Source organism: Stenotrophomonas sp. T8, assembly GCF_051853085.1.
In the GTDB taxonomy this organism is placed as follows: domain Bacteria; phylum Pseudomonadota; class Gammaproteobacteria; order Xanthomonadales; family Xanthomonadaceae; genus Stenotrophomonas; species Stenotrophomonas sepilia.
Map to the genome: position 1 here is coordinate 3,962,228 of NZ_CP195329.1, position 55,793 is coordinate 4,018,020.

The 55,793-nt window shown below is 67.9% G+C and carries 54 protein-coding genes and 1 pseudogene (2 of these 55 running past the window's edge); 15 read left to right on the forward strand and 40 right to left on the reverse strand.

The window, feature by feature from the left end:
• The 15 genes from ACSDHM_RS18355 to ACSDHM_RS18425 form a co-directional block, all read right to left on the reverse strand.
• Positions 1 to 928 carry the 5' portion of an HAL/PAL/TAL family ammonia-lyase gene (locus tag ACSDHM_RS18355; protein WP_088497002.1) on the reverse strand. Its footprint begins 623 nt before the window's first position, so 928 of the gene's 1,551 nt are visible here — the first part of the coding sequence; it begins with the start codon at positions 926 to 928; its stop codon lies off the left edge, out of view.
• Positions 918 to 1,859, reverse strand: a complete 942-nt coding sequence (locus ACSDHM_RS18360) for an LpxL/LpxP family acyltransferase (RefSeq protein WP_088497001.1) — start codon at positions 1,857 to 1,859, stop codon at positions 918 to 920. The genes ACSDHM_RS18355 and ACSDHM_RS18360 overlap by 11 nt, the downstream gene beginning before the upstream one ends.
• A gap of 1 nt (position 1,860) precedes the next feature.
• Positions 1,861 to 2,631 carry a glycosyltransferase family 2 protein gene (locus tag ACSDHM_RS18365; protein ID WP_065196793.1) on the reverse strand — a complete coding sequence of 257 codons (771 nt, stop codon included), beginning with the start codon at positions 2,629 to 2,631 and terminating at the stop codon, positions 1,861 to 1,863.
• A complete protein-coding gene (locus tag ACSDHM_RS18370) occupies positions 2,621 to 4,306 on the reverse strand; it encodes an AMP-binding protein (protein ID WP_334271643.1) in 1,686 nt (561 codons plus the stop codon). Before ACSDHM_RS18370 ends, ACSDHM_RS18365 begins: the two co-directional genes overlap by 11 nt.
• Positions 4,299 to 4,850 (reverse strand): membrane protein, encoded by a 552-nt coding sequence (locus ACSDHM_RS18375; protein WP_049416044.1) that lies wholly within the window; start codon positions 4,848 to 4,850, stop codon positions 4,299 to 4,301. The genes ACSDHM_RS18370 and ACSDHM_RS18375 overlap by 8 nt, the downstream gene beginning before the upstream one ends.
• A gap of 22 nt (positions 4,851 to 4,872) precedes the next feature.
• Positions 4,873 to 5,130, reverse strand: coding sequence for an acyl carrier protein (locus tag ACSDHM_RS18380; RefSeq protein WP_005411609.1), 258 nt, complete (start codon positions 5,128 to 5,130; stop codon positions 4,873 to 4,875).
• Between the two features lie 17 nt (positions 5,131 to 5,147).
• A complete protein-coding gene (locus ACSDHM_RS18385; RefSeq protein WP_005411610.1) occupies positions 5,148 to 5,405 on the reverse strand; it encodes a phosphopantetheine-binding protein in 258 nt (85 codons plus the stop codon).
• The gene (locus tag ACSDHM_RS18390) at positions 5,392 to 6,189 is read right to left on the reverse strand and encodes a lysophospholipid acyltransferase family protein (RefSeq protein WP_072167809.1); all 798 of its coding nucleotides are present in this window, start codon (positions 6,187 to 6,189) and stop codon (positions 5,392 to 5,394) included. Before ACSDHM_RS18390 ends, ACSDHM_RS18385 begins: the two co-directional genes overlap by 14 nt.
• On the reverse strand, positions 6,182 to 6,925 hold the full coding sequence (locus ACSDHM_RS18395; RefSeq protein WP_227837050.1) for a beta-ketoacyl synthase chain length factor: 744 nt from the start codon (positions 6,923 to 6,925) through the stop codon (positions 6,182 to 6,184). The genes ACSDHM_RS18390 and ACSDHM_RS18395 overlap by 8 nt, the downstream gene beginning before the upstream one ends.
• A 216-nt stretch (positions 6,926 to 7,141) precedes the next feature.
• Positions 7,142 to 8,155: a cytochrome d ubiquinol oxidase subunit II gene (cydB, locus tag ACSDHM_RS18400; protein WP_111201092.1), complete on the reverse strand. Its 1,014-nt coding sequence runs from the start codon at positions 8,153 to 8,155 to the stop codon at positions 7,142 to 7,144.
• A gap of 1 nt (position 8,156) precedes the next feature.
• Positions 8,157 to 9,554 (reverse strand): cytochrome ubiquinol oxidase subunit I, encoded by a 1,398-nt coding sequence (locus ACSDHM_RS18405; RefSeq protein WP_111201091.1) that lies wholly within the window; start codon positions 9,552 to 9,554, stop codon positions 8,157 to 8,159.
• Positions 9,555 to 9,767: 213 nt separating this feature from the next.
• Complete coding sequence (locus ACSDHM_RS18410) at positions 9,768 to 9,983, reverse strand: hypothetical protein (RefSeq protein WP_053498343.1); 216 nt, start codon at positions 9,981 to 9,983, stop codon at positions 9,768 to 9,770.
• Complete coding sequence (locus tag ACSDHM_RS18415; RefSeq protein ID WP_188241463.1) at positions 9,980 to 10,633, reverse strand: RNA polymerase sigma factor; 654 nt, start codon at positions 10,631 to 10,633, stop codon at positions 9,980 to 9,982. The genes ACSDHM_RS18410 and ACSDHM_RS18415 overlap by 4 nt, the downstream gene beginning before the upstream one ends.
• Positions 10,634 to 10,669: 36 nt before the next feature.
• Positions 10,670 to 10,999 carry a hypothetical protein gene (locus tag ACSDHM_RS18420; protein ID WP_439426476.1) on the reverse strand — a complete coding sequence of 110 codons (330 nt, stop codon included), beginning with the start codon at positions 10,997 to 10,999 and terminating at the stop codon, positions 10,670 to 10,672.
• Positions 11,000 to 11,069: 70 nt separating this feature from the next.
• The gene (locus ACSDHM_RS18425) at positions 11,070 to 11,522 is read right to left on the reverse strand and encodes a hypothetical protein (protein WP_439426477.1); all 453 of its coding nucleotides are present in this window, start codon (positions 11,520 to 11,522) and stop codon (positions 11,070 to 11,072) included.
• A gap of 161 nt (positions 11,523 to 11,683) precedes the next feature.
• On the opposite strand from ACSDHM_RS18425, the gene ACSDHM_RS18430 reads away from it, so the two are divergent.
• From ACSDHM_RS18430 to hemF, 5 genes are all read left to right on the forward strand, one after another.
• A complete protein-coding gene (locus tag ACSDHM_RS18430) occupies positions 11,684 to 14,053 on the forward strand; it encodes a prolyl oligopeptidase family serine peptidase (RefSeq protein ID WP_439426478.1) in 2,370 nt (789 codons plus the stop codon).
• Complete coding sequence (locus tag ACSDHM_RS18435) at positions 14,050 to 14,469, forward strand: NUDIX hydrolase (protein WP_088496995.1); 420 nt, start codon at positions 14,050 to 14,052, stop codon at positions 14,467 to 14,469. Before ACSDHM_RS18430 ends, ACSDHM_RS18435 begins: the two co-directional genes overlap by 4 nt.
• Positions 14,470 to 14,499: 30 nt before the next feature.
• Entirely contained in the window at positions 14,500 to 15,060 is a 561-nt protein-coding gene (locus tag ACSDHM_RS18440; protein ID WP_227837048.1) for a hypothetical protein, read from the forward strand.
• A 70-nt stretch (positions 15,061 to 15,130) separates the two neighbouring features.
• Complete coding sequence (locus ACSDHM_RS18445) at positions 15,131 to 16,744, forward strand: hypothetical protein (protein WP_088496994.1); 1,614 nt, start codon at positions 15,131 to 15,133, stop codon at positions 16,742 to 16,744.
• 54 nt (positions 16,745 to 16,798) lie between these two features.
• Positions 16,799 to 17,695, forward strand: a complete 897-nt coding sequence (gene hemF, locus ACSDHM_RS18450) for an oxygen-dependent coproporphyrinogen oxidase (protein WP_072167801.1) — start codon at positions 16,799 to 16,801, stop codon at positions 17,693 to 17,695.
• A 31-nt stretch (positions 17,696 to 17,726) separates the two neighbouring features.
• On the opposite strand, the pseudogene ACSDHM_RS18455 reads toward hemF, so the two are convergent.
• Positions 17,727 to 18,089: pseudogene (locus tag ACSDHM_RS18455) on the reverse strand (DUF421 domain-containing protein); the annotation flags it as partial.
• A 367-nt stretch (positions 18,090 to 18,456) separates the two neighbouring features.
• The gene (gene polA, locus ACSDHM_RS18460) at positions 18,457 to 21,231 is read right to left on the reverse strand and encodes a DNA polymerase I (RefSeq protein WP_188241465.1); all 2,775 of its coding nucleotides are present in this window, start codon (positions 21,229 to 21,231) and stop codon (positions 18,457 to 18,459) included.
• A 98-nt stretch (positions 21,232 to 21,329) separates the two neighbouring features.
• Here polA and ACSDHM_RS18465 point away from each other — a divergent pair, with 98 nt between their 5' ends.
• Positions 21,330 to 21,614 (forward strand): DUF2782 domain-containing protein, encoded by a 285-nt coding sequence (locus tag ACSDHM_RS18465; protein ID WP_049443782.1) that lies wholly within the window; start codon positions 21,330 to 21,332, stop codon positions 21,612 to 21,614.
• A gap of 147 nt (positions 21,615 to 21,761) precedes the next feature.
• Here the strand turns inward: ACSDHM_RS18465 and ACSDHM_RS18470 are convergent, their stop codons facing one another.
• From ACSDHM_RS18470 to rpmB, 9 genes are all read right to left on the reverse strand, one after another.
• Positions 21,762 to 22,208, reverse strand: coding sequence for a universal stress protein (locus ACSDHM_RS18470; RefSeq protein ID WP_005420335.1), 447 nt, complete (start codon positions 22,206 to 22,208; stop codon positions 21,762 to 21,764).
• A gap of 204 nt (positions 22,209 to 22,412) precedes the next feature.
• Complete coding sequence (locus ACSDHM_RS18475) at positions 22,413 to 22,967, reverse strand: hypothetical protein (protein ID WP_088496992.1); 555 nt, start codon at positions 22,965 to 22,967, stop codon at positions 22,413 to 22,415.
• A gap of 105 nt (positions 22,968 to 23,072) precedes the next feature.
• On the reverse strand, positions 23,073 to 23,399 hold the full coding sequence (locus ACSDHM_RS18480) for a low molecular weight protein tyrosine phosphatase family protein (protein ID WP_072167797.1): 327 nt from the start codon (positions 23,397 to 23,399) through the stop codon (positions 23,073 to 23,075).
• 65 nt (positions 23,400 to 23,464) lie between these two features.
• Positions 23,465 to 25,657 (reverse strand): DNA helicase II, encoded by a 2,193-nt coding sequence (uvrD, locus tag ACSDHM_RS18485; RefSeq protein WP_088497393.1) that lies wholly within the window; start codon positions 25,655 to 25,657, stop codon positions 23,465 to 23,467.
• Positions 25,658 to 25,666: 9 nt separating this feature from the next.
• Positions 25,667 to 27,088 carry an FAD/NAD(P)-binding protein gene (locus tag ACSDHM_RS18490; protein ID WP_111008163.1) on the reverse strand — a complete coding sequence of 474 codons (1,422 nt, stop codon included), beginning with the start codon at positions 27,086 to 27,088 and terminating at the stop codon, positions 25,667 to 25,669.
• 45 nt (positions 27,089 to 27,133) lie between these two features.
• The gene (gene cls / locus ACSDHM_RS18495; protein ID WP_439426987.1) at positions 27,134 to 28,552 is read right to left on the reverse strand and encodes a cardiolipin synthase; all 1,419 of its coding nucleotides are present in this window, start codon (positions 28,550 to 28,552) and stop codon (positions 27,134 to 27,136) included.
• A 125-nt stretch (positions 28,553 to 28,677) separates the two neighbouring features.
• Entirely contained in the window at positions 28,678 to 28,926 is a 249-nt protein-coding gene (locus ACSDHM_RS18500) for a hypothetical protein (protein ID WP_005420350.1), read from the reverse strand.
• Positions 28,927 to 29,426: 500 nt separating this feature from the next.
• A complete protein-coding gene (gene rpmG, locus ACSDHM_RS18505; RefSeq protein ID WP_169411268.1) occupies positions 29,427 to 29,594 on the reverse strand; it encodes a 50S ribosomal protein L33 in 168 nt (55 codons plus the stop codon).
• Between the two features lie 10 nt (positions 29,595 to 29,604).
• Positions 29,605 to 29,841: a 50S ribosomal protein L28 gene (gene rpmB / locus ACSDHM_RS18510; RefSeq protein WP_005411638.1), complete on the reverse strand. Its 237-nt coding sequence runs from the start codon at positions 29,839 to 29,841 to the stop codon at positions 29,605 to 29,607.
• 281 nt (positions 29,842 to 30,122) lie between these two features.
• Here rpmB and ACSDHM_RS18515 point away from each other — a divergent pair, with 281 nt between their 5' ends.
• On the forward strand, positions 30,123 to 31,337 hold the full coding sequence (locus ACSDHM_RS18515; RefSeq protein ID WP_072167794.1) for a glycosyltransferase: 1,215 nt from the start codon (positions 30,123 to 30,125) through the stop codon (positions 31,335 to 31,337).
• 13 nt (positions 31,338 to 31,350) lie between these two features.
• Here the strand turns inward: ACSDHM_RS18515 and dnaQ are convergent, their stop codons facing one another.
• Together dnaQ and ACSDHM_RS18525 are read right to left on the reverse strand one after the other, a co-directional pair.
• The gene (gene dnaQ / locus ACSDHM_RS18520) at positions 31,351 to 31,860 is read right to left on the reverse strand and encodes a DNA polymerase III subunit epsilon (RefSeq protein ID WP_005420353.1); all 510 of its coding nucleotides are present in this window, start codon (positions 31,858 to 31,860) and stop codon (positions 31,351 to 31,353) included.
• A 165-nt stretch (positions 31,861 to 32,025) separates the two neighbouring features.
• A complete protein-coding gene (locus tag ACSDHM_RS18525; RefSeq protein WP_111008164.1) occupies positions 32,026 to 32,919 on the reverse strand; it encodes a LysR family transcriptional regulator in 894 nt (297 codons plus the stop codon).
• A gap of 108 nt (positions 32,920 to 33,027) precedes the next feature.
• On the opposite strand from ACSDHM_RS18525, the gene ACSDHM_RS18530 reads away from it, so the two are divergent.
• From ACSDHM_RS18530 to ACSDHM_RS18550, 5 genes are all read left to right on the forward strand, one after another.
• Positions 33,028 to 33,417, forward strand: a complete 390-nt coding sequence (locus ACSDHM_RS18530) for a RidA family protein (protein ID WP_072167792.1) — start codon at positions 33,028 to 33,030, stop codon at positions 33,415 to 33,417.
• 167 nt (positions 33,418 to 33,584) lie between these two features.
• Entirely contained in the window at positions 33,585 to 33,923 is a 339-nt protein-coding gene (locus tag ACSDHM_RS18535) for a hypothetical protein (RefSeq protein ID WP_072167791.1), read from the forward strand.
• A gap of 56 nt (positions 33,924 to 33,979) precedes the next feature.
• The gene (locus ACSDHM_RS18540) at positions 33,980 to 35,233 is read left to right on the forward strand and encodes a TolC family protein (RefSeq protein ID WP_439426479.1); all 1,254 of its coding nucleotides are present in this window, start codon (positions 33,980 to 33,982) and stop codon (positions 35,231 to 35,233) included.
• Entirely contained in the window at positions 35,230 to 36,435 is a 1,206-nt protein-coding gene (locus ACSDHM_RS18545; protein WP_353761676.1) for an efflux RND transporter periplasmic adaptor subunit, read from the forward strand. Before ACSDHM_RS18540 ends, ACSDHM_RS18545 begins: the two co-directional genes overlap by 4 nt.
• 10 nt (positions 36,436 to 36,445) lie before the next feature.
• Positions 36,446 to 39,655: an efflux RND transporter permease subunit gene (locus ACSDHM_RS18550; RefSeq protein ID WP_439426480.1), complete on the forward strand. Its 3,210-nt coding sequence runs from the start codon at positions 36,446 to 36,448 to the stop codon at positions 39,653 to 39,655.
• A 95-nt stretch (positions 39,656 to 39,750) separates the two neighbouring features.
• Here ACSDHM_RS18550 and ACSDHM_RS18555 read toward each other — a convergent pair whose 3' ends face one another.
• From ACSDHM_RS18555 to ACSDHM_RS18590, 8 genes are all read right to left on the reverse strand, one after another.
• A complete protein-coding gene (locus ACSDHM_RS18555; RefSeq protein WP_439426481.1) occupies positions 39,751 to 41,523 on the reverse strand; it encodes a DUF885 domain-containing protein in 1,773 nt (590 codons plus the stop codon).
• 252 nt (positions 41,524 to 41,775) lie between these two features.
• The gene (locus ACSDHM_RS18560; RefSeq protein WP_049415940.1) at positions 41,776 to 42,123 is read right to left on the reverse strand and encodes a lipid-A-disaccharide synthase N-terminal domain-containing protein; all 348 of its coding nucleotides are present in this window, start codon (positions 42,121 to 42,123) and stop codon (positions 41,776 to 41,778) included.
• Positions 42,123 to 42,845 carry a glycosyltransferase family 2 protein gene (locus ACSDHM_RS18565; protein WP_072167786.1) on the reverse strand — a complete coding sequence of 241 codons (723 nt, stop codon included), beginning with the start codon at positions 42,843 to 42,845 and terminating at the stop codon, positions 42,123 to 42,125. Before ACSDHM_RS18565 ends, ACSDHM_RS18560 begins: the two co-directional genes overlap by 1 nt.
• 89 nt (positions 42,846 to 42,934) lie before the next feature.
• Entirely contained in the window at positions 42,935 to 43,900 is a 966-nt protein-coding gene (locus ACSDHM_RS18570) for an NAD-dependent epimerase/dehydratase family protein (protein ID WP_088496653.1), read from the reverse strand.
• An 85-nt stretch (positions 43,901 to 43,985) separates the two neighbouring features.
• Positions 43,986 to 44,909 (reverse strand): ParB/RepB/Spo0J family partition protein, encoded by a 924-nt coding sequence (locus ACSDHM_RS18575; RefSeq protein ID WP_049415931.1) that lies wholly within the window; start codon positions 44,907 to 44,909, stop codon positions 43,986 to 43,988.
• Complete coding sequence (locus ACSDHM_RS18580; protein ID WP_088496652.1) at positions 44,909 to 45,706, reverse strand: ParA family protein; 798 nt, start codon at positions 45,704 to 45,706, stop codon at positions 44,909 to 44,911. Before ACSDHM_RS18580 ends, ACSDHM_RS18575 begins: the two co-directional genes overlap by 1 nt.
• A 113-nt stretch (positions 45,707 to 45,819) precedes the next feature.
• Positions 45,820 to 46,458 (reverse strand): 16S rRNA (guanine(527)-N(7))-methyltransferase RsmG, encoded by a 639-nt coding sequence (gene rsmG, locus ACSDHM_RS18585; RefSeq protein WP_188241475.1) that lies wholly within the window; start codon positions 46,456 to 46,458, stop codon positions 45,820 to 45,822.
• Positions 46,459 to 46,497: 39 nt separating this feature from the next.
• Positions 46,498 to 47,097 carry a 4'-phosphopantetheinyl transferase family protein gene (locus ACSDHM_RS18590; RefSeq protein ID WP_439426482.1) on the reverse strand — a complete coding sequence of 200 codons (600 nt, stop codon included), beginning with the start codon at positions 47,095 to 47,097 and terminating at the stop codon, positions 46,498 to 46,500.
• Positions 47,098 to 47,181: 84 nt separating this feature from the next.
• Between ACSDHM_RS18590 and ACSDHM_RS18595 the strand changes: the two genes are divergently transcribed.
• Positions 47,182 to 47,433 (forward strand): GlsB/YeaQ/YmgE family stress response membrane protein, encoded by a 252-nt coding sequence (locus tag ACSDHM_RS18595; RefSeq protein WP_005411656.1) that lies wholly within the window; start codon positions 47,182 to 47,184, stop codon positions 47,431 to 47,433.
• 72 nt (positions 47,434 to 47,505) lie between these two features.
• Here the strand turns inward: ACSDHM_RS18595 and xth are convergent, their stop codons facing one another.
• From xth to ACSDHM_RS18615, 4 genes are all read right to left on the reverse strand, one after another.
• Complete coding sequence (xth, locus tag ACSDHM_RS18600) at positions 47,506 to 48,273, reverse strand: exodeoxyribonuclease III (RefSeq protein WP_439426483.1); 768 nt, start codon at positions 48,271 to 48,273, stop codon at positions 47,506 to 47,508.
• A gap of 175 nt (positions 48,274 to 48,448) precedes the next feature.
• Positions 48,449 to 49,858 (reverse strand): coniferyl aldehyde dehydrogenase, encoded by a 1,410-nt coding sequence (locus tag ACSDHM_RS18605; protein ID WP_188241477.1) that lies wholly within the window; start codon positions 49,856 to 49,858, stop codon positions 48,449 to 48,451.
• A gap of 213 nt (positions 49,859 to 50,071) precedes the next feature.
• Positions 50,072 to 51,733: an MFS transporter gene (locus tag ACSDHM_RS18610; RefSeq protein ID WP_005420402.1), complete on the reverse strand. Its 1,662-nt coding sequence runs from the start codon at positions 51,731 to 51,733 to the stop codon at positions 50,072 to 50,074.
• Between the two features lie 127 nt (positions 51,734 to 51,860).
• On the reverse strand, positions 51,861 to 53,288 hold the full coding sequence (locus tag ACSDHM_RS18615) for a DcaP family trimeric outer membrane transporter (protein ID WP_057494015.1): 1,428 nt from the start codon (positions 53,286 to 53,288) through the stop codon (positions 51,861 to 51,863).
• 245 nt (positions 53,289 to 53,533) lie between these two features.
• Here ACSDHM_RS18615 and acs point away from each other — a divergent pair, with 245 nt between their 5' ends.
• Positions 53,534 to 55,477 (forward strand): acetate--CoA ligase, encoded by a 1,944-nt coding sequence (gene acs, locus ACSDHM_RS18620; RefSeq protein ID WP_228336662.1) that lies wholly within the window; start codon positions 53,534 to 53,536, stop codon positions 55,475 to 55,477.
• Positions 55,478 to 55,557: 80 nt separating this feature from the next.
• On the forward strand, positions 55,558 to 55,793 hold the beginning of the coding sequence (locus ACSDHM_RS18625; RefSeq protein WP_005420420.1) for a response regulator transcription factor. Its footprint extends 430 nt past the window's final position; only the first 236 of its 666 coding nucleotides appear in the window; it begins with the start codon at positions 55,558 to 55,560; its stop codon lies off the right edge, out of view.

Here is a 55,793-nt window from a genome sequence, read left to right on the forward strand (position 1 = left end):
CGGTTTCGATCAGCTGGCGCAGGAACGGCAGGCTGTCCTCCAGCACGCCGATCACGTGCGGCGCGCAGCGCAGCGAATAGCGGTCCTGCAGGCGCTGTTCATTGCGTGGCGGACGCTCGCTGTGCAGGTCGCTGCGCAGGCGCGCGGCGATGCGGCCCTGGCCCGGGTGCGGCTTGGCCGCGAACAGGGTTTCGTCGAAGTGGTGCGCGTTGCCGTCGCTGGCCAGCACGTTGAACGCGGTCAGGCGCGTGGCCATCCGTGCCAGGTAGTCGGCGCGCTGCCAGGCCAGGCAGGCCAGGCCGGTCATCACCGCGGTGCCGTTCATGATCGCCAGGCCTTCCTTCGGCCGCAGCTTCAGCGGGGTCATGCCGATCTTCGCCAGCACCTCGGCAGCAGGCTGCACGCGGCCATCGTGCAGCACCTCGCGCTCGCCGCACAGCACCGCCGCCACGTAGGACAGCGGGGTCAGGTCACCACTGGCCCCCACCGAGCCTTCGGCCGGGATCATCGGCAGCACGTCGTGCTGCAGCAGCGTGGCCAGGCCTTCCAGCAGCGGCACGCTGACACCGGACATGCCACGCACCAGCGACGCCAGGCGCGCGGCCAGCACCGCACGGGTCTCGACCGGGTCCAGGTAACGGCCCAGGCCGCAGCCATGGTAGGTGTACAGGTGGTGCGGCAGTTCAGCCACCAGTGCCGGCGGGATGTTCACCGTGCACGAATCGCCATAGCCGGTGGTCACACCGTAGATCACGCCATCTTCGCGCAGCAGGCGGTCAAGGAAGTCGGCACCGCGCTGGATGTGCGCGCGGAACGCCGGCGCGTCGCTCAGTGCGGCCTCGCACTGGCGCTGGGCCAGGGCAACCACGTCTTCGATGGTCAACGGTGCATCGCCAAAGCGGCACACGGGTACGGCGTCAGTCGTCATGCGGAGCCTGATCCCAGAAGGGGAAGAAATTGAACCAGTCCAACGGGGACTGGATGACCTGGAGTTCCAGCCAGCGCGCGAAGCGCTGTGCCTGTTCGGCAAGTGCCGCGTCGCGCGAGCCACGCGGCAGCACGATGCGTTCGGCGAACTGTTCAAAAGCCACGCGGTAGCCCTCGCCCTGGTGCAGGCAGGCCATGGTGTAGACCGGGCAGCCCAGCGCCGCAGCCAGCACGTAAGCGCCGATAGGGAACGGTGCGCGGTGGCCGAGGAAATCGGCGGTGACACTGCGACCGCCCTGCACCGGCGTGCGGTCGCCGACGATGGCGACGAAGCCACCCGCCGCCACGCGCTCGGCCAGCATCATCGCTGTGGCCGGCCCCATTCCGGTCACCTGCACCAGCTCCACCGCCGCCAGCGGGTCCAGCCGCTGCAGCAGGCGGTTGAAGCGCTGCGCATGCGCGGTGTGCACCAGCACGGTGATGCGGAACCCCGGCACCTGTTCGGCCAGCACCTGGCACAGTTCCAGGCAGCCGATGTGCGCGGTAAGGATCAGACCGCCTTCGCGGCGCGCGATCTTCTGCAGCACCAGGTCGCGGTGCAGGTGGATACGGTTGGCCGGATAGCGCCCGCCCAGGCCGAGGATCTTGTCCAGCATCGTGTCGGCGAAGGCGAAGAAGTGGCGCAGGCTGTCGCGCCGGGTTGGCGCGCGGCCGAGCACGCCGCTGTATGCCTGCAGCCGCTGCAGGTACTGCATCGAGGCCTGTCGCCCCACACGGTTACCCAGCCAATGGCAGGCCACCACTGGCCACGCGCACAGGCGGAATGGCCAGCGCCCGAACCAGCGGTGCACCCAGCACAGGAACAGCACGCCGGCCACCGACGTCGATTCGCCGATGTCGGCCCAGTGCGGGGCGTCCTGCGCGGTCGCCATCTCAGCGCTGCCCCTGCAGGCGGCGCCACAGCAGCCGCGGTGCGCGCCAGAGCATGCCGAAGAACAGGCGGGTGTGCATGCGGCTGATGCGCACGTTGTCGCGCCACACATCGAAGTGCGACACGCCATCGGCGGGATAGGTCACGCGCGTGGCCAGGTGCTCGACCGGCAGCTGGCGCCAGTACAGGCGCACCATCACTTCAGTATCGAAATCCATGCGCCGGCCGATGGTCTCTTCACCGATCAGGCGCAGCACCGGTGGCAGGGGATACACCCGGAATCCGCACATGGTGTCGCGCAGGTGCAGCGACAGCGTGTTGATCCAGACCCAGACGTGGGTGGCGTAGCGGCCATACAGGCGTGCCTTGGGAACACTGGCGTCGTAGGCCGGAATGCCGCAGATCACCGCGTCGGGATGCACACGCGCGGCCTCGATGAAGCGTGGCAGGTCAGCGGTATCGTGCTGGCCGTCTGCGTCGATCTGCAGCACGTGGCTGTAGCCACGCGCGCCGGCTTCAGCAAAACCGGCCAGCATCGCCCCACCCTTGCCCTGGTTGGCGTCCAGGCGCAGCAGGTCGACGCCCTGGCGCTGTGCCAGCGTGCGCAGCACCGCCGCGCACGCCTCATGCGAACCATCGTCGACCAGCAGGCAAGGCAGGCCAGCGGCCTGCACACCGTCGACCACCGCCACGATGGCGTGCTCGTGGTCGTAGACGGGAATCACCACCAGTGGCGCGAACGCGGCACCGGCAACGGCCGGGTCAGTCCGCATCGGCGAAAACCACCTTGCCGCTGGCATGCACACCGTGGCTGGAGGTATAGCGGAAGGCCAGCACGTTGCGTGCGGCATCCCAGTCCAGCTGCAGGGTCAACTCATCGCCGGGGCGGGCCACGTGCTGGAACTTCACCGCGTCCATGCGCAGGAACGCGCGCGGCATCGCAAATGCCTGGCGGCCGAAACGCATCGCCCAGTCCAGCTGCGCAACACCGGGCAGGATCGCCGCCTGCGGGAAGTGGCCCTGGAACGGCCGCAGCGCCGGGTCGAGGGTCATGCGCAGCGTGGCGCTGGCGGCGTCGCGGCAGTCCCAGACCGGCACCGGCATCAGTGGCTGGAACAGCGCCGCCAATGCCGCCTGGGTCACCTTGCCCTGCGCGTTGATCGGCAACGCCTGCACCAGCCGCCAACGGCGCGGCCGGGTCACCGCGTCATGCGCATGCGCCAGGCGCGCGCCCAGGCGTTGGCCCAGCGCACGGCGCGCGGCGTCGCCGCCCTCCAGCAGCGCCGGATCGGCCGGAACCACCACGGCGGCCAGCTGCTCGCGCTGCCCGGGCAGCACCAGCACGCGCACGTCATCCACTTCGGTGTCTTCGCGCAGCGCGCGTTCCAGAGCATCCAGCGAGACGCGGCGCTCTTCGATCTTGACGATGCGGTCGGCGCGGCCCAGCAGCCGGAAACGGCCATCGGCCAAGGCTTCCACGCGGTCCTGGGTGCGCCACCAGCCGGGAGTTTCCAGATGCGCCGAGGCCACCGCCAGGCAGCCGTCGTCGATCCGCCATTGCACACCCGGCAGCGGCTGCCACGGCGGCAGGTCGGTGTCCCAGCGGCGCCAGGCGATACCGCCGGTCTCGCTGCTGCCATAGACCTCGGTCGGCGCCACGCCCAACCACTGCCGCACCTGTCGCGCCGCGTCCTCCGGCAGCGGGCCACCGGAGGAGAACACCGCACGCAGGCGGCCATGCAGGCTGGCCCAGTCGAGCTGCTCGGGCAGGCGCTTGAGATGGGCCGGCGTCGCCACCAGCACCGTGTCGGTACCGGCCAGCGCACCCACCAGGTCTTCGTGGAAGAACCGACGCGGATGGATCAGGCGGCCGGCGGCCAGCGGCCACAGCACGCGGAACAGCAGCCCGTAGATGTGCTGGTGGGACACCGTGCCGTGCACCTGCGCGCCATCCAGCTGCGCACCGAACGCGGCCTGCAGCGCTTCCACCTCGCGCGCCAGCTGGTCCAGGCGCTTGCCGATCGCACTGGGCTGGCCGGTGCTGCCGGAGGTGAACACGCACAGCTCGCAGGCGCGCTCGTCCAGCGCCTGCAGTTCGTCGTCCAGTGTGGCGTCCAGCGCCGCCAGCGGGCGGTAGTCGGCCGGTACGTCGCCCGCGAAACCGCTCACCTGCGGCTGCAGCGCCTGCAGCGTGGCCGGCAGGTTGTCAGCGGCCAGGAACACCCGCTTGCCGGCATGCCAGGCGCCGAACAGCGCCGCAGCGAAGGCCACGGCGTCATCGAAATACAGGGCCCAGTCGCGGCCTTCAGCCGCCGCAAAGGCGGCGCGCCAGCCCCGTACGCGCTGGCGGAAGCAGGCGTGGTCAACCATGTCTCCGTCGCACAGGCCGACGCTGCGCTGCGGCCGCGCCTCCAGCAGCAGCCGGTCCAGGGCAATCCACTCAGCCATGCGCGTGCGCCGCCTTCACCCGCCGCCGCACCAGCCACTCACCTGCGAACAACACGCCCATCATCACGTACGCCAACAATCCGTTGTAGAGCATCCAGGCCCGGTCCGACGCGTACAGCGCGGTCAGCAGGGCCAGGCTGCCGTTGAGAACGAAGAAGCCGCACCACACCTGGGTGACGCGGCGGGTATAGGCCACCGCGAACGGGGGCAGGTCCGGCTCCTGCAGCCGCGCCAGACGCTCCACCAACGGCGGCCCGAAGCGCAGGCTGGTGCCGAACACCGCCAGCATCACCGCATTGACCAGCGCCGGATACAGCTTCAGCGGCAGGGCCTGGTTGAGCACGGTGGCCAGCACCGCCAGCAGGCCGGTGCCGGCGGCGGCGGCCCACCACAACGGCTGGCGCGTGCTCAGCGCACGCAGCAGGGCCAGGGTGAACAGCAGCAGCGACAGCCAGCGCGGCTCGAAGCGGCCCATCGCCAGGTACACCAGCAGCGGGTAGGCAAGCGAAATCGCTGCCACCACGACGGTACGTGCGCGAGCCATGGCGAAGCCGCCGGCGCTGCGGTCAGGCGGCTGCCTGGTCCGGCAGCAGTCCATGCACGACATCAACGATGTCCTGCACGGTGCGCACGGCCTTGAACGCTTCCGGCTGCAGGTTGCGGCCGAGCAGTGGCTTGAGCTGCACGATCAGGTCGACCGCATCGATGCTGTCGATGTCCAGGTCGTCATACAGGCGGGCCTCGGGGGTGATCCGGGCGGTTTCAATCTCGAAGCTGTCGGTCAGGATGCTGACGATGCGTTCGAACAGTTCATTCTTGGTCATGGCAATTCCTGGCGCCGTTACGACTGGCGGGCGGCGACGAACTCGCCGAGCGCGCGCACGCTGGAGAAATGGCGACGGGTTTCTTCCGAATCGGCCGAGAGGCTGACACCGTACTTCTTCTGCAGCGCCAGGCCCAGCTCCAGCGCGTCGATCGAATCCAGGCCGAGGCCCTCGACGAACAGCGGCGCGGTCGGATCGATGTCCTCCGGCGTGATGTCCTCCAGCGAAAGGGAGGAAATGATCAATTCCTTGATCTCGTGCTCAAGTGCTTGCACGGGGCGGATCTCCAGACAGGTCGAAATAACGAGAAAGGTGCTCGGTGACGCGGCGGGCTGCCAAGGCATCCCCCCTTGGCGAGTCGTCATCGGCCAGGAAGGGCGCGATCGGGATATCTTCGCCGATCTGCAGCCGAACGTGAAAGCGACGTGAGGGGACACGATACCACTTCTGTCCCTTGGTCAACGTGGGCGGGGTGCAGGTAATCCGCACCGGGGTGATGTCCAGCCGGCCGCGGACGGCGATGTTGGCGGCCCCGCGCTGCAGCCGCGGCGGCTGGCCCGGCACGCTGCGGGTGCCTTCGGGGAAGATCACCAGGGTGCCGCCGGCGTGCACCGCCGCCACGCAGTCATCGACCAGGCCAGCGCCATCGTCATTGGAGATGTAGCCGGCCGCCCGCACCGGACCGCGCATGAACGGGTTGCGGGCCACGGCCCGTTTCACCACGCAATCGGCGTTGGGCAGCAGCGAGATCAGGCAGACCACGTCGATCAGGGTCGGGTGATTGGCCAGGACCAGCAAACCGTCGCGCTGCAGGCGTTCACCGCCCTCGATCTGGTAGGTCATCACCCCCAGCGCGCGCATCAGGCGCAGATGGCTGGCAAAGGCAACCTGAACCACCCGGCGCGCCCGGCGGCGACGGACCACCGGGTCGCGCATCAGCAGCAGCACCGGCATCACCAGCACGCCCAGCAGCAGGCCACCCATGCCGAATGCGGCAAAGCTCAGGCCGGTGCCGAGCACCCGCCAGGCATGATCGAGGCGGCGCAGCGCCTCAGCCACGGCGCCCCCAGTGCCAGCGCTGGCCCAGGGCCACGTGCTCCAGCGCCGGCGCACCGGACAGCAGGAAGCGGTGCAGGTCCAGCGCGTGCGGCAGCGCGCCCGGGGCGGTGGCAGGGGCCTCCGGCGCCGCCTCCCACTGCAGGGAGAGGGTCGGCTGGCCCGGCATCGGCGCCGTCAAACGCCAACACCAGGCAAAGAACGGGTCGGGTTCGTCGGCGAACGTCGCGTAAATCTCGGGAAGGCGCGACTCATACACCACGACCCGAACTTCGCGGGCGCCATCGGCGAGCAGACCGGCCGCTTCCAGGCAGGCGGTTTCGACCGTGGCCTGGCCGGCGGCCAGCGCCAGGTAGTTGCCACGGTGGCCGCGCGCGATCGAGTACAACGCAGCGATCGCGTTGTGCACCGACAGGCCGAACCCCGTTGGTGACAAGGGCTGATCATTGGACAGCGCCCCCAGCAGCTCCATCGAACGGGCCACGTCGCCGTGGCGGCTGGCGAACACCAGCGGGACCTGGCTGTCCGCCCCCTGCCCCTCCTCGCACCAGCAGGCGGCCTGGATCGCCATCCGGCCCAGCCGCTCGATGCGGCGGCGCTGCATTGCCGGGATCTCGGCCAGCGCCGGCGTGTCTTCGCCAACCGGCGGATACGGCGCATCGGCCCAGCCCAGCCACTGGCTACGCTCGCTCAGGCCGGGCGCCCAGGCAGCCCAGTCGACGATGGAGAATTCGATCATTTAGCGAAGGTGCTTCAACGGGAGAACGATAGGCACGAGCCATTACGGCGACGCGCGGCGGCCCCCCAGTCCTGCAGCCGTGCGTCCGTCCAGGACGTCGCCGGCTGCCCCCCTGGCTGCCGGAAAGGAGCGCACGCTAGCACGTCCTGCACGGGGTGTGCAGGTTTCACATTCCCCAACACGGGAGCCGGCACCGGCGGCCCCCGCTTCAAAAGATCAGTGGTAACCGGTATCGGCGTGCACCTTGCCACGGAACACCCGGTACGACCACGCCGTGTAGCCGAGGATGACCGGCAGCAGAATGACCAGGCCAACCAAGGTAAAGCCCAGCGAGGAGGCCGGCGCGGCGGCCTGCCACAAGGTCATCGACGGTGGCAGCAGGTAGGGCCACATGCCCAGTACCAGGCCGAGGAAGCCGAGCACGAACAGGGCCAGGCTGAGCAGGAACGGCGGCAGGTCATGGCGCGGGTGGTTGGCACTGCGCCACAGCGCGGCGGCTACCGCCAGGGTCAGCAGCGGCACCGGCGACAGCCACCAGAAGTTGCCGTCGCTGAACCAGCGCGCCATCAGCCGCGAATCGAGGAACGGCAGCCAGCTGCTGACCAGGCCCATCGCCGCGATCACCGCCACCACCAGCGGCCGGGTCATCTGCCGCGCCAGCGCCTGCACGCGTCCCTCTGTCTTCAGGATCAGCCAGGTGCTGCCCAGCAGCGCATAGCCGGCCACCAGCGCGGCACCGGTCAGCATCGCGAACGGGCTGAACCAGGCGAACGGCCCGCCCTGATAGACACCGTCCACCAGCGGGATGCCCTGCACCAGCGTGCCCAGGATCACGCCCTGGGCGAACGTCGCCAGCAGCGAACCGAGGCCGAAGGCCACGCTCCACAGCCGGCGTGACCGATGTGCCTTGAAGCGGAATTCAAAGGCCACGCCACGGAACACCAGCGCCACCACCAGCACCAGCACCGGCAGGTACAGCGCCGACAACAGCACCGCATAGGCCTTGGGGAAGGCCGCCAGCAGGCCGGCACCCCCCAGCACCAGCCAGGTCTCGTTGCCGTCCCAGATCGGCGCGGCGGTGTTCATCATCAGGTCCAGCTGCTCCTCGTCCTCGGCGAAGGGGGCGAGGATGCCGATGCCAAGAACGAAGCCGTCCAGCACCACGTACATCAGCACGCCGAAGCCGATCACCGCGAACCACGCCACCGGCAGCCAGGTCATCAGGTCCATGTCAGCGCTCCTCCAGCGGTTCGTCGGCTGCCGACAGCGGGCGCGCCGGGGTGTGGCTGCCGTGGTCCAGCGACGGCCCTTCGGCGTAGGGCTGCGGTCCGTGGCGCAGGATCTTCACCAGGTACCAGATGCCCCAGCCGAACACGAAGGCGTAGCCAACCACGTAGACGCCCAGCGACAGCGCGGTCATCCACGCGCTCTGCGGGCCGACCGCATCGGCGGTGCGCAGCAGGCCATACACCACCCACGGCTGGCGCCCCATCTCGGTGACGAACCACCCCGACAGCAGCGCGATGAAACCGCTGGGCAGCATCCAGTTCCAGCCGCGCAGCAGCCATGGCGAATCGAGCAGCTTGTTGCGCCACAGCTGGAAGGCCGACACCCAGGCCAGCAGCAGCATCAGCGTGCCCAGCCCGACCATGATGCGGAAGGCAAAGAACACCGGCGTCACCGGCGGCCGCTCGCTGGCCGGTACCGAGGTCAGCGGGTCGAAGGTGCCGTCCAAGCTGTGGGTCAGGATCACGCTGCCCAGCTTCGGGATGGCCACTTCGAAATCGTTGCGCTCCTCCTTCTCGTTGGGTAGCGCGAACACCACCAGCGGTACGCCCTCGCCTTCCCGGGTCTCATGCCAATGCGCTTCCACCGCCGCGATCTTCATCGGCTGGTGCTTGAGCGTGTTCAGGCCGTGCATGTCGCCGACGAAGATCTGCACCGGCACGGTCAGCGCGGCGAATGCCACGGCGGCGATCAGCATGCGCCGGCCCGCTTCCACGTGCGTGCCCTTGCGCAGGTACCACGCGCCCACGCCACCAATCACGAAACAGGTGGTGATGAACGAACCCAGCGCCATGTGCGCGAGGCGGTAGGGGAACGAGGGATTGAACACCACCTGCCACCAGTCCACCGGATGCACGATGCCGTTGACCATCTCGTAGCCGGCCGGCGTGTGCAGCCAGCTGTTGGACGACAGGATCCAGAACGTGGAGAACAGCGTGCCCAGCGCAACCATGCAGGTGGACAGGAAATGCAGGCGCGGCGAGACCCGGCCCCAGCCGAACATCATCACGCCGAGGAAGCTGGCTTCGAGGAAGAACGCGGTCAGCACCTCGTAGGTCAGCAGCGGGCCGATGACCGTGCCGGCCACCTCGCTCAGCCGCGGCCAGTTGGTACCGAACTGGAAGGCCATGACGATGCCGCTGACCACGCCCATGCCGAACGACACCGCGAAGATCTTCTGCCAGAAGAAGTACAGCTCGCGCCACACGGGCAGCCTCGTGCGCAGCCAGCGCCATTCGATGAAGGCCAGCCAGCTGGCCGTGCCAATGGTGAAGGCGGGGAACAGCACGTGGAAACTGATGACGAATCCGAACTGGATCCGGGACAACAACAACGCGTCCAAGGGACGCCTCCTGCCTGCGACCGGTGGGATACCGGACCACTTTAGGAGGATTTCGTTAAAATGGGATGCGACCGGGTGACGCGCTGCTTCACTTTGTCGCAGGGGTCAACCGTTCTGGTAGCTGCCAACCTTGGTTGGCACACACGCCCAAACGCCGACCCAGGTCGGCCTCTACCCACCGCGATTGGAGCGGCCCCTTGCCCGGCGGGTGCCTCAGTGCCAGAAATACCAGGCCGCCGCAGCCAGCAGGGCGCCAAACAACAGCACCTGCACCACCACATAACCCACGCCACCGTCGCGCGACTCAGCGGCAATGCGCTTCTGCAGCGCCTCGCTCACATCCGGCGTGTCTTCCTGCTGTGCCTGCTCACGCAACGCCTGTGCCAGCGCGCGCGCTTCCGCATCGCGAGGGTCGGTCGGTGGATTCACAGCAGCTCTCCGGCGGTGGCATGCCGCGTCAGTTCCTGCTTCAGGATCTGGCGCGCGCGGTGCAGATGGCTCTTGATGGTACCGCGCGCCAGCCCGGTCACCTGTTCGATCTCGGCCAGATCGAAATCCTCCAGGTAATGCAGGCCGACGATCAGGCGCTGCGGCGGACTCAGCCGTTCCAGTGCCGCGCCGAGCTGGCGCCCGGCCTGCAGCGCCTCGCTCAACTCGGCCGGCCCGGGGCCTTCATCGCCGATGCCCAGTTCCTCCGGCGCCTCCACCGCCACCATCCACTGCGCTTCCAGTCGCCGCCGGCGCAGGTGCTGCAACGCCGTGGTGTAGGCCACCCTTGAGACCCAGGTGCGCAGCGAGCATTCAAAACGAAACCGATGCAGCTGGCGGAACACGGCAAGGAAAGTTTCCTGCAGCAGGTCGGCGACCTGGTCGCGGTCGCCCACCATGCGTCCGATCACATGCGCGCAGGTGCGCTGGTGGGCCTGCACCAGCTGCGCGAAGGCCGACTGCGAGCCATCGATGATGGCCCGCACCAGGGCCTGGTCCGCGTCCAGCGCTTTGGCGGGGGCCGCCGTCGCCGCCGTATCCTCGCGGCGACGGCCCCGCAGTGCCGACAGCGCTTCGCCCAGCAGGCTCATGCGCGGGGCGCCCCCTGTGCCCGTGGCATGCCTGCCTCAGCCCTTGCGCGCGGCAGGCCGGGTGAAGTGCCAGGCCAGCAGCTGGCCGAGGCCGGCACTGCCGACCAGCGCGGCAGCGGCGCCAAAGGTCAGGTCACGGGCCCCAATGGCTTCCAGCAGGGCCATGACCAGGGCCAGGCAGACCAGGCTGATGCCCCAGCGCAACGCACCCTGGCGGCGGCGCTCTTCTTCCAGCACGGCCAGCGAGCGGATCACTTCCTCCGGTACGTGCGGGGCCACCAGCTTGCTGCGCGCGCGCGCATCGGCAATGGCATGGATCGCGTAGGCGATGCAGATGAAAAGGGTGATCGGGATCAGTTCCTGCATGGTCGGGCTCCTGTTCGATGGATGATGCGGGTTCAGGAGAATGGATGCGCGACCACGGCAACCGGTTGCACTAGGTGTCCGCCGACGTTTCGCTGGCGCCGGTCGTGTCCGTCGGGTCGGGGAAATAGGTCTCCACCTGAAAATCCAGCTGCAGGTCCGCCATCAGCCGCAGCAACTGCGGATCCAGCTCGAAACCCGCCCATGCCGTCTTTCCAAAGATGCCAACACGCAGGCCGATCCCGGCCCCCTCCTGCAGCAGTTCCCTGATCACGTCGGCGTGTGCCCGCAGGAGATCGACCAACGCCGGCCAGGCATCCATCAGCCAGCCGTCCTTGCCCCTCTCCAGTACGAACACCACGCGGGTCGCCGCATGAACCCGGATCAAGGTACCGTCGCGATCCCGATATCCGGTCCCGACATCACGGGAAAACGCCGGTTCCAGATCCAGCCGGGCGGCAATTCCGGCGCCGGCCTCTGTCGGGTGCTGCACGCCCAGAGAGATCCTGTAGTCGTAGCGGTACATATCGGTTCCATCCGAACGGAATGACCATCATGCCGCACACGCCGTCGCAGCAACCCGGGCGGTGCCGTTTTGCCGATTCCGCTGCCATGACCTGTGGCCCCTGCCCCCGGCCCGGACGGCTGCTACCCTTGCCCGGTTTCCTCTTCTGGTGCCGTCCGCCCATGTCCCGAGTGCTGCCCCTGTCCCTCCTGCTGTCGGCCGTGCTGGCCGCACCGGCCGCGCATGCCGCGCCGACGCCGATCACCATCGAACAGGCCATGGCCGACCCGGACTGGATCGGTCCGCCGGTCGAGAAGGCCTGGTGGTCGTGGAACAGCCAGCAGGTGGAATACCAGCTCAAGCGCAACGGCAGCCCGGTGCGCGACACCTTCCGCCAGCCGGTGGCCGGCGGCGCGGCCGCGCAGGTGGCCGATGACCAGCGCGGTACCCTGGACGTCGCCGATCCGGTCTACGACCGCAGCCGCAGCCGCAGCGCCTTCGTGCGCAATGGCGATGTGTTCGTGCGCGACCTGCGCAGTGGCGCGCTGACCCAGCTGACCCGCAGCAACGAGCGCGCGGGCAATGTGAACTTTGCCGCGGACAACGGCGTGATCTGGCGCGTCGGCCAGAACTGGTTCCACTGGACCGCCGCCAGCGGCGTGCAGCAGGTGGCCAGCCTGAAGGCCGAAAAGGACCCGCGCACGCCGCCGAAGGCCGACGTGCTGCGCGACCAGCAGCTGCGCACGCTGGAAACCCTGCGCCGCGACCGCGAGCAGCGCGAGGCATTGAAGGACCAGGACCAGCGCTGGCGCCAGGCTGATCCGACCCGCGCACCGGGCCCGGTCTACCTGGGCGCCGACGTCGAGATCGGTGACAGCGTGCTGTCGCCGGACCTGACCCACCTGATCGTGGTGACCAAGCCGAAGGACTTCGACGACGGCCGCACCAGCAAGATGCCGCTGTACGTGACCGAGTCGGGCTACGAGGAAACCGAGGACACCCGCACCCGCGTCGGCCGTAACGGCTTCGAGCCACACACCCTGTGGTACGTGGACGTGCGCAACGGCAAGGCCGAGAAGGTTTCGCTGTCCGGCCTGCCGGGCATCAGCACCGACCCGCTGGCCGAACTGCGCCGCAAGGCCGGCAAGGATGCGCTGAAGGGCGAGCGCAGCGTGCAGGTGATGAGCGACTTCATGGGCGGCGGCATCCGCTGGAGCGCCGACGGCCAGCAGGCCGCGGTGATGCTGCGCGCCAACGACAACAAGGACCGCTGGATCATCAGCGTCAATGCTGCCGACGGCCGCGTGCAGAACCGCCACCGCCTGACCGACAACGCCTGGATCAACTGGGGCTTCAACGATTTCGGCTGGATGGCCGATGGCCGCACGCTGTGGCTGTTGTCCGAGGAATCGGGCTTCTCGCACCTGTACACCCAGGCCGGCACCGCCAAGCCGCAGGCGCTGACCAGCGGCAAGTGGGAAACCTCGGCGCCGGTGCCGTCGGCCGATGGCAAGGGCTTCTACTTCCTGTGCAACCAGCAGGCGCCGCATGACTACGAAGTCTGCGCGGTCGACACCGGCAGCCGCCAGGTGCGCGAGCTGACCAGCCTCAACGGCGTGGAGGATTTCTCGCTGTCGCCCGACGGCCAGCAGCTGCTGGTGCGCTACTCCGGCGCCTACCTGCCGCCGCAGCTGGCGGTACTGCCCAGTGCCGGTGGCCAGGCGCGCGTGCTGACCGACACCCGCACCGCCGACTACAAGGCACGCCAGTGGATCCAGCCGAAGCTGGTGGCAGTGCCGTCCAAGCATGGTGCCGGCGTGGTCTGGGCCAAGTACTACGAACCGGAAAACAAGGAACCGGGCCGCAAGTATCCGATCGTGATGTTCGTGCACGGCGCCGGCTACCTTCAGAACGTGCACCAGCGCTACCCGGCCTATTTCCGCGAGCAAATGTTCCACAACCTGCTGGTGCAGAAGGGCTACATCGTGCTGGACATGGACTACCGCGGCAGCGAGGGCTACGGCCGCGACTGGCGCACGGCCATCTACCGCAACATGGGCCACCCGGAACTGGAAGACTACAAGGACGGCCTGGACTGGCTGGTCGACACCCAGCAGGGTGACCGCGACCACGCCGGCATCTACGGCGGTTCCTATGGCGGCTTCATGACCTTCATGGCGCTGTTCCGTGCGCCGGGCACCTTCAAGGCCGGCGCCGCGCTGCGCCCGGTGGTGGACTGGCACAACTACAACCACGGCTACACCAGCAACATCCTCAACACCCCGGACATCGACCCGGAGGCGTACCGCGTGTCCTCGCCGATCGAGTACGCGCAGAACCTGCAGGACAACCTGCTGATCGCCCACGGCATGATGGATGACAACGTGTTCTTCCAGGACTCGGTGAACCTCACCCAGCGCCTGATCGAACTGCACAAGGACAACTGGTCGATCGCCCCATACCCGCTGGAACGCCACGGCTATGTGCGTGCCGATTCCTGGCTGGACCAGTACAAGCGCATCCTCAAGCTGTTCGAGCAGAACCTGAAGTGAGCAACGCCGCAGCCACGATCCGGATCGTGGCTGCGGTCATCCTGGATGACCGCGGCCGGGCGCTGGTGGTGCGCAAGCAGGGTGCGCGCCGCTTCATCCAGCCCGGTGGCAAGCCCGAACCCGGCGAGGCGCCCCTGCAGGCGCTAGCCCGCGAGCTGGACGAGGAACTGGGCGTGCAGCTGCGCGCCGATGCCGCCATCGCGCTGGGCACGTTCGAGGACTGGGCGGTGAACGAGCCCGGCCACCGCGTGCAGGCACAGGCGTGGTGGGTGCAGGTGGACGGCACGCCGCAGGCGCGCGCCGAAATTGCCGAACTGGCCTGGGTGCCGCTGCAACCGCCGCATGGCCTGCCCTTGGCACCCTTGAGCGAACACCATATCCTGCCGGCCGTCGCCACCCGGGCGACGGCCCGCTGAGCAGGCGGGCGCCGACTGCAAGGACATCGGATGTCAATGTCGATCCCGTCGATCCCCTCGCCGCTTTCCCCGGCCTATCACGCCTGGGTGCGCCCGGTCGCACAGGCTTCGTTCTGGCTGTCACTGCTGCTGACGATCTACTTCGTGCTGCAGGGACTGGTGCTGTGGCCGCTGCAGAACCTCACGCTGTGGCGCTTGGTGGAAAGCGAAGTGCAGCTCCAGCAGATGCACAGCCTGGTCTGGCTGCTGGCGCACCCGGTGGCCGCGTCAATGATCGTCGCGCTGTTGTGCCTGGCCTCGACCGTGTCCAGTTGGGGCCTGCTGCGTGAACGTCGCTGGGGCCTGTGGAGCTTCGTGGTACTGCTGCTGCTGAGTGCCCTGACCAACTTCGCAGCCGCCTGGTGGCTGGACCTGTTCATGGGCGACTTCATTCCGTTGCTGGCCGATGACCCGGCCCTGCTGCAGGAACTGCAGCTGAAACGCTGGCTGATCACGCTGACCGTGGTCGGCATGTCGTTCGTGCTTCTCGGCCTGCAGGGCTGGCTGGCCTGGCGCCTGCTGCGCCCCGACGTGCGCGCGCGCTTCCACTGAGTTCTTCCGGGCGTGGGCCAGGGCCTCCGGCAGCACCCGGCGTTTTGCCTTTGATCGTCAAGGAGACGACATGCTCTCACTCGCACCGTACCGCCACTGGCTGGCCTGGGCGTTGCTGCTGGCCACGCCGGTGGCCGCGGCACAGTCACCGCAATGCGGCCTGTTCAAGGCCGACGAAGGCAGCAGCACGCTGCGCGTCAGCTCATCCAACCGTGGCGAGCAGAAGCACTTCGGCAGCGCACCGACCCCGGTCGCGTTCCAGCAGATCGAAGGCAAGCTGCAGCTGGTGAATCTGGAATATGGCCTGCCCAGCGCGCTGCAGGTGCGCGACCGTGGCCGCACCCTCGAGGTGGACGGCACGGTCTACACCCTGCAGGCCCCTGCACAGTGCGCCGCAGCCGCCGCGCCGGCTGCGGGCAGCTGCCTGGCCGATGCGGCGGCCTGCCTGGACAACCGCCACGAGGCGACCCCCACCGCGCTGGCAGCGGCGTGCCGGGAAGGCGTGCCCGGCATGTGCCTGCAGCTGGCCGATCGCTGGCATGACGAGGCCAGGGCGCCGGCCACGCCGGATGAGGCGCAGCAACAGGCCATCCTCGATACCGCACTGGCCGGCATCGAACTGCCTGTGCCGTGCCGGAATGGCGGCTTCAGCAACGAGACACCGGCCTGTGCAGCGGCGCTGGAAGCGGATCCGGCGCTGCAGGAGCAGATCGTCAAGGCCGCGATGGGTGCGGCGATGGTCGAAGCCGTGAGCTCCGTGCTGTCACCCTCCACGCCGGTGGTGGTGCCGGCCGCGCAGCGCCAGCAGCTGTTGCAGTTGTGCCAGCAGGTCGGCCATGGCGGCTTCTGCAGCCGCGTGGCCGAGCTCTCGTGGGAATCCGGCGACCCCTTGCAGGCGGTGCAGGCACTGGCCACAGCGTGCGCGCCCGGCAATGACAGCGCCGCCTGTGAGCGCCTGCCTGCGTTGCAGGCGCTGGGCGCCTCGTTGCGGCCGCAGCCGGCTACGGCGCTGCCCTGCGGCACCTTCCGCGCCGCAGGTGGCCTGATGGATACGCTGGACTTCGGCGATGCAGGACGGGTCGGCATCGGCTGGGACAGCCAGCTGCGTGCCCGTGTCGAAGACGGCGACGTCCGCATCCGCCACGACAAGGGCGGCGACTTCGTGCTGCGGCCGTTGCACGGCGGCCAGCTGCTGGGCCTGGACACGTGGACACGCTTCCAGGTGTTCGTGCCGACCGGCGAGGGCGCGAGCACCTGCAGCCCGCCGAAACACTACACGGTGCTGCCGCTGCCGCAGGACTGCCCGCAAGCGCTGGCCAGCGGCGGTGCCGAAGCCTGCTGCGCGCAGGGCAAGCTGCAGGGCTGCAACATTCTTGGCAACCGTCTTGCGCTGTCCGGCCAGTGGCGACAGGCGGCAGAGCACTACACCACCGTGTGCCGTGCCGGCGTGCGCGAGGGCTGCGAGAACCTGGTCGCAGCGCAGGGCCGCAGCAGCGACGTCGACGCCCATGCGACGCTGGAGCGGCTGTGCGCCGCCGACCGCAGCGGGCGCCACGTCGCCTGCGATGTGCTGGACACCGGAAACTGGAGCGCCCTGGAGCTGGGTCGCGTCCTGCAGGAGGCGGTGGACGAAGCGACGGCCGAGGACGCTCCGGCGCCGCGCACTTCCAATCGCAAGCGCTGAGCCTGCCAGGTCCTGTCCGCAGCGTTGGCCGGGCCCTGCGGTAAAGTACGCGACATGAACGAATTCGAGCGCGTTCGCGCCTACCTCACCGAGCTGCAGGACCGCATCTGTGCGGCGATCGAGGCCGTCGATGGCCGGGCCCGCTTCCAGGAAGACCTGTGGCAGCGTGCCGAGGGCGGTGGCGGGCGTACCCGCGTGCTGCGCGACGGTGCGGTGTTCGAGCAGGCCGGCATCGGCTTCTCCGACGTCGCTGGCAGTCGCCTGCCGCCGTCGGCCTCGGCCAACCGCCCGGAACTGGCGGGCGCCTCCTGGCGCGCCACCGGCGTGTCGCTGGTGTTCCACCCGCTCAACCCGTACGTGCCGACCACCCATGCCAACGTGCGCTTCTTCCAGGCGCAGCGCGACGGTGAAGTGGTAGCCAGCTGGTTCGGCGGCGGCTTCGACCTGACCCCGTTCTATCCGTTCGACGAGGACGTGCAGCACTGGCACCGGGTCGCACGCGATCTGTGTGCGCCGTTCGGCGACGAACGCTACGCCGCGCACAAGCGCTGGTGCGACGAATACTTCTTCCTGCGTCATCGCAACGAAACGCGCGGCGTCGGCGGTCTGTTCTTCGACGACCTGCACGGCGATTTCGAGCGCGATTTCGATTATCTGCGCGCGGTCGGCGACGGCTTCCTCGATGCGTACCTGCCGATCGTGCAGCAGCGCAAGGACACCCCGCATGGCGAACGCGAACGCGAGTTCCAGCTGTACCGCCGCGGCCGCTACGTGGAATTCAACCTGGTCTACGACCGCGGCACCCTGTTCGGGCTGCAGAGCGGTGGCCGCAGCGAAAGCATCCTGATGAGCCTGCCGCCGCGGGTGCGCTGGGAATACGGCTTCTCGCCTGAACCCGGCAGTGCCGAATCGCGCCTGGCCGACTACCTGGTGCCACGCGACTGGCTGTGAGGGGTGTCGTCGCGCGGGACGTGGGCTCGGCGCTGGTCAGCTCGCGGCGGAGTACCGCCTCGAACAGGCGACCATCGCGCGCGATTACGTTGGGTTCTCCTTCGATCAACCGCTGCATGCGCCGGTTCCGGGTGGTCAGCCAGCTGACCCCGTAGTTCAGCAGGATCAGGGTCGCCGCCAGCAGCAGCTCGCCGCCCAGCGAGGTATCCGTGCCCAGCAGCGCGTTCTGCACCGCGTTGCCCAGCAGCACGATCAGCAGCACGTCGAACGGCGTGATCTGCCCCAGAGCCCGCTTGCCGCCCAGCCGGACCATGCCCAGCACCACGACATGGACCACCACCGCGCGCAGGATGAATTCCCACCACGGCATCGCCAGTGCGAACAGATCGGGCATCGTCTTCCCTGCGGAGCGGTGGCCCAGCCTAGCACCTGGGGTCAGATCCCTTTGCCCGTCGGGCAAAGGGATCTGACCCCATCCGAGGTTCCGGCGACACAAATAAAAAGCCCCGCTGACCAGGGGGAGGTCAACGGGGCCGGGGAACGGGCACTTGGGGAGGAGTCCCCGTTCCGAGATCTGCTCCAGGGGATGGGAGAGATCCACAACAGGCATTGCGCCTGTCGGGAGTTATAGAAGCACTCCGAACACTAACGGTTCGTGAAGGGGCCCCATTTAATGAAATTCAATCGGGGCAACATTCATGGTCGAGTCAGAAACCCCCGACTCATGAACACATTCACGTCGTTTTCGGCCTGAAATGCCGTCAGTGCGCTTCGTCCCAGTTGTTGCCGACGCCCGTGTCGACCACCAGAGGCACCCGCAGTTTGGCCGCTTGCGACATGCGCTCCACCACCTGCAAACGCAAGTTTTCCAAGAAACCGCTTTCGGTTTCGAACACCAGTTCATCGTGCACCTGCAGGATCATCCGTGCCGGTGCCCCGCTGTCGCGCAGCCACTGGTCCACATCCACCATTGCACGCTTGATGATGTCGGCGGCGGTGCCCTGCATCGGCGCGTTGATCGCGGCGCGCTCGGCCCCGGCACGCAGGCCCTGGTTGCGGGCGTGGATGTCGTTCAGGTACAGGCGGCGGCCGAACAGGGTTTCCACATAGCCCTGGTCACGGGCCTGCTGGCGCATCCGCTCCATGAAGTCGCGCACGCCCGGGTAGCGGCTGAAGTACAGCGCCACATAGTCCTGCGCCTGGCCCCGGTCGATGCCCAGGTTGCGGGCCAGGCCGAAGGCGCTCATGCCGTACATCAGGCCGAAGTTGATCGCCTTGGCGGCGCGGCGCTCGTTCGGGGTCACCTCCTCCAGCGTGCGCCCGAACACCTCGGCGGCGGTGGCACGGTGCACGTCGGCGCCCTGCTCGAAGGCGCGCACCAGGCCCGGATCCTCGGACAGGTGCGCCATGATCCGCAGCTCGATCTGCGAATAGTCAGCGGCCAGAAGCTGGCAGCCTTCCGGCGCCACGAACGCGCGACGGATGCGGCGGCCGTCCTCGGTGCGGATCGGGATGTTCTGCAGGTTCGGGTCCGACGAGGACAGGCGGCCGGTAGCGGCGCCGGACTGGTGGTAGCTGGTGTGCACCCGACCCGTGTCCGGATTGACCATCTCCGGCAGCTTGTCGGTGTAGGTGCTGCGCAGCTTGGCCAACCCGCGGTAGTCGAGGATCACCCGCGGCAGTTCGTGCTGGTCGGCAATCGCTTCCAGCGCCTCTTCGTTGGTGCTGGGCTGGCCCTTCGGGGTCTTCACCACTGCCGGCAGCTTCAGCTCGTCGAACAGCACCGCCTGCAGCTGCTTGGGCGAATCGAGGTTGAAGCTGCGGCCGGCCAGCTCGGTGGCCTTCTGCTGCGCGGCCAGCATGCGCGAGGACAGGTCCTGGCTCTGGCGGCGAAGTTCGTCGGTGTCGATCCGCACGCCGTTGGCTTCGATCGTGGTCAGCACCGGCACCAGCGGCATCTCGATGGTGCGGTACACGCTGTCCAGCGCCGGCTCGGCCAGCAGCTGCGGCTGCAACGCGTGGTGCAGGCGCAGGGTGATGTCGGCGTCTTCGGCCGCATAGCGGCTGGCTTCGTCGATGCCTACCTGCGAGAACGGGATCTGCTTGGCGCCCTTGCCGGCCACGTCCTCGAACTTGATGGTGCTGTAGCCCAGGTAACGCAGGGCCAGCGAATCCATGTCGTGGCGGGTGGCGGTGGAATTGAGCACGAAGCTCTCGAGCATGGTGTCATCGTGGTAGCCCTGCACCGCCACGCCGTGGCGGCGCAGCACATGCAGGTCGTACTTGCCGTGCTGGCCCAGCTTCTTTTTCGTTGGGTCCTGCAGCGCCGGGCGCAGTGCGTCCAGCACCTGCTGCATCGGCAGCTGGGCCGGCGCACCCGGGTAATCGTGGCCGACCGGAATGTACGCCGCCCTGCCCGGCTCGACGGCCAGGCTGATGCCCACCAGGCGCGCGCGCATCGCGTCCAGCGCGTCGGTCTCGGTATCGAAGCTGATCAGCTCGGCCTGCTGCAGGCGTTCGACCCAGGCCTGCAGCTGCCCGCTGGTCAGCACGGTCTCGTATTCACCCGGCGCGGACAGTGCCGGATCCAGCGTGCCGGCGGCGGGCGCCTCGACGCTGCCACGCGCGAAGCCGGCCGCAGTGCCGCGCAGGCTCGGGGTCGCCTCGCTGGCAGCCACCGGTGCCGGCACAGGCGCGCCCAGCTCCTTCAGGGCCTGGGTGAAACCGTAACGCGTATACAGCTCGGTCAGCGCCGGCACATCCTGCTCGCGCAGCGCCAGCGTGGTCGGGCTGGCCTCCAGTTCCACATCGGTGCGGATCGTCACCAACTCGCGGTTCAGCGGCAGGCGTTCCAGTGCAGCGCGCAGGTTCTCGCCGATCTTGCCCTTCATGGTCGGCGCGGCCGCCATCACCCCGTCCAGGTGCTGGTACTCGGCCAGCCACTTGGCGGCGGTCTTCGGCCCGCACTTCTCCACGCCCGGCACGTTGTCGACCGCGTCGCCCATCAGCGCCAGCAGGTCGATGATCTGATCGGCGCGCACGCCGAACTTGTCCATCACCGCCGCGTCGGAATCCATGCGGCTGCCGGTCATGGTGTTGACCAGCTCGATGCCCGGCCGCACCAGCTGGGCGAAGTCCTTGTCGCCGGTGGAGATGGTCACCTTCAGGTCCTGCGCCAGGCCCTGCAGCGCAAGCGTGCCGATCACATCGTCGGCTTCCACGCCGGGGATGCGCAGGATGCTGATGCCCAGCGCTTCGACGATGCGGCACATCGGCTCGACCTGGCTGCGCAGTTCATCGGGCATCGGCGGGCGGTTGGCCTTGTACTGGTCGTACAGGTCATCACGGAAGGTCTTGCCGGGCGCATCGACCACGAACGCGACGTAGGCCGGGCGTTCCTTCAGCGTCGAACGCAGCATGTTGACCACGCCGAACAGCGCGCCGGTGGGTTCACCCTGTGCATTGGACAGGGGCGGCAGCGCGTGGAACGCGCGGTACAGGTAACTGGACCCGTCGATCAGGACTAATCTGCTCATGCGCCGATTCTACGCGCCCGTGCCTGCACCGCGGCGACACGGCGCGCACACCGCGATGGGGCATAATCAGGGCTCTTTCCAGGCAAAGGCCCCCGCCGATGAAGACCCTGATGCTGGCTTCCCTGCTCCTGCTCGCTGGCTGCGCCAGCATGGGTGGCGCGGGTGCTCCCCCGGTGGACGTCAAGGGCGCGGATGTGTCCAGGCGTACCATGGACAACGGCGATGTCATCGAGGAATACCGTGTGTCCGGCCAGCTGCGCATGGTCAAGGTGACCCCGTCGCGCGGTGCCCCGTTCTACATGTACGACAAGAACGGCGATGGCCGATTCGACAACGACAAGGATGGCGTGTCGCCGGTCTACTGGAAGCTGTACAGCTGGTGAGGTGACCGGGTCGGATCCCTGCGATCCAGTAGATCCACGCCATGCGTGGATTCACCCCAGCCCCCTACAAAAAACAACGCCGGCACGCATCCTGCGCACCGGCGTCGGGTCCCCTCCCCGGGGAACGCTTCAATCAGCGGGTATGGATCAGCGGATGACCAGTACCGGCAGCGTGCTGCGCGCCAGCACCTCGGCAGTCTGGCTGCCCAGCAGTACACGGGTCACGCCACGGCGGCCGTGCGAGGTCATCACGATCAGGTCGCTGTTGCGCTCGGCCGCCGTCTCGATGATGCCGTCGGCCGCGTAGCGGTCCAGCACGTGCACCGGGTTGGCCGTGATGCCCTGCTCGGCGGCCTTGGCCAGCGCCGGCTGCAGCACCTTCTGCGCGCCTTCCTCGCGGTCAGCCTTGTATTCCGGGCTGTTCATGTAGCCCACGCTCCAGCCCATGGCGTCATACATGCCCACGGCCCACGGCTCGGACACGGTCACGATATCGACCTCGGCATTGAGGTCCTTGGCCAGCTCCAGGCCCTTGGCCAGGCCCTTGTCGGCCAGCTCGGACCCGTCAGTGGCAATCAGGATGCGCTTGTACATGGTAGGGCTCCGTGGCGGTCTGCCAGATGGGAACAACACCATTACACACCGGATGTGGAGGCGGCGCCTTGAGCAGGATCAATCCGGCGCCGTGCAGCGGCCCGTGCGCGCCACCCGCTTGCCCGCCCCCCTTCTGTAGAGCCGAGCCCATGCTCGGCTTCGGATGCATGAGCCGAGCATGACTCGGCTCCACATTTTCCGCCCTCAGGCGATCTGCACCACGCGTGCGTTCTGGCACAGGGGGTAGCTGCCCACGAATTCAGCGATCGCATCGCGCATCGCCTCGAACGATTGGCCGTACATGTACAGCGCGGTCTCGCTCGGGCCCTGCCACCAGCTGCAGATCTCGCCAAGGCCATCAATGCGCTCGGACAGCTGCTCGAACACGTGGTTGGAATCGCACTGTTCGTAGACCTCGTCCGGCAGGTTCAGGCCATCCAGGTAGATGCCCAGGCCCGCGGTCACGCCGAAGCTGCGATCGGCTTCACCCGCGCCCTGGATCTTCGAGCCCTTCGGTGCACCCAGCTGCTCCAGCAGGTCGATCAGCTTGGGCACGCCATCGGCATCGACCAGCGCCACTTCGATATCGCCGTATTCGACCTCACCCAGATCGGACATCGCCGTGCCGCCGCCGGTGATCTCGCCGACATTGGCCGCCTGCAGCAGCGCATCGAGTGGGTCCTCGAACAGTTCGTGGCGATGCTCCGGCTGCAGCCGGGCGTTCAACTTCACGGTGACGTGCAGCGTAGGTTCGGTCATGGGACGTTCCTGGAAGAAGTGCCGCCTATTGTAGAGCCGAGCCCATGCTCGGCTGCTTTTCCCGCCAGAAGCAGCCGAGCATGGGCTCGGCTCTACAACAGCCCGTCAGCGCAGGTACGGGGTCACCTTGCGCTTGAGCAGCTCCACCAGCACCGGGTCCATGTACTCGTAGTCATCCGGGATATCCAGGCAGATCACTCGCTTCTCCTTCAGCCACGGCTTGTAGCGGCTGGACAGCCGGTTGCGGTGCGCCTTCTCCATCACGAACACCAGGTCGGCCCACTGCAGCAGCTCGGGGCTGAGCACTTCCTCGGCGTCGGCCAGCAACCCGGCTGAGGCGGTCTCGATGCCCGGCCAATCGGCGAAGACCTGCTCGGCGGTGGGGCTGCGCAGGCGGTTCTGGCTGCAGAGGAAGAGCACGTTGCGGGTCATGAGCGCAGCCTAATCGGGGTCGGATCCCTTTTCCAACGGAAAGGGATCCGACCCCTCGGCGGTGATCAGATCACCGTCAGGTTGGCGTAGGCCATCACCAGCCACTTGCTGCCGGCGTCGGCGAATTCGACCTGCACGCGGGCGTGCGCGCCGCTGCCTTCGTAGTCGGTCACCATGCCTTCGCCGAACTTGGGATGGGTAACCAGCGCGCCGAGCTTGATCGGCGGCGCCTCGATCGAGGCATGACCCATCACTCGGCTGGCGCCCATCGAGGCCGGTCGCGAGACCTGCACCTTGGGGCGCACTTCGTGCAGCAGTTCACGCGGGATCTCGCGCAGGAAGCGCGACGGCAGGCTGTAGTTGTCCTGGCCGTGGATGCGGCGCGATTCGGCATAGCTCAGCACCAGCTTCTGGCGCGCGCGGGTGATGCCGACGTAGGCCAGGCGGCGCTCTTCTTCCAATCGCCCGCTTTCCTCCAGCGAACGTGCGCTGGGGAACAGGCCTTCTTCCAGGCCGGCCAGGAACACCAGCGGGAATTCCAGGCCCTTGGCCGAGTGCAGGGTCATCAGCTGCACACCATCCTCGCCGGCCTGCGCCTGGCCTTCACCGGCCTCCAGCGCGGCATAGGCCAGGAACGCGACCAGCTCGTCCATGTCCTCGCCCACTTCCTCGATGTCGTCGGCGCGGCGCACGAAGCGCGAGGCGACCGAGACCAGTTCGTCGAGGTTGTCGGTGCGCGATTCCGAGTCCAGCGCGTTGCGGCTTTCCTTGCTCCAGTGCTCGCGCAGCTGCGAGCGGGCCAGCACGTGGTCCACGCGCTCGGCCAGGGTCATGTGCACGGTCTGCGCCTGCAGCTCGTTGACCAGCCCCAGGAAGCCGGCCAGCGCATTGCGCGCGCGTGCGGCCAGCGCGTTGCCCTGGGTGACCAGCATGGTCGCTTCCCACAACGAAATGCCCTGCGCGCGCGCCTCGCGGCGCACTTCGTCCAGCGTGCGGTCGCCGATGCCACGTGTCGGGGTGTTGACCGCGCGCTCGAAGGCGGCGTCATCGTTGCGGTTGGACAGCAGGCGCAGGTAGGCCAGCGCATCCTTGATTTCGGCGCGCTCGAAGAAGCGCATGCCGCCATACACGCGGTACGGCACCTGTTCGCTCAGCAGCGCTTCTTCCAGCGCGCGCGACTGCGCGTTGCTGCGGTAGAGCACGGCCACTTCGGTGTAGCTGCCACCGTCGCGCACCCACTGGCGGGCGCGCTCGACGATGTAGCGCGCCTCGTCCATCTCGTTGTACGCCGCATACAGGTCGATCGGCTCGCCGTCGCCGCTGTCGGTCCACAGCTGCTTGCCGATGCGATCCGGGTTGTGCGCGATCACCGCGTTGGCGGCGCCGAGGATGTTGGCGGTGGAGCGGTAGTTCTGCTCCAGGCGGATGGTCTGTGCGCCCGGGAAGTCGCGCAGGAAGCCCTGCACGTTCTCGACCTTGGCACCGCGCCAGCCGTAGATGGCCTGGTCATCGTCGCCGACCACGAACACGTGGCCGGAATCGCCGGCCAGCACGCGCACGAAGGCGTACTGGATGGCGTTGGTGTCCTGGAACTCGTCCACCAGGATTTCGCGGAAGCGCGCGCGGTAATGCGCCAGCAGGGCCGGGTTGTCGCGCAGCAGTTCATGCGCGCGCAGCAGCAGCTCGGCGAAGTCGACCAGGCCGGCGCGGTCGCAGCGTGCCTGGTACTCGATGTAGGCCTGGCGCATGGTTTCCAGCCACGCATCGTGCGGTTCGGGCTGGATGTGCTGCGGGCGGCGGCCTTCGTCCTTCTGCGCGTTGATCCACCACGCGATCTGCTTGGGCGGGTACTTGCCGTCGTCCAGCTCCAGCGCCTGCACCACGCGCTTGACCAGCCGCAGCTGGTCGTCCGAGTCCATCACCTGGAAGCCTTCTGGCAGCTTGGCGTCCTGCCAGTGCAGGCGCAGCAGGCGGTTGGCCAGTCCGTGGAAGGTACCGATCCACATGCCACGGCTGCCATGGGGCAGCTGGGCGTCGATGCGGTGGCGCATTTCGCCGGCCGCCTTGTTGGTGAAGGTCACCGCGAAAATGCCGTGGGTCGGCACGCCATCGACTTCATGCAGCCAAGCGATGCGGTGGGTGAGTACGCGGGTCTTGCCGGAACCGGCACCGGCCAGCACCAGGTGGTGGCCGGGGGGAGCGGAGACGGCTTCGCGCTGGGCCGGGTTCAGGCCATCAAGCAGGTGGGAGACATCCATGCCTCCATTTTACGGCATCGCCGTCGCGGCTCCTGCGACCACCTGGCTGGCCAGCGCCTGCGCCTGCTGACGCAGTTCAGGCACCGCCAGGCTTTCCCACAGGCTGCCGATGCGCAGGCTGCCGAGCACGCCCAGCCGTGCCTGCGGCTGGCCACCGGCAGCACGCAGGCGGTCGCCCGGCACCGTGCTGTCCAGGCCCAGCCCATGCGGGCCGGGGCGTGCCAGGCCCTCGGCCTGCAGCTGCTGCAGCAACGGATTGCGCAGCGCATTGGCGCGGGTTTCCACGCCGGTGGCGTTGACCACGCCGCCGATCGTCCAGTGCTGTTCATTGCCGTTGGCATCGCGACCCGACAGCCGCAGGGCATCGCCTTCGCGGCCGACGCGTTGCAGGCGGGACCGGTGAATGCGCAGTTGGCCGCTTTCGATCAGCGCCTGCAGCTGTGCGTCGACCTCTTCGGCGATGCGGTGGCGATGCACGTCCCAGTAGCGCACCACATGACGCAGGAAGCGGCGCTGGTCGGCCGCGTCGAGGCTGCACCACAGCGCCTGTCCATGCGGACGGATGCGGTCCATCACGCCCTGCCACGGCAGCCCGTCGGCCTGCGCCTGGCGAGCGAACCCGCGCAACGCGCGCAGGCGCTGGCGCAGGCTCATCGGCAGCAGCGCAGCCGGGTCGAACGTGGGCAGGCCACCATGCGCATGCGGAAGCGGCAGCAGGCCATGGCGCGAGATCACGTGCAGCGGGCCGGTGTGGCCGGCGGCAACCAGCGCCAGCACGGTGTCGGCCATGCTCAGGCCGGAGCCGACGATGGCCACGGCCTGCTCACCGGCCAGGGTACGCACGCCGTCGTAGTCCCAGGCCTCGATCACATCATCGGCGGGCAGTGCCTCGGCACCGGCCACCGGCAGCGGCCGCATGCTGTTGCCGGTGGCGAGCACCGCCTGCACGGCGTGCAGCGTCTGGGCATCGCCAAGTGTCAGCCGGTAGCCATGGTCATCCGGCTGCAGGCCCAGCACCGGCTGCGCGATCACCTGCAGCTGCGCCGGGCTGGCCGCAGCGGCCTCCTGCAGGCGCTGCTGCAGGTAGGCCGCAAAGTAGTGGCGGCATACGTAACGCTCGCCCAGCACCTCGCGCGCCTCGCCCGGGTAGGCGTTGGCGGCCATCAGGTAGTCGAGGAAATCGCCAGGCTGGTCGGCAAACGCACTCATCTTCGCCGCCGGCACGTTCAGCAGGTGCTCCGGCCACGGCGTGGCATAGGCGATGCCCTGCGCCAGCTGCGAGGCGGGTTCGAAGATGGCAATCGCCAGCGGCGCCTGGGCCTGGCGCAACACCTGGATCGCCACCAGCACCCCGGCCGCACCACCGCCGATGATTGCCAGGTCCAGTTCGCCATTACGCGGTGAATCAGTCATGCGCCGATTGTAGGCCATCGGCGATGACGGGCCGGGTTGCCGAAGCGGGCGATTGCCGCCATCTCACATCAACGCATCGGCCAGACGTGCGATGCCTTCGCGGCTGCGCCGCCACGTGGGGCGGCTGCGCCACTGCTGCAGGTCCAGCTGCCGCGACTCACGCAGGTAGCCATCCTCGATCGCACACAGCTGCTGCACCAGCGCGCGGTCGTAGCAGACCAGGTCGATCTCGGCATTCAGCGCGAATGAGCGGATGTCCATGTTGATCGAGCCGAGCACGGCGATTTCCTCGTCCACGCTCATGTGCTTGGCATGCAGGAACTGCGGCTCGTACAGCGCGATGCGCACGCCACAGCGCAGCAGCTCGTCGTAGTAGGCCTCCTGCGCCCACGACGTCAGCCGCTGGTTGTTGCTGGCCGAGAGGATCAGCTGCACCTGCACGCCGGACAAGGCCGCAATGCGCAACGCACTGAGCGTGGCTTCGTCAGGCACGAAATACGGCGTGACCATCACCAGCCGTCGCCGTGCCAGGTGGATCAGCGCCGCCACCGCATCACGCGCGTTGCTGTACGGATAGGCCGGGCCGCTGGGCAGCAGCTGGGTGGCGATGTCGTCGCTGCACTCGGGCACATCGGCGATGACGTCCAGGCGCTGGCCGGTTTCCATGTACCAGTCGCTGGCGAACACCGCTTCCAAATGCGCCACGGCCGGGCCACGCACGCGCGCCACCAGCTCGCGGTTCGGGTGGCCGGGCACGAACTGCGGGCCGGCCAGGTTCTGCGAACCGACATAGGCCACTTCGTTGTCGATCACCGCGATCTTGCGATGGTTGCGCAGATCCATGCGCCCGCTGCGGCGCCAGCGCAGGCCACCGGGCAGCATCGCGCGTACCTCGATGTCGCGCGCCTGCAGGCGCTTGCGATAGGCGCGCAGGCCGCGCTTGGCACCCACCGCATCCAGCAGCACGCGGCACTGCACGCCCCGTGCAGCCGCACGCTGCAGTGCCTCGACGATAGCCTCGCCGACCGCGTCGTCGAACATCAGGTAGTACAGCAGGTGCACCCGGTCTTCGGCCTGGTCGATGTCGGCGATCAGCGTGTGCAGCGATTCGTCGTAGTCGGTCAGCAGATCGACGGCGTTGCCGTGCACCGGCATGAAATCGCCCTGGCGCTGCACCAGCGGCACGATTTCGGCGCTGGCGGTGTCCGGCTGCGGTGTCCAGCGCAGGCGATGCTGCAGCGCCTGTTCCTCGCGGATGACCTGCGAGGCCTCGGCCTGGCGGCGGATGCGCTCGCGCGACAGCCACGGGTGGCCGAACAGCAGGTACAACGGCAGCCCCAGCAGCGGCACGAAGCCGACCAGCAGCAGCCAGCTGCGCGCCGCCCCCGGCGTGGTGCGGGTGGGGATCCAGCACAGCGCGACCAGCCGGATCAGCCAGTCGATCAGCAGCAGGTAGGAACCCAGCAACCACTCGAACAGCATCGTGTCGCCCGTCGGGAGGTGATGGGCCATTCTGCCCAGTGGCCTTTGTAGAGTCGAGCCATGCTCGACTGCCTTTCGGCCCGACCGCAGAGCAGCCGAGCGTGGGCTCGGCTCTACAGAATGGCTCAGTGCCGCACCGGCACCTCGCACAGCTGGCGTACCGAATCGGCATGGCGGCGGCCGTTGAGCGCCATGCAGGCAATGGCCTGCGCGGCCCGCTCCAGCTGCGCCTCCGGCAGCGGCGACGGTGCGCCGTTGGCCAGTGCCAAGTGGTGATCGCACAGCAGCAGCGCCATGCCCTCGATGCCTTGCAACATGCGCTGCAGGCGCAGCCAGCCCAGTTCCAGGTCCTGGCGGTGTGATGGGGTGTTCATGCAACCTCCTTCAACGGATCTGGCCACCGGTGAAGGTGGCGGACGATGCGTGGTTGCAATACCGGGGAACAAGCAACGGAAACCAAACCGGCGGGCACGCGGCCCCCACGCACCGCCCGCCATAAGGCAGAGCGGGTCGCCAGCCGCTGCACACGCAGAGACAGCGGCTGGCGAATTTACCGTTACTCGATTCCTCGGGATTGCAAGCCCGACCGCTGCAACCGCAGCGGCTCGCCATCATGGGCACGGCCACGCCCGTCGTTCCAATCGATTTGAACCGTGCGAGGCGCCGGAACCGGTAGGAACAATCACTTATCGCATTCAGCCCTTCGCTCCAGGCATGGTGCCATTGGCGACAGCGTGCGCAGGGACTGCCCAGTGCCGACCAACGGTCGGCACCCACCACGGCAATGCAGGAAGTTCCCACCACCCGAATGCCAGACATGAAAAAACCCGCCACAGGGGCGGGTTTCTTCGCGGGGACCAGCAATCCGTGCGGATTACTTGATCTTGCCTTCCTTGTACAGGACGTGCTTGCGCACGACCGGATCGTACTTCAGGAATTCCATCTTCCCCGGGGTGTTCTTCTTGTTCTTGTCCGTGGTGTAGAAGTGGCCGGTACCGGCCGAGGAAATCATACGGACCTTATCGCGCTTGCCTGCCATGATGCTTTACTCCTCAGACCTTTTCGCCGCGCGCACGCAGCTCAGCCAGAACGGAATCAATGCCGTTCTTGTCGATGGTGCGCAGTGCATGCGCGGAAACACGAAGCTTGACCCAGCGGTTCTCGCTGGCCACCCAGAAACGGCGCTCGTGCAGATTCGGCAGGAAACGACGACGGGTCTTGTTGTTGGCGTGCGAGACGTTGTTACCCGTCTGCACTCGCTTGCCGGAAACCTGGCATACGCGGGACATTGCGCACCTCGATAGTAGTAGTTGTCAGCCCGTAGCCCGGGAGACGGCGGCCTCGATGGTTGCCCACCACACGTCAAGAGAATCAAAGGGTTACGCTGGCGTTGGGCGGCCGGGGACGTGCTCCCGGGGACGCCGCCCGGTAGAAAACCGGACACAGCGAGCCGCGCATTATGCACCGGTTCAAGCACTTGCGCAAGTTACCCACAGGCGGGGACTGAACCGGCAGGACCGGGGGCACTCCGCCAACCGGCATACTGGCCCGGACCACTGCGGAGCTTCCCATGCGGCTGCTGGCCCTGACCTACGGAACCGAAGGCGACACACGTCCCCTGGCCATGCTCTGCCATGGGCTGATCGGCGCGGGCCACGAGGTGACGCTACTGGCCGATGGCGGCACCTTGGGCAGCGCGCAGGCCCTGGATGTGCCCCACGCGGCCCTTGAGGGTGACATCCATGACGACGTGGTCGCCCTGGTCTCGCGTGGCAACGGCGTTGCCGCCGCCAGTACCGGCCTGGCACGGATGGCGCTGCAGCATGTCAGCAGCTGGATGCGCCAAGCCGATGCCGCCGCCGAAGGCTGCGATGCGATTCTGACCGGTGGCCTGGCGGCCTTCGTCGGCATGAGCGTGGGCGAACGCCGCAGGATTCCCGTCATCGGCAGCGGCATGATTCCGCTGACCCCGACGCGGGCCTTCCGCTCTCCGTTCCTGCCACCGGGACGCTCGCCGGGCTGGTTGAACCGCGCCAGCTATGGGCTGGTCAACGGCCTGATCTGGCGCCAGTTCCGCCGGCCGATCAACGCGGCACGCCAGCAGTTGGGGCAATCGCCGCGCCGCGCGCTGTGGTCCGGCCTGCCGATGCTCTATGGCATCTCACCGCAGCTGCTGCCGCTACCGGCGGACTGGCCGGCCGACCACATCGTCTGTGGCCAATGGCGGCTTCCTGATGCGCCCTGGACGCCCCCGGCCGATCTGCGGGTCTTCCTTGATGCCGGCCCGCCGCCGGTCTACCTGGGCTTCGGCAGCATGACCGGCTTTGATCGCGAACGCGTGCTGCCGGCCCTGCTGCAGGCGCTGGCGCCACGCCGGGTGCTGCTGTTTCCTGGCTGGGTGGGACTGCCTGCGATGCGCTTGCCCGATTCGGTCTTCGTACTGGGGCCGACCCCACACGAAGCGCTGTTCCCGCGTTGCGCACTCGCCATCCACCACGGTGGCAGCGGCACCACGCATTCGGCCTGCCGGGCCGGCATTCCCTCGCTGGTGATGCCGTTCGCTGCGGATCAGTTCTTCTGGGCCGATCGCCTGTGTCGGTTGGGCGTGGCACCGGCACCGTTGTCACCGAAGCGACTGGATGCAGCAACGCTGGCAGCAGCCATCACCTTCGCAGAAGCCGACGCAGTACGCGCACGCGCGGCGGCCCTGGGCGTGGCGATGAGCGATGAAGACGGGGTGGCCTGTGGCGTGGCGATGATCGAGCGCTGGTTACGGCCGATGTAACAGCGGGCAAGCCTCAGCGCAGGTGCGGAATCACCTGGGCCAGCAGATGGGCATCCTTGAGCGCACCGTGCAGGCCCCGGTTGCCGGGGATGCGCAGGCGCTGCAGCACATCGTCCAACTTGTTGCCCTGGCCGGGCCAGCGCCCGCGCGCCAGCTTCAGGCTGCAGGTGATGCGGCAGTGCTGGGCCAGCGTGCCGGGAATGCCGGCCAGGCGCAGCTCGTTGTCCAGGAAACCCACGTCGAAGGTGGCGTTGTGCGCGACCATCTCGCTGCCGCGCAGGAAGTCCAGCAGTTCAGCGGCCTTGCTGGAGAACAGCGGTTTGCCCACCAGCATTGCATCGCTGATGCCATGCACGCGCTGTGCGCCCCAGTCCACCTTGCGCTGCGGCTGCAGGTAGGTGTGGAACTGGCGGCCGCTGAGCTGGCCGTCGATCAGTTCGACGGCGCCGATTTCGATCACGCGGTGCCCCAGGCGGTGGGAGATGCCGGTGGTTTCGGTGTCCAGTGCGACGATGCGATTCATGCGTGGCGATGTTTCCTGTTGCGTGCCGCGATGATTTTCGCATGCCTGCAGCAGGAAGCCCTCCCTGTAGCCGAACCCGTGCTCGGCTCACGCGCGAAGCGCGGGCCTTGAGCGTTGGAGCGAGAAGCAGCCGAGCGTGGGCTCGGCTCTACAGGTGCGTGTGCATCACCCCAACGCTTCCACCACCCAATCGATGAACACCCGCAGCCGCTGGCTCATGTGCCGGTTCGGCGGGAACATCACATGCATCGGCATGGGTGGAAGCTGCCAGTCCTGCAGCAGCGGCAGCAATTCGCCGCGCGCCACGTGCGGCGCGGCCATGTAGCTGGGCAGCGCGACCACGCCCAGCCCCGCCAGCGCCGCCGCCAGATAGGCGTTGCCGTCGTCGAAACCGACCGTGTAGCGGCCCTGCACCTCGATGCGCTCATCGCCACGTTGCGCGCTGAACACGCGTGCGCGACCACTGCGCGGGCTGAGGAAGCCGACCATGTGGTGGTCCGGCCCTTCCAGCGCGCGCGGGTCGGTCGGCACGCCGAAACGCTTCACATAGCCGGGGCTGGCGTGGAAACCGATCGGCAGCGCCGCCAGCGGCCGCGCGACCAGTGCCGGGTCGGCCGGGGTGCCGCCGCGGATCACGCAGTCGACGTTGTCGGCGATGACGTCGACCTCGCGGTCACTGACGCCGATATCCAGCTGGATCTCCGGGTAGCGCGCCTGAAACTCCGGCAGCGCCGGTACCAGCCGCAGCCGCGCGTAAGGCCCCGGCACATCCACCCGCAGGCGGCCGCGCGGCTGGCTGGCTGCGTCACCCAGCCCGCCCTCCACCTCTTCCAGCTCGGCCAGCAGGCGGGCGATGCGCGGGTAGTAGGCCGCACCGTCGGCGGTGACGCTGACCCGGCGCGTGGTGCGGTTGAGCAGGCGCAGCCGCAGGTGTGCCTCCAGCTGCTGCACCAGCTGGGTGGCCGTGGTGCGGCTGATCTGCAGGGTCTGCGCCGCACGGGTGAAGCTGCCAGTCTCCACCACCCGGGCAAACGCCCGCATCGCCTCGAAACGGTCCATGGCTGGCCGTGATTGTTTGGAATTGGCAATCAATCTAGGCCGATCATCGCGGTTTATCCAGACACCGCTGGCGGGGAGGATGGCGTCCTCTCCCACGGGATCTTCCCCATGTCACAGCGTGATGTCGTTTTCCCCGCCGGCCGCCAAGCGCTGTACGAGCGCAACCGCTACTCGCCGGCGATCCGATCCAACGGTTTCCTGTTCGTCTCCGGCCAGGTCGGCAGCCGCGAGGACGGCTCGCCCGAGCCGGACTTCGAAATGCAGGTGCGCCGCGCCTTCGAGAATCTCAATGTGGTGTTGGCTGCCGCAGGCTGCACGTTCGATGACGTGATCGACGTGACCGTGTTCCTGGTCGATCCGGAGAAGAACTTCGAGAAGGCCTGGGCGATCGTGCCCGAGTACTGGGGCCAGGCGCCGCACCCGACCCTGACCGGCATCGGTGTGACCTGGCTGTACGGGTTCCAGTTCGAGATCAAGGTGATCGCGAAGCTGCCGTGACCCGGGTAGTGCCGGCCGCTGGCCGGCAACGCGGTGGGGTCAGAGCCCTTTCCGGAGGAAAGGGATCCGACCCCGCGCCCGGTCCACCTGAACGGGAGAATCCGACGGATTCCCGAAGCGGCCATTGATATTGTATCCGGCGAAAACCGCTTGCTAGCCTCCCTTCCATGCGCCGGATCACCCGCCAACTGCGTACGTACCTGATGCTGCTGCTGATGGCGGCATTCGTGGTCGTGCCGGTGGCCGACGTGCTGGCCTGCGCGGTCGAACCGCACGACACCACTGCGGTGCACGTGGAAAGCAACACCAACGATGCCGAGGGTGACAGTGACAGCAAGCACGCCGGTGCCTGCAGCCACAACCACTGCCACCACTCGAACCTGAGCCTGCCGGCCAGCAGCCTCGCCGCCTTCGGTGCGCCGCTGCCGGCGCGCTGGATGAATGCCGGCGACGCGGCGACCTATGCGGTCGCCCAGGATGAATTGACGCGTCCCCCCCGGGCGTGAGTTGAGCGCGTCCCGCGATTGCGGGCTCCCGTTTCACTCACAACCGGAATCCCCCTATGTCGATCCTGACACCTCGGTCGCTGCGTGCGGCCGGGCGGGTCGTCGCCGTGTTGCTGGGCCTGGCCCCGGCGGCATCGGTGATGGCGCAAGCCGCCCCTTCCTATGACACCCTGCTTGAACGCTTGGACCAGCTGCCCGGCACCCGCGTCGGTGCGGCGCTGGCCGAGGCCGCCGATGCGCGCGCCGACCAGGCCCGCGCACTGCCCAACCCTTCCCTGTCCTGGTCGGCCGAGAACGCCTGGGGTACCGGCTCCTATGGCGGCATGGGCAGGGCCGATACTGTGCTCACCCTGTCCCAGCCACTGGAGATCTGGGGCCAGCGTGGCGCGCGCGTCCGTGCAGCCCGGGCCGAAGCACAGGCCGCCAACCTGCGTGGTGCCCAAAGCCGCAGCGATGTGGCCAGCCAGCTGGCGGCGGTCTACGCACAGGCGGAAAGTGCACTGCGCCGCTACACCCTGGCCGAAGAGGCACTGAGCCTCACCCGCGATGACGCCAACGCCGTCAACGCGATGGTCAAGCAGGGCCGCGAACCGCAACTGCGCGCGGTGCAGGCGCAGAGCGAAGTGGCCAACGCCAACGCCGCGCTGGATGAAGCGCAGGCCTTCCGCGATGCCGCGCTGGCCCGCCTGGCCGGTGCTGCACTGCTGGATGCGCCGGTGCAGTCGATCGACGACAGCCTGCTCGACCGTGCGCCGCCGCTGCCGCGCGGTGCCACCGATGTAGCACTGGCCGTGCGCATCGCCGAAGCCGAAGCCGATGCGGCGGGCAAACTGGTCGAGGTGGAGCGCAAGCGCGCCCTGCCCGACCTCAGCGTCACCGCCGCGCAGACACGCTTCCGCGAAGGCGGCGAGCGTGCCTACAACCTCGGCGTCGGCATCAGCATCCCGCTGTTCGACCGCAACCGCGGTGGCATCCGCGCCGCCAATGCCGACCAGCGCGCGGCCGAGGCGCGCCTGGACCAGCAGCGCCGCGACAGCGAGGCGGCACGCCTCTCGGCCGTGGCCGGTTTGAAGGCCGCCGGCAGCCGAACCCGCGCCGCCGATGAAAGCGTGGTCGCCGCCGAAGAGGCGTATCGCCTGGCCCGCATCGGCTTCGACGCCGGACGCATCTCGCAGCTGGAACTGCGCAGCACGCGCAGCGCTCTTATCGCCGCCCGCGCCGCCGCCGTGGATGCGCGCCTGTCGCGCGTCGGCGCGGAAATCGATCTTGCCCGCCTTGAAGGGCGCGCACCCTTTGTGGAGGCCCCATGACTCTCTCCCGTACTTTTCCGCTCATCGGCGGCATGCTGCTGACTGTGCTGCTGGCCGGCTGCGCCGGCAACGCGCAGACACCTGCCAATGAAGATCCGGCTGCGACCAAGGCCGGCACCGACGATGGCCATGGCCACGCCGGCAGCAGCAAGGAAGCCAAGGCAGAAATCGCGAAGGCGCCTGCTGACGCCGACGAAGGCGTGGTGCAGCTGACGCCCGAGCAGATCAAGGCGTCCGGTATCGAAGTGGTTGCCGTCGGTCGCGGCGGTGGCGGTTCCACCCGCCTCGCCGGTCGGGTGGAACCCTCGGTCGGTGCCCGTGCCTCGGTGGCCTCGACCGTGACCGGCCGCGTCGAGCGCGTACTGGTCGCGCCGGGCACGGCGGTGAAACAGAACCAGGCGCTGGCCATCGTGGTCAGTGGCGAGGCAGCGGTGTTCCGCGCCAATGCGCTGGCCGCATCCGCCGAAGCCGAGGCCGCACGCCTGGCCTATGGCCGCGACAAGGCCCTGGTCGAGCAGGGCGTGGTCGCCCGCCAGGAGCTGGAAGCCTCGCGTGCACGCTCGCTGGCGGCACAGGCCCAGGCCGCTGCCGCGCAGGCACAGGCCGCCGCCAACGGCGCGCCCGATGCCAGTGGACGCGTGCGCATCACCAGCCCGGTGGCCGGCATCGTCGGCAACGTGCAGGTCACACCGGGCGGTGTGGTCGCCGCCGGCAGTGCGGTGGCCGACGTCGCCGACCCGTCGATGAACGAGCTGGTGTTCACCGCACCGCCAGCGCTGGCTGCACAGGTCATGCCCGGCATGACGCTGGAAGTGAGCGTGCCGGGTGGCAGCTTCACCGCTACCGTCACCGGTTCGGCCGCCGATGTACGGCAGCAGGGCGGCGTCGCAGTGATCCGCGCCACGCCGGTGGATGCGTCGCTGCCGCCAGCCGGTTCGCCGGTATCGGCCGTGGTGGTCACCGAAGGCCAGGACGGCTCGCTCAGCGTGCCCGCCGATGCGGTGCAGAACGTTGATGGCAGCAGCGCGGTGTTCGTCGCCGTCGAAGGTGGCTTCAAGGCGCAGCCGGTACTGGCCGGGCGCCGTGCCGGTGACCGCATCGAGATCCTCGGTGGCCTGAGCGGCAACGAGCGCATCGTCGGTGCCAACGCCTTCCTGCTCAAGGCCGAGCTGGCCAAGGGCGAAGCCGAGCACGGCCACTGAGGAGGCAACCATGTTCAAGCTGATCATTGAAACAGCGGTGCGCCACCGCTGGCTGGTGGTGTTCATGGCGGCGCTGATCGCCGCCGTGGGCCTGTTCCAGCTGGGCAAGCTGCCGATCGACGCCGTGCCGGACATCACCAACCGCCAGGTGCAGATCAACACGGTGGCCCCAGCGTTGACCCCAGAGCAGATCGAACGGCAGGTGACCTATCCCCTGGAAACCGCGCTGGCCGGCATTCCCGGCCTGACCACCACGCGTTCGCTGTCACGCAATGGCTTCTCGCAGGTCACCGCGATCTTCACCGATGCCACCGACATCTACTTCGCCCGCCAGCAGGTGGCCGAACGCATGCGCGAGGCATCGGAAGACCTGCCCGATGGTGCATCACCGATGCTGTCGCCGGTCACCACCGGCCTTGGCGAGGTGCTGATGTGGACGGTGGACTTCACCGCGTTCGATCCGGCCAGGCTGGCCAAGCCCGGTGAAGCCGGCTGGCAGGCCGGCGAGGTCTACCGCACGCCGGAAGGCAACCTGCTGCGCACGCCGGAAGAGCGCGCGACCTACCTGCGCACCGTGCAGGACTGGATCATCGCGCCGCAGATGCGCTCCAGCCCCGGGCTGGCCGGTGTCGATACGGTCGGCGGCTACGTCAAGGAATATGGCGTGCATCCGGACAGCGCCAAACTGGCCGCGCATGGCCTCGGCCTGGCCGACCTGGTCACTGCCCTGCAGCGTTCCAACGTGCAGGCCGGCGCCGGCTTCGTGCAGCGGGCCGGCGAAGGCCTGGTGGTGCGTGCCGATGGCCTGGCGCTGACCACCGAGGATCTTGCACAGGCGCCGGTGGCCACCCGCAATGGCGTGGTGGTGCGCGTGGCCGATGTAGCCACCGTGGAACTGAGCCGCGCGCCGCGCCTGGGTGCAGCCAGCCGCAACGGCCACGAGGCCGTGCTGGGCACCGCGCTGATGATTGCCGGTGGCAACAGCCGCACCGTCGCGCAGGCCGCGGCCGCACGTCTGGAACAGGTGAACACCTCGCTGCCGGCCGACATCGTGGCCGCACCGGTGCTGGACCGCAGTGTGCTGGTCAATTCCACCATCAAGACCGTGGCCCGGAACCTCACCGAGGGCGCGCTGCTGGTGGTGGTGGTGCTGTTCCTGCTGCTGGGCAACCTGCGCGCGGCCACCATCACCGCGCTGGTGATTCCGCTGTCGTTCCTGTTCGCGGTGATCGGCATGAACCGCTTCGGCATCAGCGGCAACCTGATGAGCCTGGGTGCACTGGACTTCGGCATCCTGGTGGACGGTGCGGTGATCGTGGTCGAGTCGACGCTGCTGATGCTGGGCCAGCGCCGCGCCGAACTGGGCCGGACGCTGACCGCGATGGAACGGCTGCGCGTGGCCGCCGATTCCGCGCTGAAGATGGCGCGCCCGACGGCGTTCGGCCAGCTGATCATCCTGCTGGTGTTCGCGCCGATCCTCACCCTGGAAGGTGTGGAGGGCAAGACGTTCCACCCGATGGCGGCGACCTTCATGCTGGCCCTGGTCGGTGCCTTCCTGTTCTCCTTCACCTTCGTGCCGGCGATGACGGCGCTGCTGGTGCGCGAGCCGAAGCTGAAGGACGCCGATGCACATGCGGACGACGGCGAGCACGAGACCAGGCTGATACGCGTGCTGCGCGCGCGCATCGAGCCGGTGATCCGCAAGGCCGTGGCGCATCCGCGCACGGTAGTGGCCAGTGCGGTGATGATGGTGGTGGTGGGCATCGGCTCGTTCTCGCTGCTGGGCCGCGAGTTCATGCCGACGCTGGACGAAGGCAACGTGGCGATGCAGGCGTTGCGCGTGCCGTCGACGTCGCTGGAGCAGTCACTGGCCATGCAACTGGCGTTGGAAAAGGTGATTGCCAAGCAGCCGGAAGTGGAGACCGTGTTCTCGCGTACCGGTACCGCCGAGGCGGCGATCGATCCGATGCCGACCAACATCTCCGACAGCGTGATCGTGCTGAAGCCACGCAAGGACTGGCCCGATCCGAAGTTGGCCAAGGACGCGCTGGTGGCCCGTTTCGAAAAGCTGGCCGGGCAGCAGCTGGGCAACAGTTTCGAGTTCAGCCAGCCGATCGAGCTGCGCTTCAACGAGCTGATTTCCGGCGTGCGTACCGACCTGGCCGTAATGATCTTCGGCGATGACTTCGGCCAGCTGCAGAAGGTGGCCGACCAGGTGGCGCTGAAGCTGCGTGCGGTGGAGGGAGCGGCCGACGTGCGGGTGGAGCAGATCTCCGGCCTGCCCACGCTGAACGTGGCGATCGATCATGTGGCGGCGGCGCAGTACGGGCTGACTGCAGCGGATGTGAGTGATGCACTGTCCACCGGCATCGGCGGTACCGCCGCCGGCAAGATCTTCGAAGGCGACCGCCGCTTCAACGTGGTGGTGCGCCTGGACGATGCCGCGCGCAACGATCCGGACCAGCTGGCCTCGCTGCCGATCGCCACGCCGTCGGGGCTGGTGATTCCGCTGTCGTCGGTTGCCCGCATCACGGTCAGCGAAGGGCCGAACCAGATCAGCCGCAACAACGGCAGCCGCCGCGTGGTGGTGCAGGCCAACGTGCGTGGCCGCGACCTGGGCGGCTTCGTCGGCGAAGCGCAGGCCGCGGTAGCCGACGTGGCACTGCCGCCGGGTGCCTATCTGACCTGGGGTGGCCAGTTCGAGAACCTGCAGCGCGCGGAAAAGCGGCTGGCGACGGTGGTACCGGTAGTGTTCCTGCTGATCGGCAGCCTGCTGTTCATGGCCCTGCGCAGCGGCAAGGAAGCCATTCTGGTGTTCAGCTGCGTGCCGTTGGCGCTGGTCGGCGGCATCCTCGCACTGCTGCTGCGGGGCATGCCGTTCTCGGTATCGGCAGCGGTCGGCTTCATCGCCGTGTCCGGCGTGGCCACGTTGAACGGCCTGGTGCTGATGCAGGCGATCCGCGAACGTCTGGATGCCGGCGACCTGCCGCTGCAGGCGGCGATCAACGGTGCCTCCAGCCGCATCCGAGCGGTGCTGACCACGGCGCTGGTGGCGATCGTCGGCTTCATTCCGATGGCGATCGCCAGCGGTTCCGGTGCGGAGGTGCAGAAGCCGCTGGCGACGGTGGTGATCGGTGGCCTCATCACCGCCACCGTGCTGACCCTGCTGGTGCTGCCGACCTTCGCAGCACGGGTGGCCAAGCCGCGGGCGGTAGGCTGAGGTGAGAGGGGGTTGGAGCCCTTTCCACGGGAAAGGGATCCGACCCGGTGACCGGGTCGGATTGCCGGCCAGCGGCCGGCACTACCCGGTACCGGTCAGGCCTTCTTGCGCTCGGCGATGTAGGCCTGGATCTGCTGTTCCAGCACCGGCAGCGGCACCGAGCCCTGCTTGAGCAGGGTGTCGTGGAAGCCCTTGATGTCGAACTTGTCGCCCAGCTCCTTCTCGGCCTGCGCACGCAGGCGCACGATGGCGATTTCGCCCAGCTTGTAGCTCAGCGCCTGGCCCGGCCAGGAAATATAGCGGTCCACTTCGGTGGTCACTTCATGCTCGCTCAGCGCGGTGTGGTCACGCAGGTAGGCCAGCGCCTGCTCGCGGGTCCAGCCCTTGCTGTGCACGCCGGTGTCGATCACCAGGCGCGCGGCGCGCCACATCTCGTAGGTCAGGCGGCCGAAATCCTCGTACGGGGTTTCGTAGATGCCCATCTCCACGCCCAGCTTCTCGCAGTACAGCGCCCAGCCTTCGCCATAGGCGGAGATGTAGGCGTTGCGGCGGAACTCGGGCAGGTTCTTCTGCTCGGCGGCGATCGCGCCCTGCAGCGAATGGCCCGGATCGGATTCATGCAGGGTGAGCGCCGGCAGGTTGTACAGCGGGCGCGACGGCAGGTTGTAGGTGTTGAGCCAGTAGGTGCCCATGCCACCGCGACCGGCGGTCCAGAACGGTGCGATGTCCGGCGGCACCGGCACGATGGTGAAGCGCGCGCGCGGCAACGTCATGTACTTGCCCAGCTGGCCATCGGCGCGCTTGGAGATCCACGCGGCGCGCGACAGCAGCTCTTCCGGCGTCTTCGCATAGAACTGCGGATCGGTACGCAGGAAGGTCAGGAACTCGGCGAAGCTGCCCTTGAACTTCACCTGCTTGATGATGGCGTTCATCTCGCCCTGGATGCGTGCGACTTCCTCCAGGCCGATGCGATGGATCTCGTCCGGCGACAGGTCCAGCGTGGTGTACTCGTGGATCTGCTGCCTGTAGTACGCCTTGCCATCGGGCATCGCTTCGGCGGCCAGGGTGGTGCGCGCCTGCGGCACGTACTCGTTGACGAAGAAGGTGCGCAGCTGCTGGAACGCCGGCACTACCTTGCCGCTGATCGCTTCACGCGCCTGCGCCTGCAGCCTGGCCTGTTCGGCGGCCGGGATGGTGTTGGGCAGCTTCTTGAACGGCGCGTACAGCGGCGATTCGGTCGGGTCCTTCAGCTCGGCGACGGTGGCGATGGACACTTCGCGGCCATCCAGCACCGCGCGCGGCACGCTGAAGCCGCGCTTCAGGCCGGCGCGCATGTTCTCGGTCTGCTGGCCGAAGTAACGCGGCACGTCGTTCAGCCGTGCGATGTAGTTCTGGTAGTCCTGCACGGTCTTCATCTCGCGCCGGGCCATGAAGGACAGGTTGGACCAGAACGAGGAATCGGCGTTGAACGGCATTTCGTAGCCGCGCAGGCGCGTCTCTTCGGCCAGGTTGAACACCTGGTCGTGGTAGATCGCGTAGTTGACCTGGTTGTCCGGCGACAGGGTCTTCGGGTCGATCTTCTTCAGCGCGGCCAGGGTCTCGTCCCACACCTTCAGGCGTGCCTGCTGCGCGGCCGGGCCGACGTCGGGCATGCGGGTGGCGTTGGCGGGCGCGTCTTCGTCCTCGCTGGCTTCACCACCTCCCTGCTGGCGCCACTTCCATTCCTTCTCGTACAGCGCGCGGAAGGTGGCATCCGCGGGCGATTCGGTGGCCACGCTGGCGGGCGCGGCGGCGGCGGGCGGCGCGGCCAGGGCCACGGCGGGAGCGGACAGGGCGATCAGCAGGGCAACGGCAAGACGGGTTTTCACGAGCACAGGTTCCCGGGAAGGCAGGCCCCGATGATGGCACCGCCCACGGCTCATGGCATGGGACGAAGGTCCTGCCTGCAGCTTAGGCAGGACCGGGAACCGGCCGCAGGCCGGGGCCCCAGCGCCGAAGGCGCGTGGTAGAGCCGACTGCTAGTCGGCTGCTCTTCGGCCAGACGTGGCAAAGCCCGCGCTCCGCGCGAAAGTCGACTGACAGTCGACTCTACCCACGGCAGACCGCATCCCGGCGCAGCCTCAGTGGCTGGCCCTGTCGCGCTTCCAGCCGCGGTGCTTGATATCCAGGTGCAGGCTGTACAGGGCGGTAAACGCCGGGAACAGGTTCTGCAGCACGCCCACCGAGTCCTGCTTGGCCGAGAACAGGAAGTAGCTCAGCGTCATCAGGCTGCCGATCACGCTCATGTACCAGAACAGGCGCGGGATGACCGGCTTGCCGGCGCGCTTGGAGGCGATGAACTGGACCAGCCAGCGGCCGCCGAACATCAGTGCGCCGGTGTAGCCGATCAGCTTCCAGCCGGTCACATGCAGGCCGGTCCAGTACAGCCAGGTCAAGGGCTGATCCAGCCAGTGCAGCTCCAGATCCATCAGCGCTCCTCCACCGCGGTGCGCTTGCTTCGGGTGATCAGCCAGGCCACGCCACGCAGGTCGCGGATGCCGACCAGCGCACGGCCGAGGTTGTTGTACTTGGACACGCCGGCGGTGCGGTGGCGGTGGTTGACCGGCACGCTGATGGTCTTCCAGCCGGCACGCTGCATCAGCGCCGGCAGGTAGCGATGCATGTGGTCGAAGTACGGCAGGTCGAGGAACGCGCTGCGTTCGAACAGCTTGATGCCGCAACCGGTGTCGGGCGTGTCGTCGCGCAGCATGCGCGCACGGATGGCGTTGGCCCACTTGCTGGCCCAGCGCTTGCTGCCGCTGTCCTGGCGGTTGACGCGCCAGCCGGCGAACAGCTTCACCTGCGCCTCGGCGGCGTCGCGTGCGGCGAGCAGCTTGGGAATATCGGCCGGATCGTTCTGGCCATCGCCATCCAGGGTGGCGATCCACGGCGCCCGCGCATGCTTGACGCCGGTCCGCACGGCGGTGCTCTGCCCGCTCTGGTTCACGTGGTGCAGCACCCGCAGTTCCGGCGTGGTCGCCTTCAGTCCCTGCAACACGGCCAGGGTGTCATCGCGTGAGTGATCGTCGATGTAGACGATCTCGAACGGCAGCCGGCCACGCAGCGCAGCGGTGATTTCGGCGACCAGCGGGGCAACATTGTCGCGCTCGTTGAACACCGGGACGACAACGGAAAGCTCGGGTTGGCTCATAAGGCACTCGGCCAAAGGGGGACAAAGACCGCGCATTCTCCGAAACCGAGGTTATCCGAAGATGAACCCGGCGGCGTGAGGATCCGTCCTCAGGCGCGATCACCAAAATACTCGCGGCACCACTGCACCACAGGCGGCAGGCCTTGTTCGATCGGGGTCACCGCATCGAAGCCGAAAGCGTCATGTGCGCGCCGGGTATCGGCCATCGTGCGCACCATGTCGCCGGGCTGCATGGGCTTGTAGACCTTCTGCGCGGGGCGGCCGGCGGCCTGCTCGATCACGCTGATGAAGCGCTCCAGCTCGACCGGCGTATGGTTGCCGAGGTTGAACACCCGGTGCGGCACCGGACCGTCGGCCGGATGCGCGAGGGCGCCGAGGATACCGGAGACGATGTCGGAGACATGTGTGAAATCGCGCTGCATGCGGCCTTCGTTGAACACGTCGATCGGCCGACCGGCCAGCACCGCGCGCGAGAACAGCAGCGGTGCCATGTCCGGCCGGCCCCACGGGCCATACACGGTGAAGAAGCGCAGCCCGGTGGCATGCAGGCCGTACAGCTGCGCGTAGGTGTAGGCCATCAGCTCGTTGGCGGCCTTGGTCGCCGCGTACAGCGAGCGCGGCTGGTCCACGCGCTGGTCTTCGGAGAACGGCGGCGTGGCCGAATCGCCGTAGACCGAACTGCTGGAGGCGTACACCAGGTGCTGCACGCCACGGTGGCGGCACAGCTCGAGCATGTTGACGAAGCCGACCAGGTTGCTGTCGACGTAGGCATGCGGGTTTTCCAGCGAATAGCGCACGCCGGCCTGCGCGGCCAGGTGGATCACCGCGGTCGGCTGCACCTCGTCGAACAGCGCGGCCAGGCCTTCGCGGTCGGTCAGGTCCAAGGTGCGCAGGTCAAGCGCCGGACACAGCGCGGCCACGCGGTCACGCTTGATCTGCGGGTCGTAGTAATCGTTGAAGTTGTCCAGACCGACCACGGCCCGGCCGGCCTCCAGCAGCGCGCGGGCGGTGTAGGCACCGATGAAGCCGGCAGCGCCGGTGAGCAGGATGGTCATCGCGGGTCTCGATCAAAGCACCCCGCTGCCATCGGCGTGGCCGACGTCGCGGGGATGCGTCGGCCGGCGTGATGTGGCGCCGGGCTCAGCCCTGGCGCGTGCGCAGTTTTTCCAGCACGCCGTCCAGGGTGTCCAGGTCGGTGTAGTGGATGATCAGCTTGCCCTTGCCGCCACGGCCGTGGCTGATCGCCACCTTGGCGCCGAGCGCTTCGGACAGCTCGGTTTCCAGCGAGGCGATGTCGGCCTGCTGCACCTTCGGCGTGGCCACCGGACGGCTGCTCGGCACCTTGCCGGCGGCGAAGGCCTGCGCGCGCCGCTCGACCTCGCGCACCGACCAGCCTTCGTCGGCCGCTTCCTGGGCCAGCTTGCCGGCCAGTTCGGGGGCCAGGGTCAGCAGCGCACGGGCATGCCCCATTTCCAGGCGGCGGGTTTCCAGCAGCAGGCGGATCGCCACCGGCAGTTCCAGCAGGCGCAGCAGGTTGGACACCGCCGCGCGCGAGCGGCCGACGGCCTCGGCGGCCTCGGCATGGGTGAGGGTGAACTCGCTGATCAGGCGCTGCAGCGCTTCGGCTTCTTCCAGCGGGTTGAGGTCTTCGCGCTGGATGTTCTCGATCAGCGCCATCGCGATGACGGTGCGGTCTTCCAGCTCGCGCACCACCACCGGCACTTCGTCCAGCCCGGCCAGCTGCGATGCGCGCCAGCGGCGTTCACCGGCGACGATTTCGTAGTTGCCCGCCGGCAGCTGGCGCACCAGGATCGGCTGGATCACGCCCTGCGACTTGATCGAGTCGGCCAGCTCGGACAGCTTGCCCTCGTCCATTTCGCGGCGCGGCTGGTATTTGCCCGGCTGCAGCTGGCCGACCGGCAACTTGCGCAGCACTTCCCCCGGCAGCGGCTCGATCACCGCCGTGGTGGCCTGCACCTGGCTGACCGCGCCCTTCGGGCCCAGCAGCGCGTCCAGGCCACGGCCGAGGCCTCGCTTCTTGGCTGCCGGCTTGCTGCTGGTCATCAGACGGTCTCCACGGCCTTGGTGGCCTTGTTGCGTTCGTTGTTGCGGCGGATGATCTCGCCGGCCAGGCCCAGGTAGGCCACGCCACCGCGCGAGGCGCGGTCGTAGCCGACGATGCTCTGGCCATGGCTGGGTGCCTCGGCCAGGCGCACGTTGCGCGGCACGATGGTGCGGAACACGCGATCGCCGAAGTGCTCGGTGAGCTCGGCCGACACCGCGTTGGCCAGGTTGTTGCGCACATCGAACATGGTGCGCAGCACGCCTTCGATCTCCAGCGCCGGATTGAGGTCGGCACGCAGCGCTTCGATGGTTTCCACCAGCGCGCTCAGGCCTTCCAGGGCGTAGTACTCGCACTGCATCGGCACGATCACCGAATCGGCGGCGGCCAGCGCGTTGAGCGTCAGCAGCGACAGCGCCGGCGGGCAGTCGATCAGGATGTAGTCGTACTCGTCGCGGATCGGTGCCAGCGCGCGCTTCAGCCGCTGCTCGCGCTCGCTCTGCGCCATCAGCTGGATCTCGGCGGCGGTCAGGTCGATGTTGCCGGGCAACAGGTCGTAGCCTTCGGCGGTCTGCACGCGTACATCGGCGGCGCTGGACTCGCCCAGCAGCAGATCGTAGGTGGAGGCGGCCAGCTCACGCTTGTCCACGCCGCTGCCCATGGTCGCGTTGCCCTGCGAATCGAGGTCGACCAGCAGCACACGCTTGGGTGCATTGGCCAGGGAAGCGGCCAGGTTGACGGCGGTCGTGGTCTTGCCGACGCCACCCTTCTGGTTGGCGATGGCGATGATGCGGGCCATGCGGGTGTGCCTCGTCGACGGATGGTTGGGACCGGTCATTATGCGTACAACCGGCCCCTTGCGGAAATCGTGGATCGCCAACCCGTTGTTCCACAAAGGGCTGGCGGCGGGAATCAGGGACCTGTAACGGTGACCAGGTGGCGTTCGCCGGCCAGGCCGGGCACGCTCAGCGGGGTCACCTCGCGCACCTGCCAGCCCGCCGGCAGTTCCGCGATCTCCTCATGCGGGTAGACGCCCTTCATGGCCAGCAGCACGCCACCGGGGCGCAGCAGATGGCCACCGACGCGGACGATGCCGGCCAGGGTATCCATTGCGCGCGCGGTCAGCTGGTCGTAACGGCCGGCCTCGTCCAGCGCCTCGGCGCGCGATTCGGCCACGCGGGCATTGCCCAGGCCGAGCTGGCGCACGGCCTCGCGCATGAAGCGCGCCTTCTTGCCATTGCTCTCGACCAGGGTCACCTGCAGGCCCGGGCAGGCGATGGCCAGCGGGATGCCGGGCAGCCCGGGCCCGGTGCCGAGGTCGGCCAGGCTGCCATCGGCCACGAACGGCTGCATCGCCAGCGAGTCGAGCAGGTGGCGGGTGACCATCTCCTGCGGGTCGCGGATGGCGGTGAGGTTGTAGGTGCCGTTCCAGCGGTGCAGCAGGGCCAGGTAGCGCAGCAGCGGCAGCGCCAGCGCGGCATCCAGGCCCATGCTGGCCAGGCCCTGTTCCAGCGTGGCAGCCACGCTGGCGGGAAGTGGGTGTTCGCTCATGCCGGCATTATCGCCGGTTTTGCGCGCTGATTCCCCGCCTCAGTGCGGATACCAGGCCAACGCCGCCCGGAACTGACCGGTGGCCTGCCATTCGTGCAGGTGCCAGCGCGCGGCCTCGCCCAGTTCCGGGTCGCACCAGCGCAGGTGCAGGGCGCCATTGGCCCCCGGCGCCAGCTGCAGGCGGTGCAGGCCGAACGAGATACCCTGGCCGTGCGCCTTCAGCATCGCTTCCTTGGCGCACCACACGCGGAAGAACCAGTGTTCGCGGTCGGCCTGGTCCAGGCTTTCCAGCCACGCCACCTCCTCCGGGTGGAAGAAGCGCTGCACGATCTCCAGCAGGCGGGCGCGCGGCCGCAGCAGTTCCAGGTCCACGCCCAGCCGCACGCCTTCGCCCAGCGCCACCAGCAGCACCTCGCCGCTGTGGCTCCAGCCAGTGCCGTAGTGGGCCAATGCGCCGCTCAGTTCCGGCCGGCCCTTGTCATCGCGGACCAGCGGCAGCGTCTCCGGATCGGCCCCGAGGGCCTGCGCCAGCACCTGCCGTGCCTGCGGTTCGCCGCGATGGCCGGGCACGTGCGGGCGCCGCCAGACCGTCACCGGACCAAAGCGCCACGGGCCGTCGAGGGTGGCTGGCAGGCTCATGCGCACGCGCCCGTCACACGATTGCACGACGGGTTCACGGCCGTGCGCGTCAACTGGTCACCGTTCCCCACCGGAGGTTCGATCATGGGCATCATCATCTGGCTGATCGTCGGCGGCATCGTAGGCTGGCTGGCCAGCATCATCATGAAGCGCGATGCCCAGCAGGGCATCATCCTCAACATCGTGGTCGGCATCGTCGGCGCGCTGATTTCCGGCTGGCTGTTCGGCGGCGGCATCAACGAAGCGATCACCATTCGAACCTTCCTGTTCTCGCTGATCGGTGCGGTGATCCTGCTGGCGATCGTCAACCTGTTCACCCGCAAGAGCATACGCTGACGCGGCGGTAACGCCGGCCGCTGGCCGGCGGGCCTTTCAGAACGGGCCCGGCAATCGCCGGGCCTCGTTCATTCAACCGATCTGTACCCACGCCGGCGCATGGTCGCTCGGGCGTTCCCAGGTGCGCGGCTCGCGGTCGATGCCCGAGGCCACCGCACCGCTCTTCAGCGCATCGGAGACCAGGGTCAGGTCGATGCGCAGGCCGAGGTTGCGGCGGAAACCGGCCGCCCGGTAATCCCACCAGCTGAAGGTACCCGCCTCGTCGTTGTGCAGGCGGAAGCCATCGTGCAGGCCCAGCTGCAGCAGCTTGGTGAGCGCGCCGCGCTCGGCGGTGGAGGTCAGGATGTGGTTGTCGTTCCACACCTCCGGGTCGTGCACGTCGCGGGCGTCCGGGGCAATGTTGAAGTCCCCCATCACGATCAGCTTCGGGTGCCGCTGCAGTTCTTCGGCGATCCAGGCATGCACCGCGTCCAGCCAGCGCAGCTTGTACTCGTACTTGTCGGTACCGATGTCCTGGCCGTTGACCACGTACAGGTTGATCACCCGCAGGTCGCCGAAGGTACCGGCGATGACACGCTTCTGTTCGTCCTCGAAGCCGGGAATGCCGATCTGCACGTCCTGTGCAGGCTCACGCGACAGCAGCGCCACGCCGTTGTAGGTCTTCTGGCCGGCGAACACGCTGCGGTAGCCGGCGGCCATCAGCGCAGAGTCGGGGAACTTGTGGTCCTCCAGCTTGGTTTCCTGGATACCGACGATGTCCGGGCCGAAGTCCTTGAGCCACTGCTCCAGGTGCGGCAGGCGGACATTGAGCGAATTGACGTTCCACGAGGCGATTTTCATGCGGGCATTCTACCCGGGTGGCCGGGATGGGGCTCGGGCCGGATTCCCGTGTAGAGCCGAGCCCACGCTCGGCTGCATTGACCAGGCACCCAGCCAGGAGCAGCCGAGCGTGGGCTCGGCTCTACAGAAGAATCGGGCCGGGCCCTGATTCAGCAGAGCCACGCCCTGCCTGGGTTCACCGCAGCAGCAGCTTCAACAAACCCGCAATCTTCGAATACGGCGGCCGCAGCCGGTCGCTGGCCGCCCAGCGCGATTGCCACAGCACCGGCAGCCGCTTGCTCATCGCATCGAACCCGGCCCGGCCGTGGTAGGCGCCCATGCCGCTGGCCCCCACCCCGCCAAACGGCAGGCCATCGGCGGCGAAGTGCAGCAACGTGTCATTTACCGTCACGCCACCGGCCACCACCTGGCCGAGGATGCGCTCCACCGTGGCCGTGTCATGGCTGAAGGGATACAGCGCCAGCGGCCGGTCGCGGGACAGCACGTCGGCCAGCGCCGCCTCCAGGTCCGGATAGGCCCGCACCGGCAGGATCGGCCCGAAGATCTCCTCGCGCATCAGGTCTAGGTCGTCCGGCGGGTCCAGCACCACGGTCGGCACCAGCAGGCGCTCGCGGTCGGCGCGCGCCTCGTCCACCTGCGCCAACGGAATCACCGGCACGCCACGTTCGCGCGCCTGCACCAGATAGCCCTGCAGGCGCTGGTACTGGCCCTCGTTGATGATGCGCGTGTAGTCGTCGGCATTGCTGAAGTCGCCATAGCGTTCGCGCACCTGCTGCTGCAGCGCCTGTACGAACTCGCGCTGGCGGACCGTATCGATCAGCACATAATCCGGCGCGATGCAGGTCTGGCCCGCGTTGAACCACTTGCCGGTGGCCAGCCGCGCGGCGGCTTTGTCCAGCGGAAAATCGCGGCAGACGATGGCCGGCGACTTGCCGCCCAGCTCCAGCGTGACCGGCACCAGATGCTCGGCGGCGGCGGCCATCACCTTGCGGCCCACGGCCGTCGAGCCGGTGAACAGCAGATGGTCCAGCGGCAGCGAGGACACCGCCGCGGCCACATCCGCCCCGCCCTGCACCACCGCCACCCGATCGGGCGGGAACACGCTGGCCAGCAGATCGGCCAGGAACGCGCTGGTGCGCGGCGTGTGTTCCGAAGGCTTCAGCAGTACGTGGTTGCCCGCAGCGATGGCGGTGGCCAAAGGCACCAATGCCAGCGTGACCGGGTAGTTCCACGGCGAGATCACCCCGACCACGCCCAGCGGCGTCGGCCGCAGCTGCGCGCGCGCTGGCCACAGCTTCCAGCCCGCCGATGCCCGCTGCGGCTTCGACCAGCGCCGCAGGTGGCGGCGCAGGTGGTCGATGGCCGACAGCACGCTCATGCCATCGGCCAGTTTCGATTCAACGTGGGCGCGATGGCCGAAGTCTTCGGCGATGGCCGTGGCCATTTCGTCCAGGCGTGGCTTCAGCGCCTCGCGCAGGCGGCGCAGGTCGGCCTCGCGCTGGTGCAGCGATGGGCGCTGCGACTGCCAGGCGCTGCGCAGGGAGTGCAGGATGGCGGGAAGGTCGGCTGGGGCGGTGATGGTCATGGGCCGACTATACGGGGTGCTGCGCAACGCCATGGTAGTGCCGGCCGCTGGCCGGCAATGGGTTCATGTCTGCGAAGATTCATGGGGTTGCCGGCCAGCGGCCGGCACTACCGGAATGCGAGCCGAGTGGGCACGGTCCACAAACAGAAAGGCCGCGGTCTGCACCGCGGCCCCTGAAACCCGGTGGGTGCCGACCGTTGGTCGGCACGCCGGTTACTTGGTGATATCCACGTTCTTGGTCTCGCGCAGGAACAGGCCGCCGATCACCACCGACATCAGTGCGATCGCAATCGGGTACCACAGGCCGTAGTACAGGTTGCCGGTACCGGCCACCAGCGCGAACGAGATGGCCGGCAGGAAGCCACCGAACCAGCCGTTGCCGATGTGGTACGGCAGCGACATCGAGGTGTAGCGGATACGGGTCGGGAACAGTTCCACCAGGTAGGCGGCGATCGGGCCGTAGACCATGGTCACGTACAGCACCAGCAGCCACAGCATGAAGATGGTGCCGGCGATGTTGATGCGTGCGCCATCGGCCTTGGCCGGGTAGCCGGCAGAGGTCAGGGCGGTCTTCAGTTCCGCGCCGAACGCATCGGCCTTGGCCTTGCCTTCTTCCTTGGTCAGGCCGGCGGCCTCATACGAGGTGACGCTGGCACTGCCCACGTTCACCATCGCCAGCGAACCGGCGGCGGCGGGCTGCACGTCGTACGGCACACCGGCCTTGGTCAACGCGGCGGTCGCCACGTCGCAGGAGCTGGTGAACTTGCGCAGGCCCACCGGATCGAACTGGAACGAGCAGGTGGCCGGATCGGCGACGACCAGTGCCGGGGAGCTGCTGCGGGCTTCTTCGATGGCCGGGTTGGCGAAGTGGGTCAGGCCCTTGAAGATCGGGATGTAGGTGATGGCCGCCAGCAGGCAGCCGGCCAGGATGATCTTCTTGCGGCCGATGCGGTCGGACAGCCAGCCGAAGAAGATGAAGAACGGCGTGCCCAGTGCCAGCGCTGCGGCGATCAGCAGGTAGGAGGTGGTGGCATCGACCTTCAGCATGCTGCTGAGGAAGAACAGCGCGTAGAACTGTCCGCCGTACCAGACCACGGCCTGGCCAGCCGCCGCACCGAGCAGGACGAGCAGCATCAGCTTCAGGTTGCCGCCCTTCAGGCTGTCGCGGAACGGGGTCTTGGAGCCCTTGCCTTCAGCCTTCATCTGCTGGAACAGCGGCGATTCGCTCAGCTGCAGGCGGATCCATACCGAAATGCCCAGCAGCAGGATCGACACCAGGAACGGGATGCGCCAGCCCCAGGCCTCGAACGCCTCGTTGCCCAGGGTCATGCGGCAGGCCAGGATGATCAGCAGCGACAGGAACAGGCCCAGCGTGGCGGTGCACTGGATGAAGCTGGTGTACAGGCCGCGCTTGTCGTCCGGCGCGTGCTCGGCCACATAGGTGGCGGCACCGCCGTACTCGCCGCCCATCGCCAGGCCCTGGGCCAGGCGCAGGATGATCAGGATCACCGGTGCGGCAAACCCGATCGAGGCGTAGTTGGGCAGCACGCCGACCAGGAAGGTCGAGATGCCCATGATCAGGATGGTGACCAGGAAGGTGTACTTGCGGCCGATGCGGTCGCCGAGGCTGCCGAAGAAGGCCGCGCCGAACGGGCGCACGAAGAAGCCGGCGGCGAACGCCAGCAGGGCGAAGATCATGCCCGTGGTTTCATTGACGCCACTGAAGAACTGCTTGGCGATGATGGCCGCGAGCGAGCCGTACAGGAAGAAGTCATACCACTCGAAGACCGTGCCGAGGCTCGAGGCGAAGATGACCTTCTTGTGGCCCTTGGTCAGGGTGCCCGCTTTATGTGCGGTGCTGGGTGTACTGGACATGGGACGCTTCCCCTCCGAAGCAATCGTTGTTGGTGGGTGCCGACCGTTGGTCGGCACTCAATTCGGTAGATGCCGACCTTGGCCGGCACCCCATCTCGGTAGGTGCCGGCCGCTGGCCGGCACGCTCTTAGAAGCTGTACTTCGTAGTGAACTGCAACCGGGTGATGTCACCCTTGTTGCCGTTCTCCACTTCGCGACGGCCATACATCAGCTCGGCGCCGATATCGACCTTGGGCAGCGGCGAATAGAAGATGTTGCCGCGGATGCTCTGCACGCTCTTGGTCACCAGCGGGCCGAGGATGCTGTCGTTGTCGTAGTCGCTGCGCGCGTAGATCAGGTTGGTGCGCAGCTTCGGCGAGAACGCATGCCGCCAGCCGACATAGCCGGCCAGCACGCCGGTCGGGTTGAGTTCGTCGCGGGCCACGTCATAGGCACTATCGGCAGTGATGCCCAGGCCGATGTAGCGGGCGATGCCTTCGCCACCGGTCAGCTGGTAATGCAGCGAATCGCTGTCACCCATCACCCACTTGCCGCCCAGGGTCAGGCCGCCGGCCACCTTGTCGGCCTTCGCGCCGGTCGCCTGGTTGTCGACCTTCAACTGGCGGACGATGCCGCCGACACCGAAGGTGCCCCAGTCGCCCTTCCAACCATAGCGCAGGGTCAGGTCGGGCAGGCTGCCACGGTCGGAGTTGGCGCTGGCGTTGGTCCAGGCGCCGGTGACCGGGTTGCGGGTGCCGGTGAGGGTGGTGGTTTCCGGGTTTTCCAGCGCGACGCTGAAGCCACCCTGGGTGTAGCGCACCTGCGCCTGGCGCACGAAGATCACGCCGTCGGTGGGGCCGACGAAGTCGACCGCTTCGGGTAGTGCGGCCGCGTCCATGAAGTTGGACCAGGTCTGGCCGGCCAGCCAGTTGTTCCAGTACATGTAGGCGTGGCGCAGGGTCACGCCGTAGGTATTGGTGGCGGTCTGGTTGCCCAGCGAGTTGCCGAAGAAGTCCATCTCGAAGAACGCACCGGCCTTGTTGCCCGATTCGCTGACGTTGTCGATGCCCAGGTTGAAGCGCGAGAACTTGGCATGGGCGTTGAAATCGGTGCCCGACCGCTTGCCGCTGCCGCCAGCGCCTTCCACCGGGGTCTGGCCCGGCAGGTACAGCGAGCGGCCGGTGGCGTCATCGGCCAGCTGGCCATCGCTGGTCTGGGTGGCCAGGAAGTCGGCCTTGATGAAGCCGCCGATCTTGACCGTCGTGCCCGGTGCCGCGCCCGGGGTGAGGGTGGTGACCTGGATCGGCTGCTTGCCGGCCGGCACCTGTGCGACCGGCTTCTGCCCGGCCTGCACCGTGCGGACTTCGGTCACCGCCTGCTGGGTCTGGCTGATCTGGGTCTGTTGTTGTTGCTGCGAAGACAGCAGCAGCTGGACCTGGCGTTCCAGTTCGGCAACGCGTGCTTCCAGTGCCTTCTCTTTGGCGGTCTCTGCGAACGCCATGCCCGGTGCGACCAGGGCGACCAGCAGGCAGGCCGCCAAAGGTGTGCGCACGGCTTTCAACGTACGGTGGCTCATGTTGCCCTCTCTCCCAAGTGGCAAGGTGATGCCGCGCGTGGGGCACGGTCGAGCCGAGACTGCGGGGCGATTATGTATAGCGGCTATTCGCCATTGGTCGAACCCGGCCCTGCAGGGCGCTCACTTTCGACCATGGTCTAACCAGGGTGGTGACGCGGCCGGGGGTGGATGGGGCAAACTGAGGGGGATTGGTCGTTGCGATGCTGCGACCGCACATACAAAGTCAACGTGCAAGTGAGGGTGCCATGGCTGATATCTACCCCGTCGATCCGCAGTTCGCCGCCAAGGCACGCATCGACAAGAAGACCTATGAACAGCAGTACCAGGCGTCGGTAACCGACCCGGATGGATTCTGGGGCAAGGCCGCCGAGCGCCTGCAATGGATGCGCAAGCCGACGAAGATCAAGAACGTCAGCTACGACCTGTCCGACTTCCACATCAAGTGGTTCGAGGATGGTGAGCTCAATGCCAGCGTGAACTGCCTGGATCGCCAGCTCGAGACGCGCGGCGACAAGACCGCCCTGCTGTTCGAGCCGGACGGCCCGGATGCACCGGCCCAGCACGTGACCTATCGCGAGCTGTATGAGCGCACCTGCCGCCTCGGCAATGCGCTGCGCAACCTCGGGGTCAAAAAGGGCGACCGCGTCACCATCTACCTGCCGATGATCATCGATGCTGCGGTGGCCATGCTGGCCTGCGCGCGCATCGGTGCGATCCACTCGGTGGTGTTTGGTGGCTTCGCGCCGAACTCGATCGCCGACCGCGTCAGCGACTGCCAGAGCAAGCTGATCATCACCGCCGACGAAGGCTTGCGCGGTGGCCGCAGGATTCCGCTGAAGGCCAACGTTGATGCCGCGCTGAAGCTGCCGGGCACGAACACGGTTGAAACCGTGCTGGTGGTGCGCCACACCGGCGGCGCGGTGGACATGCAGGCCCCGCGCGACCGCTGGTTCCACGATGTGGTGGACAGCCAGCCGGCCACCTGCGAACCGGAACGCATGAACGCGGAAGATCCGCTGTTCATCCTCTACACCTCCGGTTCCACCGGCAAGCCGAAGGGCGTGCTGCACACCACCGGCGGCTATCTGCTGTACGCGGCCTGCACCCATGAAGCGGTGTTCGACCTGCGCGAGGACGACATCTACTGGTGCACCGCCGACGTCGGCTGGGTCACCGGCCACAGCTACATCGTGTACGGGCCACTGGCCAACGGTGCGACCTCGCTGATGTTCGAAGGCGTGCCGAACTATCCGGACACCTCGCGCTTCTGGAACGTCATCGACAAGCACAAGGTGACCATCTTCTACACCGCCCCGACCGCCATCCGTGCGCTGATGCGCGAGGGCGAGGAGCCGGTGAAGAAGACCTCGCGCGCGTCGCTGCGCCTGCTCGGCAGCGTCGGCGAGCCGATCAACCCGGAAGCCTGGCGCTGGTACTACGAAGTGGTCGGCGACAGCCGCTGCCCGATCGTCGATACCTGGTGGCAGACCGAGACCGGCGGCATCCTGATCTCGCCGCTGGCCGGTGCGATGGACCTCAAGCCGGGGTCGGCCACCCTGCCCTTCTTCGGCGTGCAGCCGGCGCTGGTCAATGCCGATGGCGAGATCCAGGACGGCCCGACCGAGGGCAACCTGATCATCCGTGACTCCTGGCCGGGCCAGATGCGCACGGTGTACGGCGACCACCAGCGTTTCATCGATACGTATTTCCGCACCTACCCCGGCAGCTACTTCACCGGCGACGGTTGCCGCCGCGACGAGGACGGCTATTACTGGATCACCGGCCGCGTCGACGATGTGATCAATGTGTCCGGCCACCGCATCGGCACCGCCGAAGTGGAAAGCGCGCTGGTCTCGCATCCGAAGGTGGCCGAAGCGGCGGTCGTGGGCTTCCCGCACGACGTCAAGGGCCAGGGCATCTACGCCTACGTCACCCTGGTGGCCGAAGAGGCGCCGAGCGATGAGCTGCACAAGGAACTGATCGCCTGGGTGCGCAAGGAGATCGGCCCGATCGCCACACCGGACCACCTGCAGTGGGCGCCGGGCCTGCCGAAGACCCGCTCGGGCAAGATCATGCGCCGCATCCTGCGCAAGATCGCCGAGAACGCACCGGACCAGCTCGGCGACACCTCGACCCTGGCCGATCCATCGGTGGTGGCGTCGCTGGTGGACGAGCGCAAGGTGCGATGACGTACGACCCGGGGTCGGATCCCTTTGCTCAAGGAAAGGGCTCTGACCCCATCTGCTTTCCCCCACGGTTCCCCCCGACCATGACCACCCTCCTGATTGCCGATGACCACCCGCTGTTCCGCGAAGCCCTGCGCGGCGCCGTGCAGCGGGTCATCCCGGGCGTGCAGCTGTTCGAGGCCGACAGCGTGGAAGCGCTGTACGCGCTGGCCGACCAGCACAACGACGCCGACCTGGTCCTGATGGATCTCAACATGCCCGGTGCGCAGGGTTTCAACGCACTGGTGCACATGCGCTCACTGCACCCCCAGCTGCCAGT

Bases quoted from the DNA above. Each gene is read 5' to 3' on its own strand.
- ACSDHM_RS18395 (WP_227837050.1), bottom strand. From the start codon at position 6,925: ATGATCGAATTCTCCATCGTCGACTGGGCTGCCTGGGCGCCCGGCCTG.
- rsmG (WP_188241475.1), bottom strand. From the start codon at position 46,458: ATGAGCGAACACCCACTTCCCGCCAGCGTGGCTGCCACGCTGGAACAG.
- ACSDHM_RS18465 (WP_049443782.1), top strand. From the start codon at position 21,330: ATGAAGACCCTGATGCTGGCTTCCCTGCTCCTGCTCGCTGGCTGCGCC.
- cydB (WP_111201092.1), bottom strand. From the start codon at position 8,155: ATGGACCTGATGACCTGGCTGCCGGTGGCGTGGTTCGCGGTGATCGGC.
- ACSDHM_RS18380 (WP_005411609.1), bottom strand. From the start codon at position 5,130: ATGACCAAGAATGAACTGTTCGAACGCATCGTCAGCATCCTGACCGAC.
- ACSDHM_RS18605 (WP_188241477.1), bottom strand. From the start codon at position 49,858: ATGACCATCACCGCCCCAGCCGACCTTCCCGCCATCCTGCACTCCCTG.
- ACSDHM_RS18415 (WP_188241463.1), bottom strand. From the start codon at position 10,633: ATGAGCCTGCTGGGCGAAGCGCTGTCGGCACTGCGGGGCCGTCGCCGC.
- ACSDHM_RS18545 (WP_353761676.1), top strand. From the start codon at position 35,230: ATGACTCTCTCCCGTACTTTTCCGCTCATCGGCGGCATGCTGCTGACT.
- acs (WP_228336662.1), top strand. From the start codon at position 53,534: ATGGCTGATATCTACCCCGTCGATCCGCAGTTCGCCGCCAAGGCACGC.
- ACSDHM_RS18550 (WP_439426480.1), top strand. From the start codon at position 36,446: ATGTTCAAGCTGATCATTGAAACAGCGGTGCGCCACCGCTGGCTGGTG.
- ACSDHM_RS18365 (WP_065196793.1), bottom strand. From the start codon at position 2,631: ATGCGGACTGACCCGGCCGTTGCCGGTGCCGCGTTCGCGCCACTGGTG.
- hemF (WP_072167801.1), top strand. From the start codon at position 16,799: ATGAACGAATTCGAGCGCGTTCGCGCCTACCTCACCGAGCTGCAGGAC.
- ACSDHM_RS18430 (WP_439426478.1), top strand. From the start codon at position 11,684: ATGTCCCGAGTGCTGCCCCTGTCCCTCCTGCTGTCGGCCGTGCTGGCC.
- ACSDHM_RS18560 (WP_049415940.1), bottom strand. From the start codon at position 42,123: ATGGATCTGGAGCTGCACTGGCTGGATCAGCCCTTGACCTGGCTGTAC.
- ACSDHM_RS18540 (WP_439426479.1), top strand. From the start codon at position 33,980: ATGTCGATCCTGACACCTCGGTCGCTGCGTGCGGCCGGGCGGGTCGTC.
- rpmB (WP_005411638.1), bottom strand. From the start codon at position 29,841: ATGTCCCGCGTATGCCAGGTTTCCGGCAAGCGAGTGCAGACGGGTAAC.
- ACSDHM_RS18370 (WP_334271643.1), bottom strand. From the start codon at position 4,306: ATGGCTGAGTGGATTGCCCTGGACCGGCTGCTGCTGGAGGCGCGGCCG.
- ACSDHM_RS18375 (WP_049416044.1), bottom strand. From the start codon at position 4,850: ATGGCTCGCGCACGTACCGTCGTGGTGGCAGCGATTTCGCTTGCCTAC.
- cls (WP_439426987.1), bottom strand. From the start codon at position 28,552: ATGCTGTTCGAGTGGTTGCTGGGTTCCTACCTGCTGCTGATCGACTGG.
- ACSDHM_RS18615 (WP_057494015.1), bottom strand. From the start codon at position 53,288: ATGAGCCACCGTACGTTGAAAGCCGTGCGCACACCTTTGGCGGCCTGC.
- ACSDHM_RS18470 (WP_005420335.1), bottom strand. From the start codon at position 22,208: ATGTACAAGCGCATCCTGATTGCCACTGACGGGTCCGAGCTGGCCGAC.
- ACSDHM_RS18565 (WP_072167786.1), bottom strand. From the start codon at position 42,845: ATGAGCCAACCCGAGCTTTCCGTTGTCGTCCCGGTGTTCAACGAGCGC.
- uvrD (WP_088497393.1), bottom strand. From the start codon at position 25,657: ATGGATGTCTCCCACCTGCTTGATGGCCTGAACCCGGCCCAGCGCGAA.
- ACSDHM_RS18420 (WP_439426476.1), bottom strand. From the start codon at position 10,999: ATGCAGGAACTGATCCCGATCACCCTTTTCATCTGCATCGCCTACGCG.
- ACSDHM_RS18570 (WP_088496653.1), bottom strand. From the start codon at position 43,900: ATGACCATCCTGCTCACCGGCGCTGCCGGCTTCATCGGTGCCTACACC.
- ACSDHM_RS18475 (WP_088496992.1), bottom strand. From the start codon at position 22,967: ATGACCGAACCTACGCTGCACGTCACCGTGAAGTTGAACGCCCGGCTG.
- polA (WP_188241465.1), bottom strand. From the start codon at position 21,231: ATGAGCAGATTAGTCCTGATCGACGGGTCCAGTTACCTGTACCGCGCG.
- ACSDHM_RS18425 (WP_439426477.1), bottom strand. From the start codon at position 11,522: ATGTACCGCTACGACTACAGGATCTCTCTGGGCGTGCAGCACCCGACA.
- ACSDHM_RS18575 (WP_049415931.1), bottom strand. From the start codon at position 44,909: ATGACCAGCAGCAAGCCGGCAGCCAAGAAGCGAGGCCTCGGCCGTGGC.
- dnaQ (WP_005420353.1), bottom strand. From the start codon at position 31,860: ATGAATCGCATCGTCGCACTGGACACCGAAACCACCGGCATCTCCCAC.
- ACSDHM_RS18500 (WP_005420350.1), bottom strand. From the start codon at position 28,926: ATGAACACCCCATCACACCGCCAGGACCTGGAACTGGGCTGGCTGCGC.
- xth (WP_439426483.1), bottom strand. From the start codon at position 48,273: ATGAAAATCGCCTCGTGGAACGTCAATTCGCTCAATGTCCGCCTGCCG.
- ACSDHM_RS18480 (WP_072167797.1), bottom strand. From the start codon at position 23,399: ATGACCCGCAACGTGCTCTTCCTCTGCAGCCAGAACCGCCTGCGCAGC.
- ACSDHM_RS18440 (WP_227837048.1), top strand. From the start codon at position 14,500: ATGTCAATGTCGATCCCGTCGATCCCCTCGCCGCTTTCCCCGGCCTAT.
- ACSDHM_RS18595 (WP_005411656.1), top strand. From the start codon at position 47,182: ATGGGCATCATCATCTGGCTGATCGTCGGCGGCATCGTAGGCTGGCTG.
- ACSDHM_RS18490 (WP_111008163.1), bottom strand. From the start codon at position 27,088: ATGGCCTACAATCGGCGCATGACTGATTCACCGCGTAATGGCGAACTG.
- ACSDHM_RS18445 (WP_088496994.1), top strand. From the start codon at position 15,131: ATGCTCTCACTCGCACCGTACCGCCACTGGCTGGCCTGGGCGTTGCTG.
- ACSDHM_RS18590 (WP_439426482.1), bottom strand. From the start codon at position 47,097: ATGAGCCTGCCAGCCACCCTCGACGGCCCGTGGCGCTTTGGTCCGGTG.
- ACSDHM_RS18610 (WP_005420402.1), bottom strand. From the start codon at position 51,733: ATGTCCAGTACACCCAGCACCGCACATAAAGCGGGCACCCTGACCAAG.
- ACSDHM_RS18580 (WP_088496652.1), bottom strand. From the start codon at position 45,706: ATGGCCCGCATCATCGCCATCGCCAACCAGAAGGGTGGCGTCGGCAAG.
- ACSDHM_RS18525 (WP_111008164.1), bottom strand. From the start codon at position 32,919: ATGGACCGTTTCGAGGCGATGCGGGCGTTTGCCCGGGTGGTGGAGACT.
- ACSDHM_RS18530 (WP_072167792.1), top strand. From the start codon at position 33,028: ATGTCACAGCGTGATGTCGTTTTCCCCGCCGGCCGCCAAGCGCTGTAC.
- ACSDHM_RS18360 (WP_088497001.1), bottom strand. From the start codon at position 1,859: ATGGCGACCGCGCAGGACGCCCCGCACTGGGCCGACATCGGCGAATCG.
- ACSDHM_RS18535 (WP_072167791.1), top strand. From the start codon at position 33,585: ATGCGCCGGATCACCCGCCAACTGCGTACGTACCTGATGCTGCTGCTG.
- ACSDHM_RS18515 (WP_072167794.1), top strand. From the start codon at position 30,123: ATGCGGCTGCTGGCCCTGACCTACGGAACCGAAGGCGACACACGTCCC.